Here is a 57,671-nt window from a genome sequence, read left to right as displayed (position 1 = left end):
GACACAACACAGATGGATTTGGCTTCATGGAAAGTTTACGTGTAAATAATTTGCCAATAAAGAATCAGACGATGACCATACTAGGTGCAGGTGGAGCGGCAACAGCTATTTTAGTCCAAGCAGCTCTTGATGGATTTAGTACCATTCATGTATTCAGTCGTCGTGGTAAACGGTATGACGAGATGGAAAAAAAGATTGAGAAACTATCTGATAGTGTTTCTTGTAAGATAACTTTAACTGATTTGTATCATACAGATGCTTTAAAAGAAGCAATTACTAGATCGCATATACTCGTTAACTCAACCAGCGTTGGCATGATTAATGATGAGTCTTTAATTGAGGATGAGTCACTATTACGAAAAGACTTGGTTGTCTATGACGTGATTTATAACCCAAGAAAAACCAAACTATTAAAACAAGCAGAAAAAAAAGGCTGCCAAACCATTAATGGGCTTGATATGTTATTGTATCAAGGAGCAAAGGCGTTTAATCTATGGACAAACCACGATATGCCTATTGAAAAAGTAAAACATATAATAGAAAAAGCATAAAGAAAGAAGGAAATCTCATGATCGTTATTATGAAATTAGGTGCAACAAGTGAACAAATTAATCAAGTTGTAAAAAGAATTGAAGAAAGTGATTTAGAAGTTCAAGTCAACACTGGTGAAGAACAAGTCGTTTTAGGAATTAAAGGTGATACACGAAATATTCAAGATATTGCGTTCAACAGTTATGATGGGGTAGATAAAACTGTTCGTATTACCAACACATATAAACTAACTTCTCGTGAATTTCATCCAGATAACACAGTAGTTGATGTTGATGGGTTAAAAATTGGTGATGGAAGTTTCGTTACAATGGCTGGTCCATGTTCAATCGAAGGATTAGACCAAATTCGTGAAACTGCTCGTATCGCAAAAGCTGGTGGTGCATCTATCTTACGTGGTGGCGCGTTCAAACCTCGTACTTCTCCATACGCTTTTCAAGGTTTGGAAGAAGAAGGATTAAAATACATTAGACAAGCAGCTGATGAGTTTGATATGAAAGTTATTACAGAAGTGATGGATGAAGCTCATATTGATATGGTTGCTGAATACTCTGATATTTTACAAATTGGTGCTAGAAACATGCAAAACTACAAATTACTTAGCGCTGTGGGACAAACTGGTAAACCAATCGGCTTGAAACGTGGGATTGCTGGAACGATTGATGAGTGGTTAAATGCTGCGGAGTACATTGCTGTTTCTGGAAAAAGTGATGTTATCTTTATCGAGCGTGGTATCCGTACTTACGAAACAGCAACAAGAAACACATTTGATTTAAGTGCCATTCCTCTTATAAAAAAATTAAGCCACTTCCCTATTATTGCTGACCCTAGTCATGGTACTGGTGTATGGGATTTAGTGACACCAATGGCAAGAGCTAGTGTCGCTGCAGGAGCTGATGGCATGATTGTTGAAATTCATCCAGATCCAGCAAACGCTTGGTCAGACGGACAACAATCATTAAATGAAAAAACTTACTTACGAATGATGGACGAAGTCAATGTGTTAGTTAAAGCAATGGAAGAAATTAAATCACTATAAACTAAAGGAGTCTTTTGCATGATTGAAGTAAATTTACCAAATCACCATTATAAAATTGAGGTTCAACGAGGTCTTTTAAAGTCTTGTGGGCAATGGGTGGCAAATATTTGGCGACCACAACGAGTAGCGATTATCACAGATGAAACTGTCGCAGAACTCTATGGTGATGATGTGGCTGATAATTTAGTTGACCACGGCTTTGATGTTACCATGCTTGTTGTCCCACCAGGCGAAGAAAGCAAATCACTAGAAAAAGCGACACATTTATATGATGCGCTAGCTGATAACGGCTTTACACGGAGTGATGGTGTCATTGCCTTAGGTGGAGGTGTCATTGGGGATTTAGCAGGTTTTGTGGCCTCTACTTATATGAGAGGACTGCATTTTCTACAAATCCCAACCACTCTTTTAGCCCAAGTTGATTCTAGTATTGGTGGTAAGACTGCTGTTAATACTAAAAAAGCGAAAAACCTTGTCGGAACGTTCGCTCAACCTGATGGCGTCTTAATTGACCCAAATGTGTTAAAGACATTGGAGATGAGACGTGTCAGAGAAGGTATTGCCGAAATCATCAAATCAGCTGCCATTGCAGATAAACAGCTTTGGGATTACTTAGGAACACTAAAAAATGAAGAAGATTTACTCAATCATGCAGAAGAAGTCATTCATGCGTCTTTAGAAGTAAAACGTCATGTTGTGGAAGAAGATGAATTTGATCATGGTAGTCGACTAACACTTAACTTTGGTCATACAATTGGTCATGCGATTGAAAAAACATCTGGTTATGGTGTGATTAGTCATGGTGAAGGGGTTAGCTTAGGTATGGTGATGATTTCGACTCGTGCCGAAGCGTTCAACCAATCACCTAGAGGCATTACCGAAGAATTAATTACCATGTTGACGAAATTTAATTTGCCAACAAGTATCGCGTTAAATCGTGAGACAATTTTTGAAGCCATTACGCATGATAAAAAAGCACGTGGGAACACACTAAAAATAATATTATTAAAACAAATTGGCCAAGCCAAAATAGTAGATATACCGATTGAACAAATGAAAGATTACATTATTGAGGAGGAAGTATAGTGAGATATATTACAGCCGGTGAATCACATGGTCCTGAACTAACAGCAATCATTGAAGGACTTCCTGCAGGATTACCTTTAACTGCAGATGACATAAACAAAGAATTAATTAGACGTCAAACAGGATACGGTCGTGGTGGGCGTATGCTTATTGAAACAGATCGTGTTAGAATCACGTCAGGTTTACGTCACGGAAAAACATTAGGTTCTCCTATTACACTAGTCGTTGAAAACAAAGACTGGAAGAACTGGACAAAAGTTATGGGGATTGAAGACGTGCCTGAAAAACAAAAGAAAATACGTCGTGTCGCTAGACCTAGACCAGGACATGCTGACTTAGTTGGTGGCATGAAATACCACTTCAATGATTTAAGAAACGTGTTAGAACGCTCGTCGGCACGTGAAACAACAATGCGAGTGGCAATCGGTGCAATCGCAAAAAAAATCCTTTCAGAATTAGACATTGACGTTGCTGGTCACGTCACCATGCTTGGTGGGATTAAAGCAACAGTGCCTGATGGCTTAACTGTCTCAGAGATTCGTGATATTTCAGAACAATCAGATGTGCGTGTGGTAGATGCGACGGTTGAACAAGACATTCGTGATTTAATTGATGAAACAAAGAAAAAAGGTGACACAATTGGTGGTGTCGTTGAAGTATTAGTTGGTGGAGTTCCTGCAGGATTAGGAAGTTATGTCCAATGGGATCGAAAACTAGATGCCAAAATTGCACAAGCTGTCGTTAGTATTAACGCGTTTAAAGGTGCAGAGTTTGGCGTAGGATTTGAAGCTGGTGTATTACCTGGTTCTCAAGTCATGGATGAAATTCTTTGGGATGAAAAAAATGGCTATACAAGACGTAGCAATAACTTAGGTGGTTTTGAAGGCGGTATGACAAACGGCGAGCCAATTGTTGTCCGTGGGGTGATGAAACCTATTCCGACTTTATACAAACCTCTGCAAAGTGTTGATATCGACACAAAAGAGCCATACAAAGCAAGTATCGAACGCTCTGATAGTACAGCAGTTCCGGCTGCAAGTGTGGTAGCTGAAAATGTCGTAGCAACTGTTGTAGCAAATGAAATTCTTGAAAAATTTGAGAGTGATTCATTTGAAGAACTTGTTCAATCAGTAAAAGAATACAGAGAGTACACTAAAAACTTTTAGTTGCTAGGAGGATGTGTATGACTGGGAAAACAATCATGATTGTTGGTCTAGGATTAATCGGTGCTTCCTTGGCTAAATGTATAAAAATTGACCATCCTGAAGCTAATGTTATTGGTTGGGATTATTCTGATAGCACAAAACTAATTGCTAAAAAAATTGGCATTGTAGACGAGATTCCTCATTCATTTGAAGAGGGTGCCAAAATGTCAGATGTCATTATTTTAGCCACACCTGTGTCAATTTCAATTGACTATTTAAATCAACTAGCATCACTTCAATTAAAAGAAAACCTCTTAGTGAGTGACACAGGTAGTACCAAAAAAGACATTATGCAACAAGCCAAAGAGATGCCGTTTGACTTTATTGGTGCTCACCCAATGGCAGGTTCACACAAGTCTGGTGTCACAGCCGCTGATGAGAACTTATTTGAAAATGCTTATTTTATTATAACGAACGATCGACACATAAACCGTGTGGAGGAGTTAACACAACTATACAGTGGAACTCATGCCAAATATGTGGAACTAACATCTGATGAGCACGATGAAATCACAGCGATGTTATCCCATTTGCCACATATTATCGCATCAGGTTTAGTCAATCAAGCCGATGACTTTAATCAAGAGCACCCAAGAGCCAAACAATTAGCCGCTGGAGGATTTCGTGATATTACTAGGATTGCCTCATCAGACCCGAAAATGTGGATGGATATCTTAATGAGTAATCGCACCACACTTGTACAAGAGCTTGATGATTGGCAAAAGCAAATGAGTCAAGTGAAACAGTGGTTATTAAGTAAAGACTCTGATGCCATTTATGATTTTTTTGAACGGGCAAAAGAAACCCGTGATCAACTTCCAATCCACCAAAAAGGGTCAATCCCGGCATTTTACGATTTATTTGTGGACGTGCCGGATAAACCTGGGATTATTGCTGAAATAACGGGGATTTTAGGAGAAGCCAATATCTCAATCATCAACTTAAAAATATTAGAAACACGAGAAGACATTATCGGTGTGCTGCAGGTTAGTTTTAAAAATGACCATGATTTATTGCAAGCAAAAGAATGCATTGAAACACACACAGATTATGTCTGTCGAACACAATAGGAGGAAATGACATTATGAAATTAATCTCAGCTAGTCCATTAAATGGAACCATTCACGTTCCTGCTGATAAATCTATTTCACATCGAAGCATTATGTTTGGTGCGATTTCAGAAGGTACCACAACCATCAAAAACTTCTTACGAGGAGAAGATTGTTTAAGTACACTTAACGCATTTAAAAGTTTAGGTGTGCCAATCACAGATGATGGTGAAACCATTCGTGTATCAGGTGTAGGCTTTGATGGTATAAAAAAACCAGCTACATCACTTGATTTAGGTAATTCTGGTACCACCATTCGTTTGATGATGGGAATTTTGGCGAAACAGTCATTCGACACCGTTTTATTTGGTGACGAGTACTTAAACAAACGCCCAATGAATCGCGTCATGTTACCACTTAATCAAATGAATGCTAATCTATCTGGGCATGATAATAGTGAATATCCTCCTATTCATATTTCAGCTAATAATCAACTAACACCAATTACTTATCACATGCCAGTAGCAAGTGCTCAAGTGAAATCTGCTATCTTGTTTGCAGCCTTGCAAGCTGATGGTGAGACAACCATTATCGAAAAAGAACCGACTAGAAATCACACTGAAGAGATGATTCGTCAATTTGGTGGGACGATCACAACAGATGGAAAAGACATTCGTATGACAGGTCCACAACGATTAGTTGGACAAAACGTTACTGTGCCTGGTGATATTTCATCTGCAGCGTTCTTTTTAGTTGCCGGAGCTATTGTGCCAAATAGTGACATCGTGCTTAAAAACGTGGGGGTTAACCCAACGAGAACAGGGATTCTAGATGTTTTAGAAGAGATGAATGCCGATGTGGTGATTAGTGAAGAAGATCATGCTAACCAATCAGCCACCATCACTGTCAAAACAAGTAATTTAACTTCTACAATAGTTGGTGGGGATATTATTCCTCGTTTGATTGATGAAATTCCCATTATTGCGTTACTTGCAACACAAGCAAATGGGCAAACAGTCATTAAAAATGCTGAAGAACTAAAAGTAAAAGAAACCAATCGTATTGACGCAACAGCTGAAGAATTAAGAAAACTTGGTGCAGATATTACACCAACAGAAGATGGGTTAATCATCAATGGCCCATGTCAATTGCACGGTGGAAACGTATCAAGTCGAGGAGATCATCGTATCGGGATGATGCTTCAAATCGCTGCATTACTAACTGATGAAGACGTTGTGATGGAAAAATCAGAAGCTGTTTCAGTATCTTATCCAGCCTTTTTTGAGGATGTCACACGACTTTCAAGAGGTGATTATTAAAATGACGCTCGTTTTAATAGGCTTCATGGGAGCAGGCAAAACCACAGTTGGTAATGTATTAGCAAATAAAACAGCAACCAAGCAAATTGATTTAGATCAGTGTATTGTCGATAAAATTGGGATGCCGATATCTGAATATTTTGATGAGCATGGAGAAGAATCCTTTAGAGAACTTGAAACTACTATGTTAAAGGGCTTTTTAAATACATCTGGTATTTTATCGCCAGGTGGCGGGGTAATTTTAAAAGAAGAAAATCAAGCGTTATTAAAAGAACAGGCTACAGTCGTTTATTTACAAACAGATTTAGATGAATTATTACGTCGAATCGATCAAGATACGACAAATTATCGTCCGTTGTTGCATAATAAAACAATAGAAGAGGTGAAAGATATCTTTTTACCTCGAATTCCTATTTATGAAGAGATTGCAGATCATATTATCGATACCACAAATAAAACGCCGGAAGAAATTGCTGATGTTATTTTAGAATTAGTAGGTGATTAAATGGAAGTTGGTTATTTAGGACCAAAAAACTCGTTTACATACAAAGCAGCTTCTTATTATTTTGATGATTCATTACTACAGCCTTATGCAAGCATTGCGAATTGCTTAAGTGCCTTGAAGAAGAATCAAGTTGATTACGCTGTTGTACCGATTGAAAATTCCTTGGAAGGGTCTGTTCACACAAGTATGGATGGGCTTTTTCAAGAAAAAGATATCACTGTTTGTCGTGAAATCATTTTACCAATCCAACAAAACTTATTAGTGAATGATTTGACAATCATTCCTAAAAAAATCTTGTCACACCCACAAGCTCTCGCACAATCACAACAATTTTTAGAAACCTATTACCCAGATGTGTTGATAGAACAGGTGCCATCAACCACATTTGCTGCAGAATACGTGGCTGAACACCCGTCTGAATCAGTTGCAGCAATAGCCTCAAAAGAAGCAGCAAGTGAATATGGTTTAGAAATCTTGTCAGCAGGTATTCAGGACAATCGCTTTAATCAAACACGGTTTTGGTTACTAGGTAAAGAGCTATTGAATCATGACAATCGTCTACCTGAAAAGATGACGTTATTTATAACATTACCTAAAAATGCACCAGGAATCTTACACAAGGTACTTTCAGCCTTCGCTTGGCGTGAAATTGACTTAAGTAAAATAGAATCTAGACCACTAAAAACTGAGTTAGGTGAGTACTACTTTATTATAGATGTACTAATTCATGACAACATCAAGCTAGTCGAATACGCACTTGAAGAAATCACCTTGTTGGGTGCTAAATATCAGCAGTTAGGTTATTATCCCATCGTCATAAAGGAGTGAAGTGAGTGTTAATTAACTGTGAGAACGTATCATTTATAAGAGATAAGCAACCAATATTACAACATATAAACTGGCAAATGAATGACCATGAAAATTGGGCAATTTTAGGGTTAAACGGTTCAGGTAAAACAACACTACTCAAACTAATTACAGGATATGATTGGCCTTCAAGTGGAAAATTAACCGTTCTGGGTGAAACATTTGGAAAGACTTCCATACCTGATTTAAAGAAAAAAATAGGGTGGGTCAGCTTAGATTTAAAACAACGAATTAAACCATATGATGTAGCAGAAAACATTGTCTTAAGTGGCAAGTTTGCAAGTATTGGAATTTGGGAAAAAACAACCGAAAAGGATGAAAAACAGGCAATAGAGAGTCTGATTCGTTGTGGTGGTAAAGCGTTGATTGGCAAAAAATACGGTGTAATGTCTCAAGGACAGCAACAGATTGTTTTGATTGCAAGAGCTTTGATGGCTAAACCTGAACTCCTGATATTTGATGAACCTTGTAATGGATTAGATTTGTTTGCAAGACAATTCATGTTAGAACAAATTGATCACATCGCACAAGAAAAACAACCGAAAGGATTAATCTTTGTTACTCATTATATAGAAGAAATCCCAGCAAGTTTTGATCATATATTTTTAATTAAAGATGGAAAAATATTTGCAAAAGGATTAAAATCAGACGTCTTAACGCCTGGTTTGTTAACACGATTTTATGACAATTCTGTTGAAGTTATTAAATTACCAGATAATCGACTAACCATTATACCCAAAAGTTCTAAGTAATTACTTTAGAGCTTTTTATTTTGTTGTCATTAGGAAGAGTGGTGTATTATCTTGTCGATAAAAAATTATTTTGATTTGGTTTACATAAGATATATTAAACTAAACTATGATATATATTTAAAATAAAACAAATATATATCATATATCAAAAATTATACGTTCACAGATACATTTAATATTCTTTTTATGTATTTTTTAGTTACAATAGCGCTTTATTTTTGACTTTAGATTGTATATAAAATACAATATTACTATAAATAGTTAGAAAGGAGTTCTGATATGAACATTTACAAAAAAGTGTTTATTTTGATAAGTATATTATTATTAATTCCACTTTTATTTACTAATGTTATACAAAATCAATACTTAGCAAATCTTTCTTTTAAGCTTATTCAAATGGAAAATTATCCTTTTGTGGGTTCTTATATTCCATTTTATCTATTTTGGGGAAGCATTCTAGTGATCATATTCTTAATCATTTTATTCTGTTTTATTCTCTTATATCCTAGGAATAAAACAGAAGTCTATTTTTCTAAATCTAAAGGCAGTCTTTCTATTAAGAAAAATGCTGTTGAACAATTTGTATCTACTATTTTGACTCAAGAGCCTTGGTTAAAAAATCCAAAAGTGTCTGTCACAATGAAAAAGAAGAAGATTAAAATTTTTATATCATGTAACTGTTCTAATATCAACTCTAATCTAGTTGATAAAACAAGTGAATTATCTCATCGTATAAGACAGGAATTTTCAATCTTTCTAGGGATTGATGATCCTAAACAAGTATCAGTTGAAATAAAACAAGTTTCAAATAAAAAAGCTAGTAATCCACGTGTTATTTAAGGAGGATAAGAAAATGGAAGATTTTATAAAAAAATATAGGTTTCCTATTTTGGGAGCTCTCATTGGCCTAGGTTTAGCTATATCATTTTTTAGTTTAGGATTTTTTAAAACAATTATCCTTATTATTTTAACGTTACTAGGTGCTTGTATCGGTTATTACCTTCAAAGAAATAATTTTTTGAAGAAATAAAAAAATAACAATAAATAAATTGGAGGAATCAATCATGGAAAACAAAGGAACACAAGTAGAAGTAAAAAAATCAGAGTTAAAAGGTGAATTAACATTTGAAGACAAAGTTATTCAAAAAATTGTTGGTATTTCATTGGAAACTATTCCTGGTTTGTTAACAATTAATGGTGGATTTTTTTCAAATTTAGCAGATAAGATTGTTAATAATAATGATGTAACTTCAGGAATCGATGTTGAAGTAGGAAAAAAAGAAGTTGCTGTTGATTTAGATATCGTTGCAGAATATGGTGTAGATATTTCAAAAATATACGAAGACATCAAACGAATGATTGAAAAAGAAGTAAAGCATATGACGAGTCTAGAAGTTATAGAAGTAAATGTTAATGTCGTAGATATTAAAACAAAAGAACAATACGAAGAAGATAGCGTTACTGTTCAGGATAAGTTGAGTGACGCTACAAGTGAGGTTTCAGACTTTGTTTCTGATCAAACTAACAAAGTCAAAAAAGTGTCTTCTAAAGGAGCAACAAAAGTAAAAGAAGCAACTGAGCCCAGAGTAGAATAATAATATTTTTAGATGAGGAGTGATATATATGGGATTCATTTGGTCATTAATAGTCGGTGGAGTTATCGGAGCTATAGCAGGTGCTATAACAAGTAAAGGAAAATCTATGGGATGGATTGCTAATATTATTGCTGGTTTAATTGGTTCTTCAGTTGGCCAATCTTTATTTGGTTCATTTGGACCATCTTTAGCCGGAATGGCTATTATTCCATCAATCATTGGAGCAGTTATTGTTGTGGCTGTCGTGTCATTATTTACTGGTAAAAATAGTTAACAAAATAAATACAAAGAATGAGAATCTTTATGACAGATAAAGGATATACGGACAAAATAAAAGGTAAAACAAAAGAAGTGACTTCATATATTAAAGAAAAAACCGAAGATTTTACTGATGAAGCAAAAGATAAATTAAATAAATAATAAAACTAATTAAAATACCCTACAATTTTTATACTACATAAATAAAAAATGTTCTCTTAAGTAAAATTTAGCTTAAGAGAACATTTTTTTGTATACACATAAGCACATATCTTAATTATTCTTATATTTCTCTCTCATTAGCATAAAATTTATCAAATTATTTGATGTAAAGACAGGATATTTTGAAAAAGTTTATGAAGAGACAATAAGAAACTCTGGAATGACTCACTCCTTCAGTCGTAAAGGATATCCTTATCATAATGCCAGTCTTGAATCTTAGCATGGACATTTAAAAAGAGAGTGGGTCTATCAATTTAAATATAAGAACTTTGAAGAAGCCTATCAGAGTATTTTCTGGTACATTGAAGCCTTTTATAATTCAAAACGAATCCATCAAAGTTTAGGGTATCTTACGCCTAATCAATTTGAAAAAGCAATCCCTTAAAATAAATACATTAAAGTTATACATGTTTGACTCTAATAAATTGACTTAACGTCAAGCCTATCAATGTTTTTCATTTTATAATAATTTGTGAAAAAATATGAAAATAAATAATCTTTATTTTCATATTTTTTTTTGACATTTAAATTTTAAAGGAGTATAACTAAGACGTAATTAATCCAAAACCTTTCTTTAAAGAGATAAAAAGGCAGATTCAGCTTCTATTTTATATGCTAGGTTTTTTAAAAAAATAGTTTATTAGAGAAGAAGCTATTAATAAAAAGGAGATACTATTGTGACAACTAAGTTTAAACTATTGAACTATTTATTTATTTTTATTGGTTTGATAGATGTAGTGATATTTGCAAAAATCTTCCCTACTATTTATGTCGAATTAATATTGTTAATTCTATTTATTTTAGGGATTATTATGAATGTTATGCTAAATAATAAGAATAAACCAGAGACACCTAAAAAAGATGGATCTAACTTAAAAAACTCAAACGTACAAAAAAACATATATGGCTTTATGTTTTCATTTATTTTTTTATTCTTGTTATTCTCTACTTCATCATATACTCTAAAAATGTCTAGGATATTTAGACAAGGATTTGATATCTTAATTGCGCTCATATTTTTTTCTCTCATATTCTTTGTATATAAATTTTGTGATTCACTTTTTGATGATGGCAATAAATTATTCAAGCCTAGAGTTGGTGGAGTTTATATTAATCCAAAACATCCTATTGGGAAGATATTCTTTTTATTAATTTGTCTAATTCCCATCTATATTATTTTATCAGCAATTTTCAATGGTCCGATTTCTATTAATACTTAACATATTTATATTAGTAGCAATATTTTTAACTTTGTTATAAATTGTAAGTACATCTGTACTTATTTTATAAAACGCCGATTGTAAAATTAAGTTAGACAAATAAAAAAGTCATCTGTGCTACACTCAAGATAGTTCCGCCTAAAGAATTATAAGGAGTGAGTACAAATGGCCTACACCCATCTTACACCAGATGAACTTGTTATGATAGAGGCTTATGCGAAAGCCCATCAATCAGTTACGAAAACAGCTCAGATGTTGAAACGTTCAAGACAAACAATCTATACTGTTTACGCTTATTTGAAGGATGGACATACTGCATTGGAATACTACCAAAATTACAAGAAAACAAGGCAAAATGTGGGAGGCGTTCCATCGTTTTACCAGCAGAACAGGTAGGATACATTCGAAAAAAAGTTGTTCAAGGGTGGACTCCGGATGTGATTATTGGTCGAGGGGAGTTTCCTATTGGGTGTTCTGTCCGTACCCTTTCTAGAATGTTTAAAATGGGTATATTTGATTGTTCTGATTTACCGATGAAAGGGAAGCGAAAACCCAATGGACATCAAGAAAAGCGCGGTAAACAAGCATTTAGACGCTCCATTCATGAACGTTCGAATGACTATACTTCTTTTGAAGAAGAGTTTGGTCACCTTGAAGGTGACACTATCGTAGGACAAAAACATAAAAGTGCCGTTATTACCTTAGTTGAACGATTATCTAAAGTAATGCCAGAAGGCAGACGAGCTATAGATATTGAAAATCGTTTGAACCAATGGATGCAATCTGTACCTAAGCATCTATTCAAATCAATGACTTTTGATTGTGGAAAGGAATTTTCAAATTGGAAATCAATCAGTAATATCAATGATATTGATATCTATTTTACAGATCCTGGTACACCATCACAAAGAGGGTTAAATGAAAACTCTAATGGTTTATTACGTAAAGATGGTTTACCAAAGCAAATGGATTTCAACGAAGTTGATGAATCTTTTATTCAATCTATTGCATCGAAAAGAAATAATATCCCTCGAAAATCATTAAACTATAAAACCCCAATAGAAGTATTCTTGAGTCACATATGCAAAGAGGACTTGTCTAACTTAATTTGACAATTAATATAATAAAAGAATTCATTATCAACATAACAACATGAAAATAGACTAGGTACTAAATTTTCATGAATAATTATTTTATCAATTTGGTTTACATAATATATATTAAACGAAGTTGATTTTAAGAGCTTTAAATACTTAAAAGTGATCAACGTATCAATGAAACTTACTTTAAAATCATTTGACACACATGAATTTAGTTATAACTTATTATTGATATGTGTTTCTATGACCAATCTAAATTCTTTAATCCAGTTACATATATAGACTATCATAACTAAAATATTCGCTACAAAAGTTTTAATTTATTCAAAGTTAGACAAATCATTAATCAACTAATAATTTAAGTTCATACAATGCATATTTATAAATAAATTTACCAGTTCAGTTTAATTATTTTATGAACTGGCTTAATAACATCATTACTTGAATATACTAAGACTTCCTTTTTACCTTTCTTGAAAGTATTATCTTTCCGGAAAACTAGACCTAATCAATAAAATAACAAAATAAATTATATTTTATTGACATTTTTTCGTAAAAAATATATTATAAATACAAACATACGTTTGGAGGTTTAGTTATGTCACAAGAAAAAAATATTACACGATTGGAATATGAATTGAAATCTCTCCCCTTTTTTATTCAAGAATATATTGAAAAAAAGCGGATTGTGCCCTATTCTGTCACTACTTTATATGAATACGCAAAAGAATACCGACGTTTCTTTGAATGGTTAAAACAAGAAGCTATTATTTCAAACGACCTCTCTTCTATCTCGTTACAAGATTTACGGAATTTAACAGATCGTGACGTTGAATTATATAAAGGATTTTTGTTAGCCTCTCCTCGTTTAGGTACGACGGCTGACGGCCAATTAAGAAGTCACGTCAGTATTCAACGTTCGATTACCGCATTAAAGTCACTATTTCATTTTTTAGCAACACAGACTGCTGATGAAAATGGTGCGACTTACTTATCTCATAATATTATGGATAAAGTTGATAATGTTAAAACTGGTCGAACCCTTCAAGATCGGTCACGATCTATTGAAAATAAACTGTTTATTGGTGATGAGTCGCTAGATTTTATCGAATTTATTGATTCTACCTATGAAAAAACGCTACAAAGTCATCAAGCTAAAAGTGCGTTTTATCGTAATAAAGACCGTGATATTGCGATTATCGCCTTATTCCTAGGAACTGGTATGCGTCTTTCTGAATTAGTGAATATGAAAGTATCTGATTTAGATGTTTTAAATATGGAAGCCACCGTGATTCGAAAAGGTGGTTTCAAAGATACAACTATGATTTCATCTATTTTTATGCCGTATATCACACAATACTTAGATAATAGAGAAAAATTATATCATCCTGAAAGCAGTGAAAAAAGTCTGTTTTTATCGTTTTACCGAGGAGCAGCTCAACGAATTGATCAATCTACGGTAGAAAAACTGGTTGGAAAATACAGTAGTGTCTTTAAAACCCGTGTGACACCACATAAACTAAGACACACTGTCGGCACACAACTCTACAAAAAAACCAATAGTTTACTAACTGTTTCCCATCAGCTAGGACAAACAGGAACAAGTGCCACAGCTATTTATACGCATATCGTTGATGAGGAAAAACGTGAAGCCATCAATGATTTATGGATGAACTAATCCTAAGCCATTCAATCTAAATGAATGGCTTTTATTTTTTATTTATAAAAAATTCGTCTATTTATTATATATGTTTGCTATACTTAGTTTTATGAAGTTATTAGTATAAAGGAGTTTTGATATGTCCAACAAAAAATATGAAATTGAAGTACCTGCCTCTTTACTCGATTCTATAAAGGGAGCAGATGATGTAATTCAAATTAGACGCGAATCGAATAAAATAATTATTGAAAAACCAACTAACTATAAGAATAACGAATCTTTGTCATTACGGTACTTTATTTACCCGTCGATTGTTATGACAGCCATTTTTTTCTTATCCGTTATGACGAGAAAAATGTCACAAGTTCCACTTACAGGTAATTTTTCGATAGCCAGTCACTTGATTTATCTTGGATTGATTAGTGGCATGTGCTCATTTACTTATTTTTTCATAAAAGGCAAAAAAAATCCTAAAAATAAATCAACACAAGATATTTACTGGCGTAATGTACCGACCATTATCTTTTCCTTTACTGTCACACTTGCGTTATTATTATCAGCGTTCTTTTGGATGATTAGTAAGTTGTTTGTCGGGGCAAGTTTTGATGTGTTAACAGCAGGTGCCGTGTTTTTCTTTTTTTCCTGTGTGATTAACTATTACATGATTTATTCAGCTAATATTTTTACCTCATCCATGATTGTCTCCTTACTTATCTCCGTTATTATGGGTGGTGTATTCTTTGCAATGCTAACTAACAGTCAGAGTAAGTGGTGGCAATACAATTTTAGCTATCTTGGAACACATGATGTCGTCCGTAGCTGGCCATTTAACCTAACGCTAATACTCGCTTCACTTCTCATGATTGCTTTAGTCGATTATTTGTTTGTTAGCCTCAACAATCATGGCTACAAAGGAAAAGGTATCACAACTTTACGTATTCTAATGACGCTTCTATCTATTTCGCTTGGTGGAGTTGGGTTCTTCCCTAACAATAAAGGTATGTGGCACGAGATGCACAATAGAGCCGCTAACTTGATGGTCCTAATTATTATTATTTTGATTATTGGGATTAAATGGTTGCTGCCAAAAGTAACCAAAGAGTTTTTAATTGTTTCCTATGCAATAGCAATTTGTTTAGTTCTCTCAAATTTTTTATTTGAAACAATTGGTTATCTATCACTCACCGTATTTGAGATTATTGCGTTTGGTTTAGCGTTTAGTTGGATACTTTTACTACTACAACAAATCAATCGTCTAACGTCCTACGATGATGATGTTATTTTGATTAATTTAAAGGATATAACACAAAAAGAAGTGGAGAAATAAATCCTCACTTCTTTTTTATTGATTTTTTTTAAATGTTTGATAATAGTCATTCAACAAATCAAGTATTTGTAGGCCAATTTGTTGGTAATCTTTTGTTGGTAAGTTGGCTTCAGATACTCTCAAATCACCAGGATCAGCACCAAATCCAACCCCATCCATCAATACAATCCCATTTTTTTGAGCGAGATTGACAAGGAAATCAATTTGTTCATAGTGTTCCATCAAATAGTTTTTAAAATCTGTGCCATATCTTTCCTCAGCTAAGTGATAGATGTTAATCATTGAATAATACTTCGCATTTTTTTCGCTCTCATCTTTTTGATAGTTTAGTGCAGCATGAAGGTTTTCATAGCGTTCATTCACGAGTTTTTTTGATGCTTCTATATATGAATCTTCCTCATTTTTCACAACCAAATGAGTTAAACTAAATAAGGCTTCCATTATTTGAGATGGTGTAGACAAACCAGCAATATGATATAGCCCGATTGAACGACTATCAGCCACCATGCGATTGATAAAACTCATTTCTTGAGTATCCATCACTACTAAATTATAGCGTTTATTTAGTTGGTCGTGTTCTTCATCAGATAAATTAGCAATTAGTTTATCAAATACGTTTTCTTTGTTTAATGCAATCACACCTAATCTCCACCCAGTTGCCCCAAATAGTTTAGAATAAGAGTAAACCAGCAATGTGTTAAACGGGCAAACTGAATACACCGTTTGAAAGTCATCTACAAAAGTACCATACACATCATCTGTAATAATCATCAAGTCTGGATTATTCTCAACTGCTTTTTTAATCTCTGCTAAACTGGTATCATTTAGCGCTTTGGAACCTGGATTACTTGGATTGACTAAGAAGAATGCTTTTAATTCAGGATCATTTAACTTTTGGATCGTGTCGACATCTATTTCCCAGTTATTCTCTTCTTTTGAAGATAAATCCACTTCTACTAGTTCATAGTCATTTAAAACAGGGATTTGAAGATACGGCGTAAAAATTGGTGTGTTAATCGCAATTTTATTTCCAGGACGAATTAATTTATTTTCTCTTAATGATTGAAATGTGTAAACAATCGCGGCACTTCCTCCTTCAGTTGGAAAAAGAGTTGTATCATTAGCTAAATCAACCCCATTGTACAAAACACTTTGTAGATAGTGATTTAAAATAACTTCTGTATTGTTTAAAACGCGATTTGGCGAAGGATAGAGATTGCCAAGTACACCATCTACAAATTCTTTCACTACCTCATCAAGGGTTAATGATAGATCATTCTTCAGATAGTCTAAACACGTCATCAAAAAGGCATCGGTTTCGTTATTATTAGGATTTAAGAAAGAGATAAAACGATTAGAAATACCATCAAGCTCGGTGTAACCAACTAGATCGCCATCAGAAATCGTTCTTTCTGATTCTTCTATCCCGAATTCTAACAGTCTAGAAAAGGCTAAACGTGCTTTTCTATTTATCCAATTTGGGTTTCCTCGTCCTGCATTTAAATAAGGATTGCCTTTAGTATTTTCTTTTGCGAGTTCTACCATTTTTTCACTAATTTCAAACGAACCAAGTTTTTCTATTTTCTTTTCGTCTGTTTTGTTTATCATGTTATCTCCTCCAGTGATTAACTCATTCATCTATTAATGTTTGTTATTATATCACTATCAATAGTTAAAACTAGTTACTATCCAAATGATTCGATAAAAGGTCAATTCATTCATAAAATCATCACAGATAAATAGCAATAAAATAAGACTAATTAGAAAATAAATTCTAACTAGTCTTATTGGTTAACATAATAAAATTATCGTTATTCGTTTATTGTACGTTCTGCAATGGTAAAATCTCCCGCATAAGCAACATCTTCTCCTGCAATTTTTTGATAAAGATCTCTACCTTTACCTGCGAGAATAACAGTATCTTGACTTGTCGCCATACTTAGGGCTTTTTTTATAGCTGTTTCACGGTCAAGTTCGATGTGTTGCTCAACTGAGTCATTTACAATATAGCGACTAATTTCTTTTGCAATGTCATGTGGGTGTTCATTTCCCGGGTCATCAGACGTTAAAATGGCAACATCAGTGTAATCATTTAACACTTCGCCAAAGTCCTTTCTTCGTGAAATAGCCTTATCTCCCGTACTCCCTATCACCGTAATAATTCGTCCATCGTGATGCTCTTGTTTTGCAAAGCTAAGTAAATTAGTTAAGCTCACCTTATTATGAGCGTAGTCAATATAGACTTTTGATCCATTTTTCTGTGTTAATTGTTCCATTCTTCCAGGTACCGTCGCTTTTTTTAGTCCTTTTTGGCACGTTTCAATTGGAACATCTAATAATCTTGCAGCTATAATACTTGCCAAAGCATTGTCTTTATTGAAATCTCCCATTAAACCAAGTTCATAAGTAGCACACAGGTTCAATGAATCTTGATTACTTTTTACCTCAAAACTTGTTGATGTACTACCTTTTTCCCAATGATAATCAGCTTGCTTATTAGTAGCACTGTACGTCACTGTTGGAATTTGACTATTCTGTGCTTCTTCCAAAATTAGTTGGACATTTCTCGTATCTAAATTCACGATGAATTGTTTTGAATGATGAATCAACTGACGTTTACAATAGTAATAATCGTCAAATGTTGGGTGTTCGATTGGACTAATATGATCAGGTGAAATATTTAGAAAAACCCCAATATCAAACGTAAGTTGGTACACTCTATTCAATTTATATGCTTGAGATGAGACTTCCATTACTAAGTGTGTCATACCATTAGTCACTGCTTCATTCATCATACGATACAAATCTAATGACTCAGGGGTCGTTAAGTGGGATTTGAAATACGTTTTACCATCTAATGTTGAGTTCATCGTAGAAAACATGGCTGTCTTTTGATTATTGTATTCATCTAGCATGTATTTTAAAAAGTAAGCAGACGTTGTTTTCCCTTTTGTTCCGGTAAAGGCAACGAGTTTGAGTTTACTTTGTGGGTAATCATAGAATCCCATACTTAAAATGGCCATTGCTTTACGAATATCGGTTACAATGATTCCTAAATGTGCGTCAACGTCAAATGGTATTTCAGATACATATATCTGCAATCCTTCAGTTAAAGCAGACATAAGGTATTCTTCTTTAAAGCTTGCCCCTTTACAAAAAAATAACGTCTCACTTGTCACGTTTCGTGAGTCATAGGATAAATGGGTTAATGTTTTATTTTCTACAGGCAAATCATAATGCCAGCTGTTTTCATGTGTAAATTCTTTTAATAATTTATTTTCTTTTAATAATTGTTCAATCTGTTGCAATGATATTGTCAAAAAAACCACGCCTTACTAATATAATTTAGTGCTATTATATCATAAAATGTCAAGAATCAAGTTACTAAGCCTATTTAAATTAAACAATCATTTTTTTATGGTATGTTTTTATAACTTTGTTCAAAGGGAACACTTACTTATACCCGTTTCTATGGACTATATGGTATAGTTAGTATAAGTAAGTTGTTTTTTAATGATAAAAACAGTTATTTGGAGGAATCATTATGAAATCTATTAAATTATTTGTTGTGCTTCTTATTGCGAGTATTGCCTTAGTTGCCTGCATGCCTCATTCTTTTCAACAAGAGTTGACCAAACACGATTGGGTATTGATTACGGAGTCTGAAGAGCAACTGCCTCCTTTGAATGTGAGATTTGATCATGATAAATTAATCTCAACAATTGATACAAAGGCCTTTAATAAAAAAGAAAAAGACTATGTTGGCGATGAATTGTATAATAAATTTGCTAAACAATTATCAAACAATACAGAACAAGTTTCACGTTATTCAATTGAAGATGACGAAATCACGTTAAAAACAGATCAACTTGATATTAGTGGGATTTTTAAAATGGAACGAGACGGAAAAGATATTATTTTAACCCCAATCGACAGTGTTGATAATACAGATGTGATTATCAAACTAACCCCAAAAAAATAATTTAAAAAAAGTTAGTTAAGGTCTTAGATGACTTTAACTAACTTTTTTAGTGGTTCTACGCCGAAATGTTTGGCTTGATAAAGTAAAATCTCGGCACAAGCTAAACTATCATCCAAAGCATTATGATGGTTATCTAACGTAATACCTAATTTGTCACTGACAGTATTTAATTTATGATTGTCAAATTCTGGAAAAAGTTTTCGACTTGTTCTTACCGTACATAATGACAAATAATGAGGTTGCTCCAATCCGTAATAATCAAGACAACCTTTTAAAATAGCACAATCAAAACTAGCATTATGTGCCACAATCAAACGATTTTCTTTAAAATATGGCTTAATACACTCCCAAACTTCTGGAAATTTTGGTGCATTCATCACATCTTCAGGATGGATGCCATGTACTTGAATGTTCTTCCAATGAAAATTTGTCTCAGGTTGAATAAGCGAGTAATAACTCCCTACGATTTCATCATTTTTCACCATAACAAGAGCAATGGAGCAGGCACTATGTTTTTGAAAATTCGCTGTTTCAAAGTCAAACGCAATAAAATTCATATATAAAAGACTCCTTATCAGTTAGAATAAATATAAGATATATTATACAGTATTTAGTATTTTTTCGTACTGATTACGCTAATATAAGAAGCGATTATTTTTTTATGTTAAAAAGCTCGGATTATTTACTTAGTTTTTCAGTTATTTTATTCGGGCAATTATTCTTTATCCCTCCAAGAAATACACTATCTCAAATCATTGATGGCACACTAAATTAGAGACATAAAAAAGCGAACAAGTTGTTCGCTTTTTTCATAGATTAAAGAACGTTAATAAATCCGGTAAATCAAGTTGACTTTTTTCTTCTTTATTAAAGTCTTTTTTTATTTGACCAGAATCAAGGACGATAAGTCGATTTCCAAAGTTCAACGCGTCCTCCATACGATGGGTAATCATTAAACAAGTTAATTCATTTTCTTCAATCGTTTTCTCGGTTAATGCCATCAGTTGTTTACTTGTTTTAGGATCAAGTGCAGCAGTATGTTCATCCAGTAGTAACAAGTCAGGCTTTTGAATCGTTGCCATAAGTAAACTCAATGCCTGTCTTTGTCCTCCTGATAGGTTACCAGTTGGGGTGTCGAGATGATTTTCTAGTCCATTACCAATTTTTTGGCATTGCTCAAAGAAAAACTCTTTTTGTTGATTAAGCTGTCTCTTTTTTAACCCTCTCTTCTTTCCACGTAATTTTGCTAATAATAGATTTTCAGCAACCGTCATTCTCGGTGCTGTGCCAAGTTTTGGGTCTTGAAACACACGTGCAATATATTTCGCTCGGTATTCTTCACTTTTCGTTGTCACGTCTTCTCCATTTAGCTGAACACTTCCACTTGTTAACGTCAATTGACCTGATATTGCATTAAACAAAGTCGATTTTCCTGCGCCATTTCCACCTAAAATCGTAACAAAATCTCCAGTAGATACGCTAAAATTAAGATTGTCCATAATATGTCGTCCACTAGAAATCGTTTTGACACCATTTTTTATTTCAAGTGCTTTATTCATTTGTCACCCCTCCTTTTGTCTTACCAAATTTTCGACTTAACTCTGGAATGATTAAACAAATTCCAAGAATCACAGAAGAATAGAATTTCAAGTATGTGGTATCAAAACTTAGTTTGATAACTGCTAGTATGAGTAACTGATAAATAATACTCCCAACGACAATTGCAATGAAACGCTCTAACATGGTCAATTCACCAAATAGTAATTCTCCTAAAATAATTGATGCTAAACCTATGACAATCACACCAATCCCTTTATTAATATCGGCATAGCCATCACTTTGTGCAATCAGAGCACCGGATAGACCAATCAGTCCATTAGATACGACTAAACCTAAAATTTTCATTTTATCGGTGTGAATACCAAGGGACTTTGCCATCACTTCATTATCTCCTGTGGCGATATATGCTTGTCCTAAGTCAGTATTCAAGAAACCAAGTAAACAGGCAATGACAATCGCAATAATAATCAGACCGATTAAAACCACATCAAAGTTTGCAGGTAAATTAGCGAAACCTAATAGAGAAAACAGTTTTGGTTGATTTAGTAAAGAGAGGTTAGGTGATTTCATAACAAACAACATCACAGAGTTCAATGCACTCATGACTAGTATTCCCGATAAAATCACTGGAATTTTTCCTTTTGTATAAAGTAACCCTGTCGTAAGTCCAGCTAACATGCCACCAATCATTCCTAAAAGTGTTGCGACAATTGGTGACACACCATTCGTAATGGCAGTCACACAGATAGCTCCACCTAGAGGAAAACTTCCTTCTGTTGTTAAATCTGGAAAGTCTAAAATTCGATAAGTTAAATAAATGCCTAATCCTAATACTGACCATAATATGCCTTGTCCTATAGTTGATACAATCATTTTTTTGCCTCCTCTTTTATTGTCTCTGGTATGGTGATACCTAATTTTTGTGCTTTTTCTTCATTTATAACCAAATCTCCTGTTTGAAATGTATATATTGGTGTATCACTTGGAGATTTTTTCTTAGTAATAACGTCTACCACCATTTTGGCTGTCTGAACACCTAAATCGTATTGATTGATGCCGATTGTGGCAATACCTCCTTCTCCCACCATCGTATCGACCGATGGAAATATTGGAATATTTGCTGCATCTGCTATAGAGACAATTGTTTGGAAGCCATTTGCAATGGTATTGTCAGTTGGTGTGTAGATGGCATCTACTTCTCCTGTCATAACGTGAGTCATTTGAGAGAGTTCATTTGTCGAAGGAACAGCATACGTTTTGACCGTAAGTCCCTCTTTTTGGGCGACTGTTTTAAAACGATCCACTTGCGATTGTGAATTATCTTCTGCTGATGAGTAAATCACCCCAATAGTTTTCAGTGTTGGCAATAATTCTTTCATCAATTTAACTTGAGCTTCAACTGGCGACTGATCACTGACTCCAGTGATATTTCCTCCAGGATGATTATTATCTTTCACTAATCCAGCAGTTTTGGGATCACTAATGGCTCCCAGAATGATTGGAATATCTGTTGTTTGGTTTGCTAATGCTTGTGCTGCAGGAGTAGCAATGCCAACAAGAGCATCGGGCTTTTTACTAATTAATTGTTGGCTCATACTAGAGAGTTTACTTTGATCTGCTTGTCCGTTTTGAAAATCAATATGGATCGTTTCCTTATCTTTATACCCTTCTCTTTCTAATTCTTCGACAAATCCTTTGTAAATCAAGTCGAGAGATGGGTGGCTGACAAATTGTAATACACCAATAGTTGGTACTTTTTGAGGTTGTTTCGTTAATCCTGTTTTACTTTTATCAAATCCTGTTATAAAAGAGATGAATAGTATTCCTGAAATGATTGCTACTGCATACTTTAATCGTTTGTTTGTCATCGTCATGTCCTCCTAAAAATAAAAAGACGATAAACCGTTTTGTCTATTAAAACAACGGTTTATCGTCTTTGTTTAGTCACAAAAAAACCGCATAGATAAGGTGTCTATGCAGTAGAATATCTGTTATCCCTAAGCATAGATACTTCTTTAGAAAAAGTTCTAAAAGTTGTATCTATACCAAAAAATGTATACATACAACTATCTACGCCAAGTTTGCCATGTCGAAATAATTAAATGATGTGATTGTCTGTTTATTTGTCGTTTCATGGCAATTTCCTCATTTCGTTTTTAATTTGTTATAATAATAACTCGTTACTCATTTCATGTCAATCATTTATTCAAAAATAATTTCTTTGGTCTTTTTTTTCTTTTTATCACTCGATGATGAACTTGATAAGGTTTCATCAATTTTTTTTGCAACTTTAATGCGTTTAGGTTCTTTGCGTGCTATGCTTGGCTGAATGATAGCAACTAATTTCTCATCCAACGTTTGTAACCCACCCTTTAGGTCATTAAACGAATATCGTCCTTTTTCTTTACCGTTTTCCATCACGATAAACGTATTTTTGGCAGTTAGTTTATATTTTGTTTCAATATCAGAAAAATTATAGATAGGTTGGATATAATCAATTTTCCAATTAACAGTTTCAAGTGGTTCATGTTTATCTAATAAAGTTTCAACCTGATTCAAACTAGGATTTTGTTTTGTATCTATTACTGCCACGATATGAGGCTCTTTATCGGAAAATACGCTGCTGATATCTGTTTCTTGAATTGGTTTTACCTGCTTATTATTCGATTTCAATTCTGAAATAGCATGTAACTGCTTCTCTCTAATGGATGGCCTAACAGCTGACACAAACACAGACATTACTAAAAAGACTATCGTCACCGAGCATATGATGATGACAAAGTGTTTGTTTGTTTTGATCATATCTAACCAATTCACTTTTTTTAGGGAATGAAAAAGTTGCTTTAATCGCTCTTTAAGTTCCGTCATTTACTCCCCACCTTATGTATGCTAGACACATTATAACGTAAAACTATGTCTTTGAGAATACCACATCACCATATTAAACAAATTGATTATAGTTTTTGACTACTAATTTTACCTGCGATGGTTTATAATATATAGGTTAATATCATTATTTAAAATAATAAGGAGCGATTTCTTTTGACCAGTAATGAAAAAAAATGTCCAAATTGTGGTCATATCTTTAAACCAGGAGAAACTTATTGTCCAAACTGTGATTTGTTTGTTCCATTTGATGAGCAAAAAAATCTACCAAATGATACAATTACTAATTCAAACGAACCAGATAGCTATAAAAATGACACACCTTCTGAGCCAAGTCCTTCTATTCCAACCTTTAAGCATCGTAACCGTACTAGTGTAGAAGAGACACCTGAGACTGAGGAAAAAATAGTTGAAACGCAAAGTGAAAAGGAAGAGGTAACTGAAAAGCCAATCATTGAGGAGCATAGCGAAATAGAATCTATTTCCCCTGTAGAAGTCGAAACTTTCGAGAAAATTGATGAGCCTGTCGAAGAACAACCACAAACAAGAGTGACTGACTCACCTACTCCACTGAGTAATGAATCACCTAAAAAGAATAACAAAAATAAAATTTTAGTTGGTATTATTGTTCTATTGATTGTATTTGGTGGTGGCTATGTTTATAACTCACAAAAGAAACAAAATGAATTAGAAACCACATTAAAATTAACAACGAGTGCCGAAGATGCCATTCAGAACTTGTATATGAAAAATCAAGGTGAGGTATTTTTGAAAAAGGGAATTTCTCAATCAGACATCACCTCAGCTGAAGATAAAGTAAAAGAACTAAAAGGCACAGAACAATATGATAAATTAAACGAGCGTATGCAACAGGCAGTTAAAACATTTACTCGTTTAACAGCTATCAATGAAGCATTTAAAAAACCTGTGATTGAAGGCAATCAATTAATCAATGATGCGTATGTCAAAGACGATACTAAATTAACTTTAGAGGCCATTGATCCTGAAGAAAATGGTTTTGACAAACTTTACAATGAAGCCATCAAAGATGCAACAGAGCAAAAAGCAGCGATTAAAACCTTTAAAACAACACTTGAAAAACTCTATCGTGACGATAAAGTTGTAACTGAACCAAGTAAACAAGTTTATAATGATGCAGTGAAACAACTTGCAGATATTAAAGACCCTGAATTAAAAGCTGAATTCCAAAAAATTCTTGATGATGTAAGTAAAGTCATTGATGAGCAAGAGAAAAAAGCTGAAGCTGCACGTAAAGAGGAAGAAGAAAAACAAGAAGCAAAAGCTGAAGCAGAAAAAAATACACAACAATCACAAAATAATAACAACACCAACACAGCACAGAATGGTAGCTCATTCACTCCTTCTACTAATGGTGGACGTTGGGGTACTAGACAAGACGCTACAATCGACTTATCAGATCCTGCATGGGCATGGAATCCTGGTGTTCAAGAAAAAGTCATTTCAGAAGTCATTAAACGTGGTTATGTTGTAGACGGTGGTTATACACTTGTTCCGAAATTTATCGAAAACGGTGTTGGTTTCTATGACCTTTATGCCACAAAAAATTCGAAACTATTCCCAAATAGTAAACCTGAAGAATTTCCAATTTACGTTGTCACAATTAACGATAAAACAGGTTGGTTTAAAGGAAACGGACCAAATTAAAAACAAGGAGAAATAACAGATTGATTGTTGTTTCTCCTTATTTATTTCTACTTTGAAAAGGAGGTTTTACCATGTCATTTGACGGTATTTTCACCCACTTGATGGTAAACGAATTATCAAATACATTAACCAATGGACGTTTGTCAAAGGTCCATCAACCATATGATAATGAATTGATGTTAGTTTTTAGAAACAACTCAAAAAATCACACGCTTTTATTATCTGCTAATCCAAATTATGCTCGTATTCAACTAACGAATATCAAGTATAAAAATCCTGCTACCCCGCCCAACTTCTGTATGACGCTTAGAAAGTATCTTGAGGGAAGTATTTTACAAGAAATCAAACAAACTAATAATGACCGTATCATTTCGTTTTCTTTTGAAAGTCGCAATGATTTAGGTGACTTAGAAAGTATTGTGTTAATTGTTGAATTAATGGGCCGACACAGTAACATCCTTTTATTAAATAAAGACACACTAAAAATTATTGATACAATCAAACATGTAGGAATGAGCCAAAATAGCTATCGTCTTCTTTTACCAGGTGCTGATTACATCACACCACCACTAAAAGACACACAAAACCCTTGGACAGTTGACAAGGAGGCTTTGTTTAAAGAATTAAACAGTTTAGCCGAGCTATCACCACAAGCCATTCAACAGCAATTTGAAGGATTTTCTAAAGATACAGCAAATGAATTAGTTTACCGCCTAAAACATGAAGATACAGATAAAGTAACGACTTGGACTAACTTCTTCAATGAAATGACCAATCAGTTACATCCAACTATTGGATTGATTAAAGATAAAGAACGCTTTGCCCCTATCCCCTATCAAACCTTTGATGAAGAATTATCACAGTTTGATACACTTAGTGACATGCTAGATGCTTTTTATGAAGGCAAAGCCGAGAAAGATCGGGTAAAACAACAAGCTGGTGAGCTAATCAAAAAAGTGACAAACGATATTAATAAATTAAAAAAGAAAACCAAAATTCTAGAAAAACAACTTGTGGATGCTGATAATGCAGAGATTTATCGTGTCAAAGGAGAGCTTCTCACGACATTCTTACATGAAGTAAAACGCGGCGCTACCAGTGTTGAGCTACCAAATTATTATGATAATGATGAACCAATTAAAATTAGTTTAAATGAAGCCCTTACACCAAACCAAAATGCACAAAAGTATTTCCAACGTTATCAAAAACTGAAAAATGGTGTGGCTGTAGTTAAAGAGCAACTAAATATTACAAAATATGAACTACTCTATTTAGAATCAGTATTAGCCCAATTAGATATCGCATCACCGAGCGATGTGCAACTGATTAGGGAAGAATTAATTGCTGAGAAATACATCAAAGTAAAAAACAAAGATAAGAAAAAACAAAAAAACAAACCATCGAAACCTCTTCAATTTGTTTCTAGTGATGGGGACACCATTTTTGTTGGAAAAAATAATATCCAAAATGACCAACTCACTTTAAAAACCGCTAATAAAAATGATATTTGGTTACATACTAAAGATATCCCTGGTTCCCATGTCATTATTAAAAGTAGTAATCCTAGTGATCAAACGCTTTTAGAAGCTGCCTTGCTTGCAGCGTACTATTCAAAATACCGTTTATCAGCATCAGTCCCTGTTGATTATGTTGCAGTGAAACACGTTAAAAAACCAAATGGTGCCAAACCTGGCTTTGTCATTTATGAGAATCAAAAAACATTGTTTGTCACGCCCGAACTAAGTGAAATTAAAAAGATAAAGGAGTGTTGATATATGTTACGTTTTAGAACTGTTTTACTTGGGATTGTTGGAATTGGGCTATTAGTGTTTGCTCTCTCATATTTTGTTTATCGATTTATCTTTAAAAAAGATTTTAAAAATATGAAAATAAACATCCTGATGATACTACTAGCTGTTATTGGCGGCACTCTTTTTTATAGTCCTGCTAAGCAATATATTCAATTAAAAAAAGGAACCATCAACCATAGTAATGTCGTGACATATAATGGACAAAAGATAAGAACAGAAGCCAATGCGACTGAACGTCTTACTTTACCTTCTGTTTATGGAAGTATTGAAGCTACACACCCTTCTGTTGTAGCACTTGATAAACCGTTAGTTGGATACAAATACTGGATGGCTGTAACACCTTATCCAAAAGGAAAAGCCATTTACGAAAATCCACATGTATTTAAGTCAAACGATTTAGTTTCATGGATTCCAAATGAAGCAAACCCACTAGATGAACCAAAAAGCGAAAAATTTAACGATAATAATACACCGATGCAGTATGATTCTGATACGCATATTATTTATAATAAAAAAAAGAATCAATTAGAGGTATTTTGGCGCTATGTTGATGATATCAATAAAAAATCAATCATTTACAAACGAACATCGGTGGATGGAAAAAATTGGACACCTAAAGAAATAGTCTTTGATGGAACAAAACCAGGTGAAGACTGGATATCACCTGTATTTATTAAAGATGATAAGGGATATAAAGTATGGTATGTTGCCCATGGGTACAAAATTTGGACTAGAGATAGCCAAGATGGAAAGAAATGGAGCAATGCTATAGAAGTCAAGGTTCCCTACGAAGAAAAAAATATGCATCATTGGCATTTAGACGTCCAAAAAACTGATTTAGGCTATGAGATGGTGGTTGTTGGGTTTAAATCAAATGGTGAATACAAATTATCTGATCGACATGTAATGAATGTGTATTATTCAAAATCAGAAGATAATAAAAAGTGGGACACTCTTAAACCCATTATCTTCCCTTCTGGTAAACGAGTTGGATTTGATGGAAAAGGGTTATATCGTAGCGCTATGTTGAAAGAAGGAAAAGATTATTATATCTTTTATAGTGGCATTGGGTATGATGATACTCGTGGTGTCGGTGTATCAACTGGAACAGATATCAATCACTTGAAAGGATTAAATCTATCTGATTACCAAGGAAAAATTAAATTAGATAACAAAACCGAGTAGTTTTTCTACTCGGTTTTAATACGCTTTTTCGTTCGCTTGTACTTTTCTTTATGTCCATCATACTCAATTTGTAAACTTAACAATTCAGAATAAACCCAGTCCATTGATTTGCTTGTAGCAAGTGATAACGAATAAATAAATGATACAGGGAGCGATTCGATACGTCGTTCTCTACTCACCCATGTGGCAATAGTTGATTGTGGGTATTGAAATTGTTCGCAAAATTCTAGTACAGTATAGTTTAAATGCTTAATAATAAATGTATTGATAGGGTGAGGATAAACAAAAGTATTGGTAGTCATGGTGGGAAAACTCCTTTTTATTTTAATTTCATTTGCGATAATAGTTATCTCTTTCTTATAGTATAATAAAAAACGACTAATTATCCTAATAATAATTAGTCGTTTGCTCTATAAGTATTGATTTATCTGCAAAATAAATTCTTCTTTACCATAAAATGACTTATCCAAGAGTTCTGGAAAGATTTCTTCAAAAAAGTAAGTCACAGACGGGCGATGTTTATATTCTTGTATCGTTTGAACGGCTTCTAAAAACATTTCTTTATAAACCATTTCAGGATTATTTTTCACAATCTCTTCAAATGACTCATACAGTAAGTCAACTTTGTCAGCAATGGATAAAATCTCACCTTCGACAGTGTCGTCTTTGCCTTCAAATAATCGCCTGCGATAAATGTCTTGAAACTCTTCTGGAATTTCTTGTGAGATGAACTCATCCGTCATTTTCTCTTCAACAGTTTGCAACATGCCTCTTAACTCTTTATTGGCATATTTTACAGGTGTCTTAATATCACCGATAAATCGCTCAGTATAGTCATGATTTAATGCTTTTTCATAAAGACTTTTCCAATCAATCTCTACTCCATGATGCTCTTCAATATCTCCTAAAACTTGTGCAATAGACGTAACACGATATGAATGAGCCGCTACTGTATGCTCTGTAAATTTAAAAAAACCAGGTGCACGCGTAATAGTTTCCAAATTATTAAGACCTAAAATAAAATCATTTAACCCCATCATGTCACCTACTTTCAATATTATTTATTTTTTCTGATTTTTTCTTTTGCTTTAATTAATTCAAGCAAGTAAAGCGTTAAAGTCAATGTTAAAATAGCAATCGTTAATAATAACGTTTGCCCTCCATTATTATGAACCACAAGTAATTGTCTTAGAATCGCAGTAATACTAATTAAAACAAGGTATTTTATCGGAACATTGTGTGCGTCTTCAATGTATTTAAGCGTCATGATAATAAACTCAAATAACATAAAGAAACCAAGAATATAATCAGCAATTGTGTCTATAGACCCCATCTTGTTTTGGATAAAAATTAATTTAAAGATATTAACTAAATCTAGTCCCATATATATTAAAATGAGTATAGCTAAAATAGAAAGAAAGACATTCATCACAATACTAAGAAGCATTTTTAATTTTTCTTCCATAAACCCTCCTAAATCAAATAGTATATCTATTAAATAATAAAGTTTCTAATATTGCAACTATTAAACTTTATAAAAAAACCTACGATTTGAATCGCAGGTTCATCTCATTATTTCAACCATGAAGCTGGGTCTTTTTTCCATTCTTGTAATAATAGACGATCATCTTGTGAGATATAATCATTTTCTATCGCAACGTCGATTAATTCATCATAGTTCGTTAATGTATCAAATGGAATGCCTGCTGCTTTGAAATTTTCTACACCACTTGGTAGTTGATACGTAAAAATGGCAGCAACACCCAATACATTTGCCCCTTCACGTTTAGCTGCTTGAGCAGCATCAATCACGCTACCACCTGTTGAAATCAAATCCTCAATAATAACCATTTTAGCACCATTATCAATACGTCCTTCGATTTGATTTTTCTTGCCGTGATCTTTAGATTTTCCACGGATATAAACCATTGGTAAGCCAAGTTCTTCGGCAACCCATGCAGCATGCGGAATCCCTGCAGTGGCTGTTCCAGCGATCACTTCAACACTTGGGTAGTTTTCTTTAATTAAGTTCGCTAATCCTTTAGCGACCAATCTACGCACATCAGGATAGCTCATCGTTAAACGATTATCACAATAGATTGGACTTTTAATCCCACTCGCCCATGTAAACGGCTCATTTGGACTTAAAGATACTGCTTTGATTGATAATAATTCTTTTGCAATTTGTTTCATTAATCATTCTCTCCATTCCACTCGTTTTTGATTTCTACATAAGCAGCATAAGGGTTCTCTGCTTGTGTAATTGGTCTTCCCACGACGATATATGTAGAACCATTTTCTCTTGCTTTACTTGGTGTCATCACACGTTTTTGATCACCAACGTCATTGCTCGCTAAACGAATGCCTGGTGTTAAACACACAAAGTCTTCACTTGTGTGTTCTTTGATATCTCTTGCTTCATGGGCCGAACACACCACACCATCTAGTCCTGCTTCTTGAGTTAGTGTAGCATAATGACGCACACTGTCATTCAGACCAACAGAAATAAGTTGCTCTTCTTTAACTTGTTCATCACTAGTAGAGGTTAATTGAGTCACAGCAATTAATTTTGGCACTGGCTGACCAGTAGGGGTTCCTTCTTTCAATCCTCTATAGGCTGCCTCCATCATCTCTTTACCACCAGCAGCATGGACATTGGTTAATGCCACACCAAGCTTAGCGATACCTTTCATAGCAGAATAAACAGTATTTGGAATATCATGTAGCTTTAAATCCAAAAATACATCATGTCCATTATCGATCAACCACGTTACAATACTTGGCCCTTCTTGATAAAATATTTCCATTCCTACTTTCAGATAAAGTGATTCTTCTTTTGGAAAATGACTTAAAAAGAGTTCCATATCTTTTTTACTCGGTAAATCTAGTGCAATTACTGGTCGTTTTTCTCTCATTGTCTAGCCTCTTTCACTTCTCTTATTAATTGTTCGATGGACTCAATCCCTAATTCATCCATTTTGCTTGGTAATTCATCAATTAACTTCGGACAAATATATGGGTCAGTGAAATTCATAGTTCCAACAGCGACAGCACTTGCTCCAGCTAAGTACATTTCAATCACATCGTCTACTGTGGACACACCACCCATTCCAATAATCGGAATGTCGACTGCGTGAGATACTTCATGAATCATGCGAATTGCCACTGGTTTGATACCTGGGCCTGATAATCCACCAGTCCCATTAGCTAATACAGACTTTCTTGTTTTTAAGTCTATACGCATACCAACTAATGTATTAATCATCGTAATTCCATCTGCTCCAGCCTCTTCTACTGCTTTTGCAATGGGCACAATACTTGTCACGTTTGGTGATAGCTTGATGTAAACAGGTACATTTGCTACTGATTTTGCTGCTGCCGTTAATTCTGCGGCTACTTCTGCACTTGTTCCAAACGCGATCCCACCGTCTTTTACATTAGGACATGAAATGTTAAGCTCGATCGCTTTAACGTTTGGCGCGTCCCCAATTCTTTCGCATACTCGTTTGTAATCATCTACCGTTGATCCAGCGACGTTTGCGATAATTGGAACATCATATTTTTCAAGAGAAGGCAATTGATTTGCCATAACGGTTTCTAATCCCGGATTTTGCAATCCAATAGCATTTAACATCCCACTAGGTGTTTCAGCCACACGCGGAGTTGGATTACCATAACGCATGTCAGCTGTTGTGGCTTTTACCATAATGGCACCAAGTTTACTTAAATCATAATACTTAGCATATTCATCACCAAAACCAAAACACCCACTTGCTGGCATAATTGGATTTTTTAATTCTAATCCTGGGATACTCAAACTTAAACGACTCATATTATCACTTCTCCTGCTTTAAATATTGGCCCTTCATCACAGACTTTTTTATTAACCTTAGGATCTTTCTTAGACTGACAGACACAGGCGTAACATGCTCCCACACCACAAGCCATTCTCTCTTCCATAGATAGATACACATGAGGGTGATCTATAAAAGTCGTTTCAACAGCTCTTAGTAACCCTGGTGCACCACAAGCAAAAATTGCTTTAGGTTCACCCGTTACAGGTTTAACTTCATCAATCAACATCCCAACATGACCCTTTACACCATATGAGCCATCATCTGTTGCAATGTGTAACTGACCTAATGCACTAAATTCTTCTTCATAATACATCACATCTTTTGACGCAAAACCATTTAAGAAATAGATAGTTGCACCTTTTTCTTTTAGTCTACGTCCTAACTCATAAAGAGGAGGAACACCAATTCCTCCACCTATTACATAAACAACATCATCTTTTTCTACCATCTCAATATCAAATCCATTACCTAAAGGTCCTAAACAATCTAGTTTATCGCCAACTTGAGACTCACTAAACGCTTTTGTCCCATCGCCTTCAACACGGTAAATGATTTTGCACGTTTTATCGTCATGATTTACTTCTGCCAAACTTATTGGGCGTCTTAAGAGTAAATCTTCTCTCGGAACACGAATATGAATAAATTGACCTGGTGTTACCATCTCTTGCGTTAAGTCTCCTCTTAACGTCATTTCGAATATACGTGGTGCTAATTCAACTTGATTGACAATCTCCATCATCTCTTGTTTCATATTCAATCTCCTTTTTTATAATGATAATGCTGTAAAGCTTCTAGCTTCTAATACTTTAAGTATCGCTTCTGCCGTATCAAGGGACGTCATAAGCGGCACACCATTTTCAACAGAAAAACGTCTTATTCTAAAGCCATCTGATGCTTCTTTCTCACTATTACCTGTCGTATTAATAACTAAATTTACTCGTCCTGTTTTAATGCAGTCAATCACGTTATAATTTTTAGTATCTGCTATTTTTGCGACTGTTTCGACAATTAATCCATGATCTGTTAAGTACTTACTTGTTCCTTCAGTTGCTAACATGCCATACCCAATATCTGAGAATCGTTTGGCTAACGCTAGAGCTTCTTCTTTGCAATCATCCGAGATAGTAAACAAGACATTACCATAATCAGGTAAATGCATGCCACTTGCTTCAAATGCTTTGTAAAGAGCTTTTTCCATTGTACGATCTGTTCCCATGACTTCACCAGTTGATTTCATTTCTGGCCCTAATTGTGTATCCACTTCATGAAGTTTTGCAAATGAGAATACTGGTGCTTTCACATGAACCATTGGGCTTTCTTTATATAATCCTGGTTCATAACCAAACTCTTTCAATGTATGACCTAAAATTAATTGTGTCGCAAGTTTGGCCATTGGGATATCTGTTACTTTACTTAAGAAAGGAACTGTTCGGCTAGCACGGGGATTGACTTCAATCACGAAGACGTCTTCTCCTTGTGCGATAAACTGGACATTCATGATGCCTTTACAGTTCAACCCTTTAGCTAATTTTTGTGTGTAATCAACAATTTTATCAATCACTGGTTGGCTTATTTTTTGAGGTGGATAGACTGCCATCGAATCTCCTGAATGGACACCCGCACGCTCTATATGTTCCATTATACCAGGTATTAATACATCTTCTCCATCACAAATTGCATCAACTTCACACTCTGTTCCAACAACATATCGGTCGATTAAAATTGGATGCTCTGGTGATGCTTTTACGGCTTCAACCATGTAACGTTTTAAGTCTTTTGTGCTCCAGACAATCTCCATCGCACGACCTCCTAAAACATAACTTGGTCTAACTAATACAGGATAGCCAATTCTTTCCGCAATTTTTATCGCGTCAGCTTCATTAGTCGCCGTTGCTCCTTCAGGTTGTGGAATGCCTAACTCTTGTAACGCTTGTTCAAATTTATCACGATTTTCTGCTCTATCTAAATCTTCTAAGGTTGTTCCGATAATTGGAATACTGTGTTTCGTTAATCCTTCTGCTAAGTTAATCGCTGTTTGACCACCAAACTGAACGATAACGCCTTTAGGTTGTTCTAACTCTACGATGTTAAGCACATCTTCTAATGTTAATGGCTCAAAGTATAGTTTATCTGAAATTGAAAAGTCAGTTGATACAGTTTCTGGATTACTATTTATAATAATCGCTTCATAGCCTTGTTCTTGAATGGCTTTAACCGAGTGAACTGTCGCATAATCAAATTCTACCCCTTGACCGATACGGATTGGACCAGATCCAAGTACAATCACTGATTCTTTATCTGTTCTTTCGCTTTCGTTTTCTTCTTCATATGTACTATAGAAGTATGGTGTTTCTGAAGCAAATTCTCCAGCACATGTGTCCACCATTTTATAAACTGGTAAAATTTTGTGCTCAGTTCTAATATTTTTTACGTCTTCTGCTGTCATATTCCATAATCTGGCAATCACAACATCTGCAATACCATAACGTTTCGCTTCTTTTAATACTTCGATATCGTTTGGATTGTTGGATAATGCATCTTCTAATTCAATGATTCGTTTGATTTTATCTAAGAAGAAGATATCAATTTTTGTAAACTGAGCAATGTCTTGAATCGTCATGCCTCGTCTAATACCTTCTGCTACTCTGAATAAACGGTCATCTTTTGCTTCGACCATTTGTTTAATTAACTCATCATCTGACAGATCTTTTGATTCTTCTGAGTCAATATGGTGTAACCCAATCTCTAATGATCTCACCGCTTTTAATAATGACTCTTCAATCGTACGACCTAACGCCATCACTTCTCCGGTTGCTTTCATTTGGGTACTTAATAATCTATCTCCGTGTTCAAACTTATCAAATGCCCAACGTGGAATTTTTGATACCACGTAATCTAATGCTGGTTCAAACATCGCATACGTTGTTTGTGTCACTGGATTTTTCATTTCATCAAGTGTTAAACCGACCGCTATTTTCGCGGCAATTTTTGCAATCGGGAATCCTGTTGCTTTACTTGCTAACGCTGATGAGCGACTCACTCGAGGATTTACCTCAATGACATAATAGTCATAACTATCTGGGTTTAAGGCTAACTGAACGTTACATCCCCCTTCAATTTCAAGGGCTTTAATAATTTTTAGTGACGCATCTCTTAATAGCTGAACTTCAACATCAGATAATGTTTGGCAAGGGGCAAATACGATTGAGTCTCCCGTATGAATTCCCACTGGGTCAAAGTTTTCCATGTGACACACCACAATCGCTTGATTATTTTTATCTCGCATCACTTCAAATTCGATTTCTTTGTAGCCAGCAATACTTTTTTCGATTAAACATTGGTCAACAGGAGAAAGGCTGATACCATTTTTTGTAATCGCAATTAATGACTCTTCATCATCACACATTCCCCCACCTGTTCCACCTAACGTAAACGCTGGACGAACAATAAGAGGGTAGCCTATTTTTTTACCAAATTCTACCGCTTCTTCTACCGTATGAACAATCACACTTTCTGGGATTGGCTCGTTTAATTCTTCCATTAGTTGTTTAAATAAATCTCTATCTTCTGCTTGGTCGATGGCGCTGATTTTAGTTCCTAATAGTTCAATCCCTAATTCCTCTAAAATTCCTTTGTCATTTAACTCAATCGCCATGTTTAATCCTGTTTGACCACCAAGTGTTGGAAGGATGGCATCTGGGCGTTCTTTTCTTAATACCTTTGTGACAAATTCTAACGTGATAGGCTCGATATAAACTTTATCAGCAATGTCTTTGTCTGTCATAATTGTCGCGGGGTTTGAGTTGATTAATACTACCTCATAACCTTCTTCTTTTAAGGCTAAACATGCTTGTGTACCAGCATAGTCAAATTCAGCTGCTTGTCCGATGATAATTGGTCCTGAACCAATCACTAATATTTTTTTTATATCGTCTCTTTTAGGCATGTTTATTCCCCCAGTTTTCCATTAATTCAATAAACTCGTCAAAAATCGATTCAGCATCATGTGGCCCAGGTGCAGCATCCGGATGAAATTGCACTGAAAAGGCTGGATGATTTTTATGTTTAACCCCTTCAACTGACCCGTCATTAATATCAACGTGAGTTAACATTAATTCTGTTGTATCTAAACTATCAAGTGACACGGCATACCCGTGATTTTGAGAGGTGAAGTACACTGAGTCAGAGGCAATCTCTCTGACAGCATGATTTCCGCCACGATGTCCAAAACGCATTTTATAAGTATCAGCCCCATTCGCTAAACTTAATAACTGATGTCCTAGACAAATACCAAAAATTGGGACAACCCCTTGGATTTTTAAAATCGTTTTTAACGCGAGTGGTAAATCTTTTGGATTTCCTGGTCCATTTGATAGCATCACGCCATCAGGTCGATAAGATAAAATCTCTTTTGCGGTTGTGTCATAAGGAACAACTGTAATATGACAATCGCGTTTGATTAATTCTCTTAATATACTTTGCTTCATACCAAAATCAATAATCACCACGTTTGCGCCAGTTCCTGGAATGCTATAAGGTTTTGTAGTTGAAACAGCTTGGACTTGTGTTGACGGTAAAACAGTCGCTCGTAATTGGTCGTAAGCATGGTTTATGTCAGACACAACATCTATAATGCTTGCCTTCATTGCCCCTTTTTCACGAATTTTTTTCGTTAACGCACGAGTGTCAATCCCGCTGATTCCTGGAACACCTTTTCGTTTCAAGAATTCATCTAACGTTGCTTGTGAGCGCCAGTTTGATGCTACTCTAGCGACATCTCTGACCACAACAGCAGAACAAGCTGGAGACATGGATTCAAAATCATCACGATTTATTCCATAATTTCCAATTGTTGGATAAGTGAATAATAATATTTGCCCTTTAAAACTTGGATCCGTCATCATCTCTTGGTACCCACTCATTCCTGTTGTAAATACTAACTCACCAGTAGCAGAATTTGGCGCACCAAATCCTTCTCCTTCATAACACGTTCCATCTTCTAAGATTAACAATCGCTTCATTTACTTACGCCTCCTTTTTATTCCAAACCAATTTCCCTTTTACAAAGGTATATAGTGTGTCTCCAACAACTTTTTCTCCACTAAATGGCGTATTATGTGATTTTGAAACAAACTCCTCAGGTATGACCACTTCTTCATCTAAGTCAAAGATGGCAATATCTGCATCTGCCCCAATGTTTAATGAGCCTGTTTCTAAATTAAATAGTTTTGATGGTGCTTCTGTCATCCAATACACAACTTGCTCTAGTGTAAAACGATTTGTTTTAACAAAGTGCGTGTACATTAAAGCAAAGGCTGTTTCACTTCCCACGATTCCAAATGGTGAATCAATCATACTTTGATTTTTTTCTTCGTGTCCATGTGGTGCATGGTCTGTAGCGATACAATCAATCGTTCCATCCAGTAATCCATCGATTAATGCTTGTTGATCATCAGTCGCTCTTAGTGGCGGATTCATTTTAAAGTAACCATGATCATGTGTGATATCACAATCTGTCATGATTAAATGATGCGGACACACTTCACACGTCACATGAATACCATGTTTTTTTGCTTGTCTGATGACTTCAACACTTTCTTTGGTTGAAACATGACAGACATGATAATGAACGCCTGTTTCTTTTGCTAATAACACGTCCCTAGCAATTTGTGATGATTCAGTCGCACTCATAATACCAGGTAAGCCTAACTCTTTTGATTTCTCACCTAAATGCATCACGCCACCAAATAATAAACTCTCATCTTCAGTGTGGGCCACAATCGCCATATCAAGTGCTGCTGCTTCTTTCATTGCTTCGTACATGACTCCAGCAGTTTGCACACCCACACCATCATTTGTAAAAGCAAATGCACCAGCTTTTTTTAATCCAGCAAAGTCAACTAACTTTTCTGTGTTTAATTCTTTTGTAATAGGTGCATATTGTAAGATGTTTACCACGCTATCTTTTTCGATTCGTTGATACATGTCCGTCAAACGCTCTGGTGTATCTGGCACTGGGTTAAGGTTTGGCATGGCGCACACTGTGGTAAACCCACCTTTAGCCGCTGAACGACTACCTGTTTCGATTGTTTCTTTGTATTCAAATCCAGGCTCTCTAAAATGCACATGAACATCAACTAATCCTGGTGTTATCAATCCGTTTTTTGCATCAATAACTTGTTCAAAACTCTCTGCTGTTTCAGTAAACTGACCAATCCCTTTGATTTTCCCTTCTTCAATCCATACATCGACAGGAATTAACTGATTTCTACTTGTAACCACTCGGCCATTTTTAATTAATGTTTTCATGTTCATCCTCCTAAGATTTTCCTTGTAAAATGGCTTCTAATATTGCCATTCTCATAAATACACCATTGGTCATCTGTTGCGTGATGCGTGATTGATACCCTTCGACTAACTCATCAGCGAGCTCGACATCACGATTGACCGGAGCGGGGTGCATGATAATCGCTTTTTCTTTCATTTTTGTTGCACGTTTATTTGTTAAACCATGTTGTTGGTGATACTCTTCTTTTGAAAAACTTTCCCCTTCATCGTGACGCTCGTGTTGCACACGTAACATCATCATCACGTCTACTTTATCTAATACGTCATCTATTGGTAAGTAAGTCCCGTATGCTTCATATTTCTTGTTGTACCATTCTTCTGGTCCACAGAAATAAAGATTGGCTCCCAGACGTTTTAACATCTTCATGTTTGAGTTGGCCACACGAGAATGCGTTAAATCGCCACAGATTGCAATATTTAAATTGTCAAAATGTCCGAATTCTTCATATATAGTCAATAAGTCAAGTAGACACTGTGTTGGGTGATTGCCACTACCGTCTCCTCCATTGATGATGGATGTCGTGATTGTTTTACTTTGAATTAATTCATTGTAATAATCTTCTTCCCAGTGACGAATCACACACGCATGCACACCGATTGCTGACATCGTCAACACAGTGTCATATAACGATTCGCCTTTTGATACTGAACTTGTTTTTGCATCAAATTCTATTACATCGATGCCCATTTTTTTCTCTGCGACTTCAAAACTCTTATGTGTTCTTGTACTGTTTTCAAAGAATAGATTAGCAACAAAATATTGTTGATTTGGTAATTGAGATTTTTCTCCGTGTTTAAACTGCTGTGCACGTTTAATTAATCCCATCACTTCTTGATCACTTAATGATTCTGCAGTTAGTAAATGTTTTAAACTAATTCTCTCCGATGTAATAATCATTTGAGCCTCTCCTTTTTATTCTAATTCGCTTTTCGCTTTTTCAGGTAAAATCAAGTTCAGTATAATTCCAAACAATGTTGCTAGAGCCATACCAGAAACTGCTACTGCTCCAACTTGGAATGTTAATCCGCCGATTCCCACTACTAAGATAACTGAGGCAATCAACAAGTTGCGTTTTAAGTTAAAATCAATTTTATTATCAATCAAGATTTTCAATCCGCTTGAAGCAATCACTCCGAATAGGATAAAACTAATTCCCGCAATAACAGGGTTAGGAATACTTTGAATAATCGCGGTTAATTTTCCGACAAAACTTAATCCCATTGCTAGAGCTGCTGCTCCACCGATGACAAACATACTATGGACGCGAGTAATCGCTAGTACGCCAATATTCTCTCCGTAACTTGTAACAGGAGGACCGCCAACTAAACCAGCGACGATTTGAGCTAATCCGTCACCCTTAAGTGTTTTATCTAATCCCGGCTCTTTAAAGAAATCTCGTTTCGTTAATTTGTTTAATACCATTAAGTGTCCAATGTGTTCTGTCATCGTCACAAACGCGATAGGTGCCATTGTCACAATCGCGGTTAAGTAAAATTTAGGTGTGTAAGTCACAAACGGCGCTTGAAAGTCAGGTAAAGCAAACCATGCTGCTTGTCTAATTGGCTCAACATCGACAATCCCAACTGCAAGTGCGATAAAGTAACCACACACAATTCCTAGTAATATTGGAATAAGTCCCATAAAGCCTTTAAGATACATGTTAAAGAAAATTGTTAGTGACATCGTAATCAAGGCAACTGCAATGTATTTCACACTGTAAACTTGTTCGCCATTTGCTCCTACTGCATACATCGCTTGATTTGCTGCATTTCCAGCTAATCCAAGTCCGATTACCATGACAACTGGTCCAACCACAATCGCTGGAAGCAATTTATCTAACCAAGCTGATCCTGCTCGTTTCACAATTGCTGAAACAATTAAGTAGACAATCCCCGTTGTGATAGCTCCCAAGGCAACTGCCGGATAACCATCATCTTTCATTAACATTTGCATCGCTGCGATAAACGCAAAACTACTTCCTAAGTATGCTGGTATTTTTCCTTTTGTTACGATAAGATACACAATCGTTCCAAGTCCTGAACTAAATAGGGCAATTCCTGGATTAATACCGACTAATATTGGCACTAGTACTGTGGCACCAAACATCGTAAACAAATGTTGTAAGCTAAGTCCTAACCATTTAATTCCTTTCGGCTTATCATGTATGTCCAATACAACATCTGGGTTTCTATAGTTTTCTTTCATTTGACAGTCTCCTTTATAATAAAAAATCCTCGTTTCAGTTTTAGAAACGAGGCGCGCGAAAACAAGTTGGTGTTTGACTTTTTCCACCAATTGTTATTGCTTTTCCTAGTCTCTCTGTACTCGATTAAAAAGCTTATTTAATTAAGTTGTTTAATTTTGATCTCATCTTTACCATCATATTCTTCCACAGATACAATAATTTGTTCTGTTTTGGATGTTGGAATATTTTTGCCAACGTAATCAGCTCGAATTGGTAATTCTCTATGTCCTCTATCAACTAATACGGCTAATGAAATCTTTTCAGGACGACCAATATCCATGATAGCATCTAGTGCTGCACGAATCGTTCTACCTGTAAAAATAACGTCATCGACTAAAATGACTTCTTTATCTTCTATTGAAAAGGGAATATTTGATGCATGCACTTCAGGTGTGTCGTGTTCATTGACATGATTATCATCTCTGTATAATGTAATATCTAGCTCACCAACAGGAATGTCTTTTCCTTCTAATTGTTTTAATCTCTCAGCAATTCGATTAGCTAGATAAATGCCGCGTGTTTTGATCCCAATCAACACGATATCATCAATGCCTTTGTGTCGTTCAATAATTTCATAAGTAATACGTGTCAATGCTCGTTTCATTGTCATGTCATCCACTACTACTTTTTCAGTCATTAAAGTTCCCCCTAAATTTTTTAAACAAAAAACCCTCTCATCCATCAAAGAATAAGAGGGTTGTGTTTAGTCATAGTGATATAAGGATACAATGACCCTTATCAATACATATTACACGCTCCTTCTTAGCCTCTCTGGACTACTCTTAAAGGACTGTTCTGTTTTGTTGTACTGAGTATAACGCACTCATATGTAAATATCAATCATTATTTTCGATTTCCTTTAATGTTTGTTTAAATATTTCTGGTAACTCAGAATCAAAGGTCATGAGCTCTCCTGTTGTCGGATGAGTAAAGGCTAATGTTTTAGCGTGTAAGAACTGCCCGTTTCCTTTTATCGTTTTCTTCGGTCCATATAATGGATCTCCTACGATTGGGTAGCCAATGTAATCCATGTGAACACGAATTTGATGTGTTCGTCCTGTTTCAAGTACACACTCAATCAACGTATAATCTAAAAATCTTTCTAACACAGTAAAATGCGTCACGGCTTCTTTACCATCAGAAATAATCGCTTGTTTTTGACGATTATCTTTACTTCGTCCAATCGGTGCATCTATTTTTCCTTTTTCATGTGGAATGACACCATGAACTAACGCCACATATTTTCTCAATGTTTTTCTTTCTCTTAGTTCATCTTGTAAGGCAACATGAGCTGCATCATTTTTTGCGACCATTAATAACCCAGATGTATCTTTATCAATACGGTGTACAATCCCTGGACGAATCACGTCGTTTATACTTGAGAGTGAGTCAGCATGAAATAATAACGCATTAACAAGCGTTCCACTTGGATGCCCCATAGATGGATGCACGACCATGCCTTGAGGTTTATTCACGACTATCACATCGTCATCTTCATATACAATCTCAAGCGGAATATCTTGTGCTTCTAACGTTAATTCTTTAGGTTCAGGTACTTGAATATCAATATTATCTTGGTTTTTCACTTTATAATTTGCTTTGACGATTTCACCATTTACACTGACTGCTTCTTCTTTTAACCAGCTTTGGATTTGCGAACGAGAATAGTCTGGATAGATGTCTGCCAAGACTTTATCGATTCTCCCCTTTTTATCTTCTACTACATAATGTAATTGTGTCATTTATTATCTCCTTCATTCAACTTGCTCACTTAGTTTATCATAAAACTTTAAGTGATTCACTAATTCCATGACGAATTTAGGTAAAACAAAAAAAGAGACGACATTCGCCTCTTCTTTTTATTCTTCATTAATTTCAGTTGTTGTTCCTGGTGTGTTGAATTTATCTTTATCAAACGTGCCTTCCCATTTATCTACGACTACCGCTGAAACCATACTACCACATACATTTAACATGGTACGACCCATATCAATTATTGGATCAATTCCAAATACTGCACCGATACTAGAAATAGCTGAGCCGTATCCTAGTCCATTTAATGTGACCGTTGCGGCAACAGTAGCCGTTCCTGGTACACCGGCAATCCCGATAGACCCAACTGTTACGACAACAACTACTAAGACAAAGAATGAGAAGTCCATTGTCGCACCCGCTGCGGCAGCCACAAGTGTTCCTAACATCGCAGGGAATACACCCGCACAACCGTTCATCCCAATTGTTGTTCCAAGTGTTGCCACAAAGTTTGATGTTTCACCTGATACCCCCATATCATTTTCAAGTGTCTGTAATGTATAAGGTAATGTTCCTACACTTGAACGAGATGAAAAGGCAAATAATAACGTTGTAAATGCTTTTTTATAAAACGTTACTGGATTAACACCCATGAATATAAGGATCACGACATAAACAAGCAACATAATAATAACACCCGTATAAAGAGCAGCGATAAATCCTAACATGCTAATAACAGATTGCACACCATTTGTAATGATTGTGTTACTTACAAGAGCCACAACACCATATGGCATTAACTTAATCACATTAGTTAAAACAGAATTTACTGTCACACGTAATGAACCTAAAAATGTAATAAATGGTGCCACTTCAGTCGGTTTTTTAACCTTCAAAAAGCGAATGGCTGTGGCAAACATTGCCGCAATAATGACGACTGATACAATACTTCCGTTATCTCCCATAACACTTGTGATATTATTTGGAATTAAATTTAAGAAAAATTCTGGAAAGCTTTGTGCGGCAATATTATTAATAAATTCAGATTTTTGTTTAGTTAAATCTCCGGCAAAACTAATAGCATTAAGATTGAACAACTTAACCACTAAAATCCCCACAATAGCAGAAATAGCAGTAGTACTTAATAATGTAATAAACGTTCTAGTAGTCAAACTTTTAATCCGGTCTCCTTGCACGTCCACTACTACTTTAATAATAGACAAAAATACAACAGGAACGGCAAGTAATTGAACTAGTTTTAAAAATCCAGATCCTATTAACCCATACCATACTGAGATTTCTCCCCTAGCATGATCAATATAAATCCCATTTTTACTACTTACTGCATCAAACCCAATTCCTAATACAAGACCGATGATCAAAGCGATAATCATGCGTTTTGAAAAACTAACTTTCTTGTCCTTGAGTATTCTTAAGCACATGATTGCCGCACCTAACAATACAATAGCAATCAACGTATAAAAATTACTCACTTTTAAAAACTGTGAAAAAAATGGAACATCTATCATAAATATCATCTCCTTTTTATCAGTCTACACTGATTTCGTCTTTTTAATAAACAATGCAAATAAGTGCTTCTGCTCTTTACTTATGAATAATAAACTCTACTTCTAGTAAGGCACCTTTTGGTAATTTTGCAACTTGAAAAGCTGACCTTGCAGGTGTTTTGTCTGTAAAATAACTCCCATAAATATCATTAAATGTATTGAAATGCTCTAAGTCTTGTAAGAAACAAGTTGTTTTTACAATCGCGTTAAAGTCCACTCCAACTTCATCTAATATCAATTTGATGTTTTCCATCACTTGTTTTGCCTGACCTTCAATTGTATCTGATACAATATCTCCTGTCTCAATATCAATTGGGATTTGCCCGGAAACAAAAACTAAATCTCCTGCTTCACGAAACACTGAGTAAGGGCCAATTGGCTTTGGCAATTTTGACATAATCATCCTCCATTCCTAATTTATAGTTGTCATTATACACAAATTATCTATCATTTTAAAAAATTTACTCTCAAAAATGACGATTTATTTGAAATTTTATTCATATGAACGTTTTTTAATACGAAATTTTACTTAAGATTTAATTGACAGCGCATACATTAAGATGTTACGTTCAAGGTATTAACACAATAGACTTAACTTATATAAAATTGGAGGGGATTTTATGAACATTAATACAACACTATTACATGGTTATTCCGTGATCGACAAAGAAACTGGAGCAGCCTCTATTCCAAAATACCAAACATCCACGTTCCATCAAGATGATGTCTTCCATCATACTGGATACAACTACACTCGGTTCGGTAACCCAACCATCACAGCTGTTGAAGAATGCATCGCATCTCTTGAGTGTGCCAAATTTGGTTTAGCCTTTTCTTCGGGTATGGCAGCTATTAATTCTGTTTTATTTATGTTATCTCAAGGAGATCACTTAATTTTAGGAAAAAACATTTATGGTGGCACTTATCAGATTGTGACGGAATTTTTAACACGTTTTGGCGTAAAACATACGTTCGTTGATGAATCCGATGTTTCGGCATGGGAAAATGCCATCCAACCAAATACCAAGTTATTTTATTTGGAGACACCATCGAACCCATTGTTAACAATTACAGACTTAAAAGCTGTTTGTCATTTGGCAAAAAAACACGACATTTTAACTGCCTGTGACAACACATTTATGACACCTATTCACCAACAACCACTCGATTTGGGTGTCGATGTTGTCATTCACAGTGCCACAAAATTTATTAATGGGCATAGTGACATTTTAGCCGGACTCATTGCGACAAATGATGAAGAACTTTACTCGACGCTCAAAAAACATCAAAAAGCATTAGGAAGTATTTTAAGCGTTGAAGATGCGTGGTTATTACTTAGAGGGGTTAAAACAATGGGTCTTCGCATGGAACAATCCGTTAAAAATGCAGCTAAAATCGCAGAATTTCTATCAAATCACGATGAAATAAAATCTGTCTATTACCCTGGACTAGCAACTCATCCTCAATCAGACATTCATCAATCACAAACACAATCTGGTGGTGCTGTTTTAAGTTTTGAGTTAAGTTGTGAAGATAAAGTCGCTGATTTCTTTAATAAATGTCAAATCCCTATTGTGGCTGTTAGTCTTGGCGGTGTTGAGTCGATTTTATCTTATCCTTGGACCATGTCACATGCCTGTATGCCTGAAGAAGAACGCATCAAAATGGGTGTTACCTCAACGTTAATTCGTCTATCTTGCGGTATTGAGGATTGTGACGATTTGATTAATGATTTAGAAAATGCACTGAAATAAGCAAAAGACCAAGCCACAATCGACTTGGTCTTTTTTTGTACTATTTACTGTAGTTTTTCACTTCAGCAACCACTGATTCAACAAATAATGGTAATTTTACTGTCTCAGTTTCTTTACTTCCGTATTTACGGACATTTACTTCACCGTTGTCTAACTCTTTATCTCCCACAACAATTTGATATGGAATTTTTTGAGTTTGAGATTCACGAATCTTGTAACCCATTTTTTCATTACGATCGTCCACTTCAAAACGTAAGCCTAAACTATTTAATTGCTCTTTGATTTCAAAGGCATAGTCACTATGTAAGTCTAAGTTAACTGGAATGATTGTTCCTTGAATTGGTGCTAACCAAGTTGGGAAAGCTCCTTTATACACTTCAGTTAAGTAAGCCACAAAACGTTCCATTGTTGACACGATACCACGGTGGATAACGACTGGACGATGAGTGTTTTCGCCATCTTTTCCAACATAAGTTAAGTCAAAACGTTCAGGTAATAAGAAGTCTAATTGGATAGTTGATAATGTTTCTTCCATTCCTAAGGCAGTTTTTACTTGCACGTCAAGTTTAGGGCCATAGAATGCTGCTTCGCCTTCTGCTTCAAAGTATTCTAACCCTAATTCATCAATGGCTTCTTTCAGCATTGTTTGAGCTTTTTCCCACATTTCATCATCATTAAAGTATTTTTCAGTGTTTTCTGGGTCTCTGTAACTTAAACGGAAACGATAATCTGTAATATTGAAATCTTCATATACGGCAACCATTAATTCTAATGTACGTTTGAATTCATCTTTGATTTGATCTGGACGAACAAATGTATGACCATCATTTAATGTCATTTCACGCACACGTTGTAAACCTGATAACGCACCTGATTTTTCATAACGATGCATCATACCAAGTTCAGCGATACGAATTGGTAGTTCACGGTAACTATGAACATCATTTTTATAAACCATCATATGATGTGGACAGTTCATTGGACGTAATACTAACATTTCACCGTCTCCCATGTCCATTGGTGGAAACATGTCTTCATGGTAATGATCCCAATGACCAGAAGTTTTGTAAAATTCAACATTTGCCATAATTGGTGTGTAAACGTGTTGGTACCCTAAGCTGATTTCTTTATCAGTAATATAGCGTTCGATTGTACGGCGGATTGTCGCACCTTTTGGTAACCAGAATGGTAAACCAGAACCAACTTCAGGACTTAACATAAATAAGTCTAATTCTTTCCCAAGTTTTCTATGGTCACGCTCTTTGGCTTCTTCACGCATTTTGATGTATTCTTTTAAAGCTTTTTTATCAAAGAAAGCAGTTCCGTATACACGTTGCATCATATGGTTATCAGAGTTTCCTCTCCAGTATGCTCCGGCAACTGACAATAATTTAAAGATTTGGATGCGTCCAGTTGATGGCACATGTACCCCGCGACATAAGTCAACAAAGTCGCCTTGCTCATAAACAGTAATCACTTCATCTTCTGGTAGGTCAGTAATTAATTCCACTTTATATGGATCTTCCTTAAACAACTCTAAAGCATCGGCACGAGAAATTTCTTTACGCACGATTGGGTTATTTTCTTTTACAATCGCCATCATCTCTTTTTCAATCGCTTCTAAGTTTTCTTCAGAGATAACCTCTTCACCATTATCAGTGTCATAGTAAAACCCATTTTCAATTGCTGGTCCAACACCAAAATGAATATTTGGGTATAAACGTTTCATCGCGTTTGCCATCAAGTGAGCTGTTGAGTGACGTAAAATTCCTAACGCGTCCTCATGGTCTGGTGTCACGATTTCAATTGACCCATCCACTTCGATTGGTCGCTCTAAATCAATCAACTCGCCATTTAATTTACCTGCTAAGGCTTTTTTTGCTAGAGAATTGCTGATGCTTTTTGCAATATCTAATGTTGATGAGCCACTCTCAAATTCTTTGACAGCGCCATCTGGAAAAGTAATCTTAATCATACTATCGTCTCCTTTTAATTGTTTAAATAAAAAAAGCCCTAGTAAGTCATATTGACCTACTAGGACGAATCATCGTGGTTCCACCTAATATTTAAGACATAAATCTATGTCTCCTCGAGCGTGTTAACGGTACGACCGGTCAAGTTTCAACTCGACTTTCGAAAGTGGTCAACACGTGCACTTATCTGGAAAACTCTCAATTATGTTTTCCTCCCTGTCAGATAGCCCTCACATATCGGTGTCTTTCTCAACAATTATCTTTTATTTATCTACAGTTATATTTATAACACCTTTATAAATATAAAACAAGTACAAACATTTAATTTTTTAATTTAAACGTTTTGGGTGCGACTTTTTTTATCACAATTAGCCCAATAGCAACATACAATAACGACACAATAGACAAGCCTAATGCATAGTAAAGTCCTGTAGTTTTTAATTGTAAATTCATATAGGCAAATAAATAAAAGACACCGTTCACTACTTTATAAATGGGATTGATTACTTGAAAATCACTTGTAAAGGGTTGAAGGATATAATAAACAAATAATTCGTGAAACGAAAAAAGTAACGTCAGACTAATCATCACAAACAACACAAGTCCAATCAGATAGAGTGAGTTAAGCCCTACAACGACTAAATTAAAAACGATTAACCAAAATAATAACACACCATTGACCAGACTGTTATACAAGAGGATTTTCTTAAGTCTAGCAAAAAATCCACTTATAATGGCTTCTTTGGTTCGATAAAAAGGAAAACTCAACATTGACATATCACAATTCATAAATAAACTTTGAACCACACTTTTTCCAACTGATGTTAAATATAAAATGAAGAAAAGCGAAGGAACAAGTCGGTACATAAATGATTCTAATTCGCTCACATCAGACATTAATGGAAAAAATAGACTAACTATCATTAAAGCAAGCCCTAGCACGCTGATGCTAATAACCTTAATCCACATTCCTCGACTGAGCCCTTTTTTAAACCGACTAAAAAATAACGCATTTAAGTAGGCATTTCCTGACAAATCATCGAAATTCGCCTGTTCATCAATACTCATTTTTTTCGTTAAGCCAACGCCTTCGGTAAAGTTTGTGGTTTTGTTTTTTAACTCTTTATCATCTGCTTCAAATACATACATTGAAGAACTTACTTTCTTTTCGGCAACTAACGTAAAACGAGGATAAGACAAATAACTTTTGACTATTAACCAACTAGCTAGAAAGTTAAACATAATCAGTCCTATTATTACCAATGGATTAGAAAATAAAAAATGCATCAAGGATGCTAACTTTGTTAACATAAGGACACTAACCAAACCAAGCATTCCTACTAAAATCGCAACTTTCTTTACCCATGGATGCTTTTGAATAGTCAAAGGTAAATCTATCAAAGACCATAATAATTGACTAAATAGATAAAGACTACTACCAAATAATGTCGCTAATACTACTGGTAGATGGTTCATCATACTCAGAAAAATTAACACAATTGTTGCGATGAACACATCCATACAAATAACGAGTAAATTCATTCTTTTCAAATGAGAAGATTTATTAATCCGAAAATTAATGATAAATAACACATCTTTTTTATCAGGAATACTAAACAAGGAAGCAAATATTGGCAGATAAAAACCAAAAACAACTAGCCAAATATCAAAACTTGTTAACGATTGCTTATCAAACACAATAGTCGCTAAAAACGAACTAACGACAAACGGAATGATTCCTATTATAACTTTGATTGCTAGGGATATAGCGAATTTGATATATGTGAATACTTTTTTCAATGGATAATCTGCGTAGACCATTCCAACTGGGACGATTTTACCGATGAAAGGAATTCTACCAATAAAATATACCAAACCATTTATAAAGGTAGTTCCTTTAAATAACTGAAGGGACATATATTCCTTGAGAGTTGATTTAACATTATTCATCATTAGACTCACCTAATACTTCAGCTACAACTTCTTGCTTCTCACTGACCTCATCAGATAATAAAGCAACAATGTCTGCTTCAAAACTGTTTGTATGAATTTTACTAGGATCAAATCCTGTTAGTTTCCCGTTATGTAATACCACAATCTCATCACATAAGTCTTGAGCTAACTGTAAAATATGTGTCGAGAAAATCACAACAGAGTCTTTTTTTATGGATAAAATCAATTCTTTCATTTCGTGAGCTGCAACCACATCAAAACTCGTCAATGGCTCATCAAGTAACAAGACAGGTGGTTGCACCATCATGGTTGCAATCATTTGTACTTTATTTTTCATACCATGTGAATAGTCTTTTAATAAACGATGACGATCCTCTTTTTTAATGCCGACTTTTGCCAAGTACTCATCTGGCGTTCGAACGTTTAACATTTTTTCCTTATTCATATCGATAAAAAATTTGATAAATTCATAACCTGTCATAAAATCTGGCACTGTTGGAGTCGCATGAACTAACCCAACTTCTAGATCAGAAAAATCATGCTCTGTCATGTCCTCTTTCAACTGAATCGTCCCTGAGTCAATGGATAAATCTTTTGATATACAATTAAAAAGTGTCGTTTTACCCGCTCCATTTCGACCTAATAATCCATATATTTTGCCTTTTTCAAATTGAAAACTCGCTTCATCTAAAATCACTTTATCATCAAACTTTTTCACTACGTCTTGTATAATTAACTCCACTCAACCCACTCCTTTAGTTTAAATGTCTTTATAGTATATCATAAAGTGATATACTATAAAATTAGTTGTCACAAATAATTTTACGTTCTATACTTAATTAAATATGTTAAAGAAAGATGGGATAATATGAAAATAGGTATTTTCGGTGCTGGTCATATGGGTAGTGCCATGATAAAAGGATGGGTTCAATCAAACGAAATTAAACCAGAGGATATTTTAGTTAAGGGTGGTCGTAGTAATACGGCAGCAAAGTTACAAAAAACGATTCCCTTTAAATTAACAGATAGTGTAGCTGACTTTAATCAGGTAGATATTATTTTTTTAGCCGTTAAGACACCTATTATTTTGCCGGTGATTCATGAGTTAAAAAACTTTTTAAAATCGAGTATTCCTATTGTGTCAGTATCTGCAGGCGTGCCTGTTTCTGAGATGCAAGTCGCTTTGGGTGAAGAATATCCTGTGGCTCAGGCCATTCCGAATACACCTGTACAAATCAATCAAGGCATCACGGGTATTGTTTATACTGACTCAATCACTGACGCCCAAAAAGAGATGATTCATCAATCACTTGCTATTTTAGGTATGGTGAAAGAAATTACCGCAGATAACATCAATATTTTTGGTACATTAGCTGGGTGTGGGCCTGCATTTGTTGATGTCTTCATGGAAGCTCTAGGAGATGCAGCTGTTCTTCATGGCATGAATCGCGAACTGGCCTATGAGGTGGTTGCTAACATGGTGAGCGGTGCTGCTAATCTCTTATCAGAGTCTAAAAAACATCCTGGCGAGTTAAAGGATGGGGTTACTTCTCCGGGAGGTACTACAATAAAAGGAGTGGTCGCATTAGAAAAAAACGGCTTTAGATATGCTACTATCTCAAGTATTGATAGTATTATGAATTCATATAAATAAAAAAACTGTCCCAGAAAACCACGATGGCTTCTGGGATAGTTTTAATCTACAGTGACTTCTTTATATAATTTTTTAAAATAAAATGCTCTAGCAATTAGATAATAGCTAATTTGGATAATTAAAAATATGCCTATAACCCAAAAGGCTGTAATTTGTAGTCCTTGTCCAAACATGGCGTACATGGATTTAAGTGCAACAATTCCATGAATAGATGAAACAATAATTGGTGTGAAAAACAAGATGGCCACTTGCCGATATACCATGCGTTTCATGTCTTTTCGACTAATCCCTAACTGATAAACCATTCGAAATTTTTCCGTATCCACAGACATATCACTATACAATCTAAAATATAAAAAACTACCCGCAGAAACAAAAAAGATAGCACCTATAAAAAACCCAACAAATAAGACGGGAGTATAGATATCTGTGATTGATTGCATAATAAGTGCCTTACTTTTTAGCCCTTGTATATCCGCTAACCGACTTGCCACATGCACTTGTTTGTCGCGTGTTTTATTATCGGCTAACCAACCAATTTCTTGTTGCTCACCGTATTGATCAATAAAGGCTCTATATACTTCTTTCGGTACAACATAGACATTTTGAAATCCTGGAATGACTTCTTTTTTTACTTGTATTGACTCCACAGATAGACTAGCTTGGTTAGGGACTGGTAATTGTTTTAAGTATCCCTTTTGATAATTACTACTCATATCTTCATGTTTGGTTTCAACACGATATGTTTTACTGTCATCTGGCAATGCTTTATTGCCAATAAATTGTGCCAATTCTTGATATGTGTGGTGACTAATAACTCGATATCCGTTATGGTGTTCATTAGATGGGACATTTACTAGCTTCATCCGTAATTCCATCATGTCTAAATTTTCATTATCAATCTCACGTTGCATCACATCCAGATTTTTGGCTAATTCTTGTTTTTTACCATCAATATCAGTCAGATAAAAATCATAGGTCATCGCGTCAACTGAGGAATAAGTCATCTCTTTAAACCCTGTCAAAGAACCAATCGCGGCAAATGCTACAGTGGTAATAACTGACACCAAGAAAAAGGAACGTGCGTTATCTTTCATCCGAAATCCTAAATCAGAGTAGACCAGCATATTGGTTTTATTCCAAAACCGGTGTTTATTTTTTTTCAATCGCGAAATCACTAGGATACTAAGTTGATTAAATAAAAAATGCGTTCCGACTATAACAACTAAAATAACTGGTATCATCGAAAAAAATACTTGTATTCCTTTAACAGTAAGAGCAATTGTATACCCACCACCAATTAACAAGACAGCTAATAATGACTTGAATGGTGACACTTTTAGCTCACCTTTACCATTCTCATCACTTTGTAGAAGTGCTTGAATATCCATTTTTGGTATTTTTAATTGAATAAATAAAGAAATAGAAAAAAACAACAAAGTAAAGGCAATAAAGGTGATGATAATCGAATACATAGGAAAATAAAATGGTAACTCAATACCTAATATCGATTTACTTAAAAAAAGGAGTAATTGAGAAAAAATTAATCCTAATAATATCCCACCTATTGTCGCTACAAACCCAACAAGCGTATTTTCGCCAAATACCATTTTTCTTAGTTGCTTCGGCGACATACCCTGAATTAGTAACAAACCAAATTCTTTTTTTCTCGATTGCAAAAATATATCCATCGAATACAAAACATAAAAAAAGGAAAACACAAAAATAATCAAAGATGAAACATTCATTCCTACTATTACAACCTGACTCATATTCTCATGACTTAACATAGGATGATGTGCAAAAGTTGAAAAGGTGAAAAAGGTCATCACTGTCGTCAGCGTGCTAAGAAGATAAGCTAAATACAATGATTTATTACGTATAGTATGCTTGAATATAAATTCATTAAAAGTCATCTGCTTCACCGTCTAACTGTTTCAAACACACTAAAATATCATCATAAAATTCACTCTGAGAAGCATGTCGTTGAATTTCTTGTATAAGTTCACCATCTTTAATAAACATAATTTTTTGACAATAGCTAGCTGCAAACGCGTCATGTGTCACCATTAAAATAGTAGAATGTAATCGTTGGTTTAAGTTGGAGAGTAACCTCATGACCTCCTTAGACGCCTTGGTATCTAGATTTCCAGTAGGTTCATCGGCTAGCAACAACTTTGGTTCATGAATCATCGCTCTTGCAATAGCCACGCGTTGAGCTTGACCTCCTGATATTTGGCTAATTCTTTTATCGAGCAATTGTTCTATCCCTAAAATTTGTGCCATATCATTTAGAGCATTTGTCATCAATTCAACATTTTCACCATCCAACGTCAGTGGCAAAACAATATTTTCTCCGACTGTCAATGTAGGCATTAAGTTAAACCCCTGAAACACAAATCCTAATTCATTACGCCTAAATTTTGCTAGGTCATCTTGATTCAATTCAGAAGGGTTTTCCCCATCAAGTAAGACTTGACCGGTTGTAGGTTTATCAATCGTCCCGATTAAATTTAATAACGTTGATTTACCGCTACCAGAAGGGCCCATAATCCCAACAAACTCCCCCTTATCGACCGTTAATGATACACCTTTTAATGCTTGAAAAAGCAAGTCACGTGAGCCATAAGACTTTGTGACATTTTTTAATTCTAACATGTTATTTACCTACTTTCTCTTCCAGAATTCCCCTAATTATAGAGTAACATGTAAGAGCCTATATTTAAACGAACAATAGTGTAAGTTTGTTAACAAACATTTAATATTAACACAATTTTATTAAAAAAGACTGTTATTTATACATATTTTTGCTATACTTATTAAGTATAAAACCTTGGAGGTGACAAAATGGCCGTTTTAGAAGCGACGATTTTATTTATTATACTTGTTATAATATCCAATATTATTAGTCATTATCTCGTAGCAATTCCAACTGCCTTAATAGAAATTAGTGTGGGCGTGATTGTGGCGTTATTCTTACATATAGATATTGAATTACAAACAGATTGGTTCATGTTATTATTTGTTGCACCACTCCTTTATAGTGATGCCAAACATTTTCCAAAGAAAGAATTATGGGAGTTACGAACCCCTATCTTTGCCAATGCTATTTTGTTAGTTTTTTTGACGACAATAGCAGGCGGATTATTGATTAATGTGTTTATCCCTCAAGTTAGTTTACCGCTAGCTTTTGCGTTGGCTGCTGTCTTGTCTCCAACTGATCCAGTTGCCGTTCAAGGTATTGCCGAGCAAGTAAAATTGCCTAAAAAAATTCTAACGTTGATTAGTGGCGAGAGTTTAATTAATGATGCTAGTGGGTTAATTGCGTTTAAATATGCACTCGCAGCCTTTTTAACCGGTTACTTTTCTCTCAAACAGGCAACAGGAGATTTTATTTATATGACGATTATCGGGATTGTCATTGGATATGTGATTAATAAATTAATTTACATGATTCAACGAACATTACTCAGACAGGGCATTCAAGATGTGATTTTACACTCATCATTACAAGTTATGACTCCTTTTGTGATTTTTATAGCTGCTGAACTGGTACATGCTTCTGGAGTGATTGCCGTTGTGGTAGCTGGTGTGATGGCGATTCAACAAGAACCACTATTTCGTGGACGATTTTCAGAAATCAAAATTGTGACAAATAAATTATGGGATATCATTATCTATTTATTAAACGGTATTGTGTTTGTTATTTTAGGAACAACGCTCCCATATGCGATGCGCGCTGCTATTATTGATCCATCAATTAGCAATGGGCTATTGATTTTATATGTACTCATTGTCTGGGTTATCTTAATGAGTATTCGCACACTTTGGTCTTACACGTATATGTGGTACGACTACCTTAAATCCCAAAAGACCATGTCACTTAAGCCAAAATTTTCTGTTGCTGTATTAACTGGATTAACAGGTGTTAGAGGGGCTGTTACAATGGCAATGGTCTTATCAATTCCTTTCTTTTTACCGGATGGAAATGTCTTCCAAGAAAGATATTTGATTATCTTTTTAGCTAGTGGGGTTATTTTAGTGAGTTTATTAGTCGCCGTGATTACATTACCGATTTTTACCAAACAAAAGAAACGATTAGTTCTGACAGGCGACGAAGCAAATCCAGAACCAATTGATGATCTTTCAGATGACACTCAATTGCCAGAAATTGAAGCACGAAAATTAATTACAAAACAAGCAATTAAATCCTTGAAACAAGATTTGACTCCTGAAAACGAATTGATTATCAACGACATTTTACAAGATTTAGATAAACAATTAAGGTTTCTTTACTTAGATGACGATCGAACATCAAATGAGATATACTATAAATTAGAACTTGAATACCGTCACCTTGCTGCAGATTATGAAACAAAAAAAGTCTGTGAGCTGTTACCAATGCTCAACTTACCAAAGAAAACTGAAAAAAACTATTTAAACATGTTATATTATAAACAACGTGCTCATTCAAGTAATATCAACATGATGGCTCATCAATATTTATATAAAATACAAAAGAAAACCAAACGATTAATTTATCAATCTATCTTAAAAAAACAATCAGATTCCTATCAATTGGATACAATCAAAAAAATTACAACATTAGAAGTGAATAGTTCAGAAGCAACTGTCAATATGCTTCAAACGTGTCAACATCATCTCGATCAATCAGATAGGTATTTTACTGTGCGATATAATATTTTGAATCAATTAATGATGGAATACCAAAGTAAAGTGCATCGACTTCAGCATTATCACCTAGTACAAGAAGCAAGTTATCAAGAACTGTATCAAGATTATTTTTTACGTGCACTAGACGAGGAACGTGGGATGATTCAAACATTACTTGAAAAAGGGCTTATCTCAAATACTATGGCAAATCAGTTACGACAAGGGATTAACTATAGTGAAACATCTTTCTTACAAACAAACGTTGAAGATTAAAAAATCATCCTAAGAGAAAAACTCTTAGGATGATTTTTATATATATGTTAGATAACATACAAATTTAATAATCTGGAAGAAAAATCGCCAGTACAATATAAGGAATTAGTGCCCCCGTTAAAAAGAGAATCAACCCAAATACGTAGCAGAAATTCCACAGACATCATCCAATCCCCACAGACTCCAGAAAAAAACTTTATCAGTACTTGATTTTCTTAATCTTCTCACTAGCTCACTATACGTTAATTCATACTCATTACTAAACGACCGATTAATCATCTCTCAAATGTCATTTGGAAACTCTTTGTTTAGATTTTTTATAGTTTCCTTGCTTTTTAAATATTAGACTATAAAAAAACCAACTTTCGCTTAAGAAAGTTGGTTTTTTTATTATTCTACTGTCACACTTTTTGCTAAGTTACGTGGTTTATCAACATCTAACCCTCTTTGTAAACTTGCATAGTATGCTAATAATTGTAAAGGCACCACACTAACTAGTGGTGTTAGTAGTTCATGTACTGGCAACAACACTAGTTCGTCGCCTTCATGTGCGACATTTTCAAGTGAGATTGTTAAAACCTTTGCCCCACGACTTTCCACTTCTTTTGCGTTTCCGCGTGTATGACTAGCTGTTTTTTCATCTGTAATAATCGAAATAACTGGTGTGCCTTCTTCAATCAAGGCAATGGTTCCATGTTTTAATTCCCCCGCAGCAAATCCTTCTGCTTGAATATAAGAAATTTCTTTTAATTTAAG

General features: G+C 34.9%; 52 protein-coding genes and 2 pseudogenes (2 of these 54 running past the window's edge). 25 read left to right on the top strand and 29 right to left on the bottom strand.

Going from position 1 to position 57,671, the window contains the following annotated elements:
- The 18 genes and pseudogenes from aroE to DW196_RS01045 form a co-directional block, all read left to right on the top strand.
- Positions 1-551, top strand: partial view of a shikimate dehydrogenase gene (gene aroE, locus DW196_RS01130; protein ID WP_118249631.1) — the 3' portion only. The gene continues 316 nt to the left of window position 1, outside the view; only the last 551 of its 867 coding nucleotides appear in the window; the start codon falls outside the window, past its left edge; the stop codon is at positions 549-551.
- Between the two features lie 17 nt (positions 552-568).
- Complete coding sequence (gene aroF / locus DW196_RS01125; protein WP_118249630.1) at positions 569-1,588, top strand: 3-deoxy-7-phosphoheptulonate synthase; 1,020 nt, start codon at positions 569-571, stop codon at positions 1,586-1,588.
- 18 nt (positions 1,589-1,606) lie between these two features.
- Complete coding sequence (aroB, locus tag DW196_RS01120) at positions 1,607-2,674, top strand: 3-dehydroquinate synthase (protein ID WP_118249629.1); 1,068 nt, start codon at positions 1,607-1,609, stop codon at positions 2,672-2,674.
- Entirely contained in the window at positions 2,674-3,840 is a 1,167-nt protein-coding gene (aroC, locus tag DW196_RS01115) for a chorismate synthase (protein ID WP_118249628.1), read from the top strand. The genes aroB and aroC overlap by 1 nt, the downstream gene beginning before the upstream one ends.
- Before the next feature lie 17 nt (positions 3,841-3,857).
- Complete coding sequence (locus tag DW196_RS01110) at positions 3,858-4,949, top strand: prephenate dehydrogenase (protein WP_118249627.1); 1,092 nt, start codon at positions 3,858-3,860, stop codon at positions 4,947-4,949.
- A 14-nt stretch (positions 4,950-4,963) separates the two neighbouring features.
- A complete protein-coding gene (gene aroA, locus DW196_RS01105) occupies positions 4,964-6,247 on the top strand; it encodes a 3-phosphoshikimate 1-carboxyvinyltransferase (protein WP_118249626.1) in 1,284 nt (427 codons plus the stop codon).
- 1 nt (position 6,248) lies between these two features.
- Entirely contained in the window at positions 6,249-6,752 is a 504-nt protein-coding gene (locus tag DW196_RS01100; RefSeq protein WP_118249625.1) for a shikimate kinase, read from the top strand.
- Entirely contained in the window at positions 6,753-7,580 is an 828-nt protein-coding gene (pheA, locus tag DW196_RS01095) for a prephenate dehydratase (RefSeq protein ID WP_071456864.1), read from the top strand.
- 5 nt (positions 7,581-7,585) lie between these two features.
- On the top strand, positions 7,586-8,371 hold the full coding sequence (locus DW196_RS01090) for an ABC transporter ATP-binding protein (RefSeq protein WP_199566554.1): 786 nt from the start codon (positions 7,586-7,588) through the stop codon (positions 8,369-8,371).
- Positions 8,372-8,650: 279 nt separating this feature from the next.
- Positions 8,651-9,211 (top strand): alkaline shock response membrane anchor protein AmaP, encoded by a 561-nt coding sequence (gene amaP / locus DW196_RS01085; RefSeq protein WP_117972336.1) that lies wholly within the window; start codon positions 8,651-8,653, stop codon positions 9,209-9,211.
- A 13-nt stretch (positions 9,212-9,224) separates the two neighbouring features.
- Positions 9,225-9,401, top strand: coding sequence for a DUF2273 domain-containing protein (locus tag DW196_RS01080; protein WP_071456867.1), 177 nt, complete (start codon positions 9,225-9,227; stop codon positions 9,399-9,401).
- A gap of 34 nt (positions 9,402-9,435) precedes the next feature.
- Positions 9,436-9,966: an Asp23/Gls24 family envelope stress response protein gene (locus DW196_RS01075; protein ID WP_118249624.1), complete on the top strand. Its 531-nt coding sequence runs from the start codon at positions 9,436-9,438 to the stop codon at positions 9,964-9,966.
- Positions 9,967-9,994: 28 nt separating this feature from the next.
- Entirely contained in the window at positions 9,995-10,240 is a 246-nt protein-coding gene (locus tag DW196_RS01070) for a GlsB/YeaQ/YmgE family stress response membrane protein (protein ID WP_071456869.1), read from the top strand.
- Between the two features lie 360 nt (positions 10,241-10,600).
- Positions 10,601-10,831, top strand: a pseudogene (locus DW196_RS01065) (IS3 family transposase); the annotation flags it as partial.
- 292 nt (positions 10,832-11,123) lie between these two features.
- A complete protein-coding gene (locus tag DW196_RS01060) occupies positions 11,124-11,666 on the top strand; it encodes a hypothetical protein (protein ID WP_046781026.1) in 543 nt (180 codons plus the stop codon).
- A 165-nt stretch (positions 11,667-11,831) separates the two neighbouring features.
- Positions 11,832-12,778: pseudogene (locus DW196_RS01055) on the top strand (IS30 family transposase).
- Positions 12,779-13,364: 586 nt separating this feature from the next.
- Positions 13,365-14,444, top strand: a complete 1,080-nt coding sequence (xerS, locus tag DW196_RS01050; RefSeq protein WP_118249623.1) for a tyrosine recombinase XerS — start codon at positions 13,365-13,367, stop codon at positions 14,442-14,444.
- Between the two features lie 121 nt (positions 14,445-14,565).
- The gene (locus tag DW196_RS01045; RefSeq protein WP_071456872.1) at positions 14,566-15,753 is read left to right on the top strand and encodes a DUF998 domain-containing protein; all 1,188 of its coding nucleotides are present in this window, start codon (positions 14,566-14,568) and stop codon (positions 15,751-15,753) included.
- A 15-nt stretch (positions 15,754-15,768) separates the two neighbouring features.
- Here DW196_RS01045 and DW196_RS01040 read toward each other — a convergent pair whose 3' ends face one another.
- Complete coding sequence (locus DW196_RS01040; protein ID WP_118249622.1) at positions 15,769-17,361, bottom strand: bifunctional aspartate transaminase/aspartate 4-decarboxylase; 1,593 nt, start codon at positions 17,359-17,361, stop codon at positions 15,769-15,771.
- Between the two features lie 203 nt (positions 17,362-17,564).
- Positions 17,565-19,073 (bottom strand): UDP-N-acetylmuramoyl-L-alanyl-D-glutamate--L-lysine ligase, encoded by a 1,509-nt coding sequence (locus DW196_RS01035; RefSeq protein WP_118249621.1) that lies wholly within the window; start codon positions 19,071-19,073, stop codon positions 17,565-17,567.
- A gap of 224 nt (positions 19,074-19,297) precedes the next feature.
- Here DW196_RS01035 and DW196_RS01030 point away from each other — a divergent pair, with 224 nt between their 5' ends.
- A complete protein-coding gene (locus DW196_RS01030; RefSeq protein ID WP_118249620.1) occupies positions 19,298-19,735 on the top strand; it encodes a hypothetical protein in 438 nt (145 codons plus the stop codon).
- A gap of 23 nt (positions 19,736-19,758) precedes the next feature.
- On the opposite strand, the gene DW196_RS01025 is transcribed toward DW196_RS01030, so the two are convergent.
- The 5 genes from DW196_RS01025 to DW196_RS01000 all read right to left on the bottom strand — a co-directional run bounded on the left by DW196_RS01025 (position 19,759) and on the right by DW196_RS01000 (position 24,163).
- Positions 19,759-20,292, bottom strand: coding sequence for a 3'-5' exonuclease (locus tag DW196_RS01025; RefSeq protein WP_118249619.1), 534 nt, complete (start codon positions 20,290-20,292; stop codon positions 19,759-19,761).
- Positions 20,293-20,544: 252 nt separating this feature from the next.
- Entirely contained in the window at positions 20,545-21,294 is a 750-nt protein-coding gene (locus DW196_RS01015; RefSeq protein WP_118249618.1) for an ABC transporter ATP-binding protein, read from the bottom strand.
- Positions 21,287-22,168: an ABC transporter permease gene (locus DW196_RS01010; protein ID WP_118249617.1), complete on the bottom strand. Its 882-nt coding sequence runs from the start codon at positions 22,166-22,168 to the stop codon at positions 21,287-21,289. The genes DW196_RS01015 and DW196_RS01010 overlap by 8 nt, the downstream gene beginning before the upstream one ends.
- Positions 22,165-23,163 (bottom strand): tryptophan ABC transporter substrate-binding protein, encoded by a 999-nt coding sequence (trpX, locus tag DW196_RS01005; protein WP_118249616.1) that lies wholly within the window; start codon positions 23,161-23,163, stop codon positions 22,165-22,167. Before trpX ends, DW196_RS01010 begins: the two co-directional genes overlap by 4 nt.
- Before the next feature lie 334 nt (positions 23,164-23,497).
- Positions 23,498-24,163, bottom strand: coding sequence for a hypothetical protein (locus DW196_RS01000; RefSeq protein ID WP_118249615.1), 666 nt, complete (start codon positions 24,161-24,163; stop codon positions 23,498-23,500).
- Positions 24,164-24,337: 174 nt separating this feature from the next.
- Here DW196_RS01000 and DW196_RS00995 point away from each other — a divergent pair, with 174 nt between their 5' ends.
- From DW196_RS00995 to DW196_RS00985, 3 genes are all read left to right on the top strand, one after another.
- Entirely contained in the window at positions 24,338-25,867 is a 1,530-nt protein-coding gene (locus tag DW196_RS00995) for a cell division site-positioning protein MapZ family protein (protein WP_118249614.1), read from the top strand.
- 71 nt (positions 25,868-25,938) lie between these two features.
- On the top strand, positions 25,939-27,639 hold the full coding sequence (locus DW196_RS00990) for an NFACT RNA binding domain-containing protein (RefSeq protein ID WP_118249613.1): 1,701 nt from the start codon (positions 25,939-25,941) through the stop codon (positions 27,637-27,639).
- 3 nt (positions 27,640-27,642) lie between these two features.
- Entirely contained in the window at positions 27,643-28,863 is a 1,221-nt protein-coding gene (locus DW196_RS00985; RefSeq protein WP_118249612.1) for a hypothetical protein, read from the top strand.
- Positions 28,864-28,868: 5 nt separating this feature from the next.
- On the opposite strand, the gene DW196_RS00980 is transcribed toward DW196_RS00985, so the two are convergent.
- From DW196_RS00980 to DW196_RS00905, 16 genes are all read right to left on the bottom strand, one after another.
- Positions 28,869-29,165 (bottom strand): type III secretion system protein PrgN, encoded by a 297-nt coding sequence (locus DW196_RS00980; RefSeq protein WP_118249611.1) that lies wholly within the window; start codon positions 29,163-29,165, stop codon positions 28,869-28,871.
- A gap of 108 nt (positions 29,166-29,273) precedes the next feature.
- Positions 29,274-29,900: a YfbR-like 5'-deoxynucleotidase gene (locus tag DW196_RS00975; protein WP_071456886.1), complete on the bottom strand. Its 627-nt coding sequence runs from the start codon at positions 29,898-29,900 to the stop codon at positions 29,274-29,276.
- A 20-nt stretch (positions 29,901-29,920) separates the two neighbouring features.
- Positions 29,921-30,328, bottom strand: coding sequence for a phosphate-starvation-inducible PsiE family protein (locus DW196_RS00970; protein WP_071456887.1), 408 nt, complete (start codon positions 30,326-30,328; stop codon positions 29,921-29,923).
- 107 nt (positions 30,329-30,435) lie between these two features.
- Entirely contained in the window at positions 30,436-31,056 is a 621-nt protein-coding gene (pyrE, locus tag DW196_RS00965) for an orotate phosphoribosyltransferase (protein ID WP_118249610.1), read from the bottom strand.
- The gene (gene pyrF, locus DW196_RS00960) at positions 31,056-31,778 is read right to left on the bottom strand and encodes an orotidine-5'-phosphate decarboxylase (RefSeq protein ID WP_071456889.1); all 723 of its coding nucleotides are present in this window, start codon (positions 31,776-31,778) and stop codon (positions 31,056-31,058) included. Before pyrF ends, pyrE begins: the two co-directional genes overlap by 1 nt.
- A complete protein-coding gene (locus DW196_RS00955; protein ID WP_118249609.1) occupies positions 31,775-32,695 on the bottom strand; it encodes a dihydroorotate dehydrogenase in 921 nt (306 codons plus the stop codon). The genes pyrF and DW196_RS00955 overlap by 4 nt, the downstream gene beginning before the upstream one ends.
- The gene (locus tag DW196_RS00950; RefSeq protein ID WP_118249608.1) at positions 32,692-33,471 is read right to left on the bottom strand and encodes a dihydroorotate dehydrogenase electron transfer subunit; all 780 of its coding nucleotides are present in this window, start codon (positions 33,469-33,471) and stop codon (positions 32,692-32,694) included. Before DW196_RS00950 ends, DW196_RS00955 begins: the two co-directional genes overlap by 4 nt.
- A gap of 15 nt (positions 33,472-33,486) precedes the next feature.
- Entirely contained in the window at positions 33,487-36,666 is a 3,180-nt protein-coding gene (carB, locus tag DW196_RS00945; RefSeq protein ID WP_118249607.1) for a carbamoyl-phosphate synthase large subunit, read from the bottom strand.
- On the bottom strand, positions 36,659-37,741 hold the full coding sequence (locus DW196_RS00940) for a carbamoyl phosphate synthase small subunit (RefSeq protein WP_071456893.1): 1,083 nt from the start codon (positions 37,739-37,741) through the stop codon (positions 36,659-36,661). Before DW196_RS00940 ends, carB begins: the two co-directional genes overlap by 8 nt.
- Positions 37,742-37,745: 4 nt before the next feature.
- Positions 37,746-39,029, bottom strand: coding sequence for a dihydroorotase (locus DW196_RS00935; protein WP_118249606.1), 1,284 nt, complete (start codon positions 39,027-39,029; stop codon positions 37,746-37,748).
- 10 nt (positions 39,030-39,039) lie between these two features.
- Positions 39,040-39,966, bottom strand: a complete 927-nt coding sequence (locus DW196_RS00930) for an aspartate carbamoyltransferase catalytic subunit (protein ID WP_118249605.1) — start codon at positions 39,964-39,966, stop codon at positions 39,040-39,042.
- Between the two features lie 15 nt (positions 39,967-39,981).
- The gene (locus tag DW196_RS00925) at positions 39,982-41,274 is read right to left on the bottom strand and encodes a solute carrier family 23 protein (protein WP_118249604.1); all 1,293 of its coding nucleotides are present in this window, start codon (positions 41,272-41,274) and stop codon (positions 39,982-39,984) included.
- Between the two features lie 137 nt (positions 41,275-41,411).
- Positions 41,412-41,951, bottom strand: a complete 540-nt coding sequence (gene pyrR, locus DW196_RS00920) for a bifunctional pyr operon transcriptional regulator/uracil phosphoribosyltransferase PyrR (RefSeq protein ID WP_071456897.1) — start codon at positions 41,949-41,951, stop codon at positions 41,412-41,414.
- A 199-nt stretch (positions 41,952-42,150) separates the two neighbouring features.
- Entirely contained in the window at positions 42,151-43,056 is a 906-nt protein-coding gene (locus tag DW196_RS00915; protein ID WP_071456898.1) for an RluA family pseudouridine synthase, read from the bottom strand.
- A gap of 117 nt (positions 43,057-43,173) precedes the next feature.
- A complete protein-coding gene (locus tag DW196_RS00910) occupies positions 43,174-44,595 on the bottom strand; it encodes a cation:dicarboxylate symporter family transporter (RefSeq protein ID WP_118249603.1) in 1,422 nt (473 codons plus the stop codon).
- A gap of 76 nt (positions 44,596-44,671) precedes the next feature.
- Positions 44,672-45,031 carry a Rid family detoxifying hydrolase gene (locus DW196_RS00905; protein WP_071456900.1) on the bottom strand — a complete coding sequence of 120 codons (360 nt, stop codon included), beginning with the start codon at positions 45,029-45,031 and terminating at the stop codon, positions 44,672-44,674.
- Positions 45,032-45,254: 223 nt separating this feature from the next.
- On the opposite strand from DW196_RS00905, the gene DW196_RS00900 reads away from it, so the two are divergent.
- Positions 45,255-46,388, top strand: coding sequence for a PLP-dependent aspartate aminotransferase family protein (locus DW196_RS00900; RefSeq protein ID WP_118249602.1), 1,134 nt, complete (start codon positions 45,255-45,257; stop codon positions 46,386-46,388).
- A 40-nt stretch (positions 46,389-46,428) separates the two neighbouring features.
- Here the strand turns inward: DW196_RS00900 and thrS are convergent, their stop codons facing one another.
- The 3 genes from thrS to DW196_RS00885 form a co-directional block, all read right to left on the bottom strand.
- Entirely contained in the window at positions 46,429-48,363 is a 1,935-nt protein-coding gene (gene thrS, locus DW196_RS00895) for a threonine--tRNA ligase (RefSeq protein ID WP_118249601.1), read from the bottom strand.
- A 319-nt stretch (positions 48,364-48,682) separates the two neighbouring features.
- Entirely contained in the window at positions 48,683-50,311 is a 1,629-nt protein-coding gene (locus DW196_RS00890) for a hypothetical protein (protein ID WP_118249600.1), read from the bottom strand.
- The gene (locus tag DW196_RS00885; RefSeq protein ID WP_118249599.1) at positions 50,304-51,056 is read right to left on the bottom strand and encodes an ATP-binding cassette domain-containing protein; all 753 of its coding nucleotides are present in this window, start codon (positions 51,054-51,056) and stop codon (positions 50,304-50,306) included. Before DW196_RS00885 ends, DW196_RS00890 begins: the two co-directional genes overlap by 8 nt.
- A gap of 126 nt (positions 51,057-51,182) precedes the next feature.
- Between DW196_RS00885 and proC the strand changes: the two genes are divergently transcribed.
- The gene (gene proC / locus DW196_RS00880; RefSeq protein WP_118249598.1) at positions 51,183-51,968 is read left to right on the top strand and encodes a pyrroline-5-carboxylate reductase; all 786 of its coding nucleotides are present in this window, start codon (positions 51,183-51,185) and stop codon (positions 51,966-51,968) included.
- Between the two features lie 41 nt (positions 51,969-52,009).
- On the opposite strand, the gene DW196_RS00875 is transcribed toward proC, so the two are convergent.
- Complete coding sequence (locus tag DW196_RS00875) at positions 52,010-53,884, bottom strand: ABC transporter permease (protein ID WP_118249597.1); 1,875 nt, start codon at positions 53,882-53,884, stop codon at positions 52,010-52,012.
- Positions 53,874-54,626, bottom strand: coding sequence for an ABC transporter ATP-binding protein (locus tag DW196_RS00870; RefSeq protein WP_071456907.1), 753 nt, complete (start codon positions 54,624-54,626; stop codon positions 53,874-53,876). The genes DW196_RS00875 and DW196_RS00870 overlap by 11 nt, the downstream gene beginning before the upstream one ends.
- Before the next feature lie 189 nt (positions 54,627-54,815).
- Here DW196_RS00870 and DW196_RS00865 point away from each other — a divergent pair, with 189 nt between their 5' ends.
- Positions 54,816-56,915, top strand: a complete 2,100-nt coding sequence (locus DW196_RS00865) for a Na+/H+ antiporter (RefSeq protein WP_071456908.1) — start codon at positions 54,816-54,818, stop codon at positions 56,913-56,915.
- Between the two features lie 390 nt (positions 56,916-57,305).
- Here the strand turns inward: DW196_RS00865 and glmS are convergent, their stop codons facing one another.
- Positions 57,306-57,671 carry the final stretch of a glutamine--fructose-6-phosphate transaminase (isomerizing) gene (gene glmS / locus DW196_RS00860; protein WP_118249596.1) on the bottom strand. It continues 1,443 nt past the right edge of the window, so 366 of the gene's 1,809 nt are visible here — the last part of the coding sequence; its start codon lies off the right edge, out of view — the gene reads right to left on this strand; it ends in the stop codon at positions 57,306-57,308.

Source organism: Vagococcus sp. AM17-17 (assembly GCF_003471765.1).
GTDB classification, from domain to species: Bacteria; Bacillota; Bacilli; order Lactobacillales; family Vagococcaceae; genus Vagococcus; species Vagococcus teuberi.
Note: the sequence above shows the minus strand (reverse complement) of the source record. Positions and strands in the feature narration are given on the sequence as shown.

What these genes read in the sequence shown, in the direction of transcription:
- DW196_RS00935 (WP_118249606.1), bottom strand. Translation starts at nt 39,029, where the DNA reads ATGAAAACATTAATTAAAAATGGCCGAGTGGTTACAAGTAGAAATCAG.
- aroB (WP_118249629.1), top strand. Translation starts at nt 1,607, where the DNA reads ATGATTGAAGTAAATTTACCAAATCACCATTATAAAATTGAGGTTCAA.
- DW196_RS00900 (WP_118249602.1), top strand. Translation starts at nt 45,255, where the DNA reads ATGAACATTAATACAACACTATTACATGGTTATTCCGTGATCGACAAA.
- DW196_RS00970 (WP_071456887.1), bottom strand. Translation starts at nt 30,328, where the DNA reads ATGGAAGAAAAATTAAAAATGCTTCTTAGTATTGTGATGAATGTCTTT.
- trpX (WP_118249616.1), bottom strand. Translation starts at nt 23,163, where the DNA reads ATGACAAACAAACGATTAAAGTATGCAGTAGCAATCATTTCAGGAATA.
- DW196_RS01080 (WP_071456867.1), top strand. Translation starts at nt 9,225, where the DNA reads ATGGAAGATTTTATAAAAAAATATAGGTTTCCTATTTTGGGAGCTCTC.
- DW196_RS00985 (WP_118249612.1), top strand. Translation starts at nt 27,643, where the DNA reads ATGTTACGTTTTAGAACTGTTTTACTTGGGATTGTTGGAATTGGGCTA.
- pyrE (WP_118249610.1), bottom strand. Translation starts at nt 31,056, where the DNA reads ATGAAACAAATTGCAAAAGAATTATTATCAATCAAAGCAGTATCTTTA.
- DW196_RS00925 (WP_118249604.1), bottom strand. Translation starts at nt 41,274, where the DNA reads ATGAAAGAAAACTATAGAAACCCAGATGTTGTATTGGACATACATGAT.
- aroA (WP_118249626.1), top strand. Translation starts at nt 4,964, where the DNA reads ATGAAATTAATCTCAGCTAGTCCATTAAATGGAACCATTCACGTTCCT.
- pheA (WP_071456864.1), top strand. Translation starts at nt 6,753, where the DNA reads ATGGAAGTTGGTTATTTAGGACCAAAAAACTCGTTTACATACAAAGCA.
- DW196_RS01030 (WP_118249620.1), top strand. Translation starts at nt 19,298, where the DNA reads ATGAAATCTATTAAATTATTTGTTGTGCTTCTTATTGCGAGTATTGCC.
- DW196_RS00890 (WP_118249600.1), bottom strand. Translation starts at nt 50,311, where the DNA reads ATGAATAATGTTAAATCAACTCTCAAGGAATATATGTCCCTTCAGTTA.
- DW196_RS01100 (WP_118249625.1), top strand. Translation starts at nt 6,249, where the DNA reads ATGACGCTCGTTTTAATAGGCTTCATGGGAGCAGGCAAAACCACAGTT.
- carB (WP_118249607.1), bottom strand. Translation starts at nt 36,666, where the DNA reads ATGCCTAAAAGAGACGATATAAAAAAAATATTAGTGATTGGTTCAGGA.
- DW196_RS01110 (WP_118249627.1), top strand. Translation starts at nt 3,858, where the DNA reads ATGACTGGGAAAACAATCATGATTGTTGGTCTAGGATTAATCGGTGCT.
- DW196_RS01010 (WP_118249617.1), bottom strand. Translation starts at nt 22,168, where the DNA reads ATGATTGTATCAACTATAGGACAAGGCATATTATGGTCAGTATTAGGA.
- DW196_RS00905 (WP_071456900.1), bottom strand. Translation starts at nt 45,031, where the DNA reads ATGTCAAAATTGCCAAAGCCAATTGGCCCTTACTCAGTGTTTCGTGAA.
- DW196_RS01015 (WP_118249618.1), bottom strand. Translation starts at nt 21,294, where the DNA reads ATGAATAAAGCACTTGAAATAAAAAATGGTGTCAAAACGATTTCTAGT.
- DW196_RS01025 (WP_118249619.1), bottom strand. Translation starts at nt 20,292, where the DNA reads ATGAATTTTATTGCGTTTGACTTTGAAACAGCGAATTTTCAAAAACAT.
- pyrF (WP_071456889.1), bottom strand. Translation starts at nt 31,778, where the DNA reads ATGAGAGAAAAACGACCAGTAATTGCACTAGATTTACCGAGTAAAAAA.
- DW196_RS01075 (WP_118249624.1), top strand. Translation starts at nt 9,436, where the DNA reads ATGGAAAACAAAGGAACACAAGTAGAAGTAAAAAAATCAGAGTTAAAA.
- DW196_RS00865 (WP_071456908.1), top strand. Translation starts at nt 54,816, where the DNA reads ATGGCCGTTTTAGAAGCGACGATTTTATTTATTATACTTGTTATAATA.
- DW196_RS00950 (WP_118249608.1), bottom strand. Translation starts at nt 33,471, where the DNA reads ATGAAACAAGAGATGATGGAGATTGTCAATCAAGTTGAATTAGCACCA.
- DW196_RS00930 (WP_118249605.1), bottom strand. Translation starts at nt 39,966, where the DNA reads ATGATTATTACATCGGAGAGAATTAGTTTAAAACATTTACTAACTGCA.
- amaP (WP_117972336.1), top strand. Translation starts at nt 8,651, where the DNA reads ATGAACATTTACAAAAAAGTGTTTATTTTGATAAGTATATTATTATTA.
- DW196_RS01000 (WP_118249615.1), bottom strand. Translation starts at nt 24,163, where the DNA reads ATGACGGAACTTAAAGAGCGATTAAAGCAACTTTTTCATTCCCTAAAA.
- DW196_RS01070 (WP_071456869.1), top strand. Translation starts at nt 9,995, where the DNA reads ATGGGATTCATTTGGTCATTAATAGTCGGTGGAGTTATCGGAGCTATA.
- DW196_RS00915 (WP_071456898.1), bottom strand. Translation starts at nt 43,056, where the DNA reads ATGACACAATTACATTATGTAGTAGAAGATAAAAAGGGGAGAATCGAT.
- DW196_RS00990 (WP_118249613.1), top strand. Translation starts at nt 25,939, where the DNA reads ATGTCATTTGACGGTATTTTCACCCACTTGATGGTAAACGAATTATCA.
- DW196_RS00870 (WP_071456907.1), bottom strand. Translation starts at nt 54,626, where the DNA reads ATGTTAGAATTAAAAAATGTCACAAAGTCTTATGGCTCACGTGACTTG.
- DW196_RS01045 (WP_071456872.1), top strand. Translation starts at nt 14,566, where the DNA reads ATGTCCAACAAAAAATATGAAATTGAAGTACCTGCCTCTTTACTCGAT.
- DW196_RS00910 (WP_118249603.1), bottom strand. Translation starts at nt 44,595, where the DNA reads ATGATAGATGTTCCATTTTTTTCACAGTTTTTAAAAGTGAGTAATTTT.
- aroF (WP_118249630.1), top strand. Translation starts at nt 569, where the DNA reads ATGATCGTTATTATGAAATTAGGTGCAACAAGTGAACAAATTAATCAA.
- proC (WP_118249598.1), top strand. Translation starts at nt 51,183, where the DNA reads ATGAAAATAGGTATTTTCGGTGCTGGTCATATGGGTAGTGCCATGATA.
- DW196_RS00980 (WP_118249611.1), bottom strand. Translation starts at nt 29,165, where the DNA reads ATGACTACCAATACTTTTGTTTATCCTCACCCTATCAATACATTTATT.
- thrS (WP_118249601.1), bottom strand. Translation starts at nt 48,363, where the DNA reads ATGATTAAGATTACTTTTCCAGATGGCGCTGTCAAAGAATTTGAGAGT.
- pyrR (WP_071456897.1), bottom strand. Translation starts at nt 41,951, where the DNA reads ATGACTGAAAAAGTAGTAGTGGATGACATGACAATGAAACGAGCATTG.
- xerS (WP_118249623.1), top strand. Translation starts at nt 13,365, where the DNA reads ATGTCACAAGAAAAAAATATTACACGATTGGAATATGAATTGAAATCT.
- DW196_RS00875 (WP_118249597.1), bottom strand. Translation starts at nt 53,884, where the DNA reads ATGACTTTTAATGAATTTATATTCAAGCATACTATACGTAATAAATCA.
- DW196_RS00975 (WP_071456886.1), bottom strand. Translation starts at nt 29,900, where the DNA reads ATGGGGTTAAATGATTTTATTTTAGGTCTTAATAATTTGGAAACTATT.
- DW196_RS01040 (WP_118249622.1), bottom strand. Translation starts at nt 17,361, where the DNA reads ATGATAAACAAAACAGACGAAAAGAAAATAGAAAAACTTGGTTCGTTT.
- DW196_RS00955 (WP_118249609.1), bottom strand. Translation starts at nt 32,695, where the DNA reads ATGAGTCGTTTAAGTTTGAGTATCCCAGGATTAGAATTAAAAAATCCA.
- DW196_RS00940 (WP_071456893.1), bottom strand. Translation starts at nt 37,741, where the DNA reads ATGAAGCGATTGTTAATCTTAGAAGATGGAACGTGTTATGAAGGAGAA.